We start from the raw sequence: 57,671 nt of genomic DNA, 5'->3' as shown, positions 1-57,671 counted from the left end.
GCATGGTCAAGCGCGCAGCCCTCGCACGCGCGCTGGCGCTCGACCCCGACATCCTGTTTCTGGACGAACCCACCGCCGGGCTGGACCCGATCGGCGCGGCGGCATTCGACCGCCTGATCCGCACCATGCGCGACGCGCTCGGGCTCACAGTGTTTCTCGTCACGCACGATCTCGACACGCTGTACGCGATCACCGACCGCGTGGCCGTGCTGTCGCAGCGCCGCGTCCTCATCAATGCGGATCTCGCCACCGTCGCGGCGGCCGACGATGCGTGGATTCGCGATTATTTCCTCGGACCGCGCGGCCGCGCGGCCGCATCCATCACGGAGGGCTCCTGAATGGAAACCCGCGCCCATCACATCCTGATCGGGCTGTTCACGGTGCTCGGCATCGGCGCAGCCTTGATGTTCATGCTCTGGCTCGGCTCGAGTGGCCGTGACCGCGAACACGCCCAATACGACATCGTGTTCCAGGAGGCTGTTACCGGCCTGTCGCGCGGCAGCACGGTGGAGTTCAACGGCATCCGCATCGGTGACGTAGCCAATCTGCGACTTGACCCGCAAGACCCGCGTCGCGTGCTGGCGCGGGTACGTGTCGAGCGGACCGCTCCGGTGCGCACCGACACCCGCGCACTGCTGGTACCAGCCGGCATCACCGGCCTGTCGTTCATTCGCCTTAGCAGCGGCAGCGACCCCAACAGCATGCTGCTGTTGCCGGACGATGACGCTGACAGCATCCCGCTGATCGTGGCCCAGCCGTCGCCGATGAGCCGACTGATGGCCGACGGCGAAGATGTCATGACCAACGTGAACCAGGTGCTGATCCGCGTGACCGAGCTGTTCTCGCAGGAGAACGTCGAACGGCTCGACGCCACGCTGGGAAACCTGCAGGAATTCACCGGCGTGCTGGCCGAGCGTCGTGACGACCTGTCCGCCGCCATCGACGCCACCAGCAGCCTGCTGCAGACCACCGAACGGCTGGTCGATGTCGAACTGCGCCAGACGCTGGCCGACACGCGCGAGTCGGTGGCCTCACTGGAACGCACCATGAGCACCATCGAAAGCGTGGTGTCCGACAACCGCGGCAACCTCGATTCGGGCCTGCGCGGCCTGGCCGACATCGGCCCCGCCATGTCGGAATTGCGCGGCACCATGGCGTCGCTGCGCACCATCACCCGCGAACTTGAAGAGAACCCGCGCGACTACCTGATCGGTCGTCAGCCTTCACGGGAATTCCAGCCATGAAAAAACACCTCGCCCTGAGCGCCCTGTGCGTCGCCCTGCTTTCCGCCTGCTCGATCCTGCCGGAGAGCCGGCCTGTCGATGTCTATCGCCTGCCGACTTCGCTGGAGGTGCCGAACACATTACCCGCCCGCAGTGAAAGCATCGGCTCCGTGCGGGTATTGCTTCCGGCCACCAACAACACTTTGGCGAGCCGGCGCATCGTCGTCATCCCGGATGATCACCTCACCAGCAATTACGCCGGCGCTGCTTGGGCGGACTCAGCACCCGCGATGATGCGCGAGCGCCTGGCCGACGCGCTGCGTGCGGGCGGGCGCTTCGACACCGTGAGCAGCGACGAACACAGCCTGCGCGCCGAATTCGAGGTGGATTCCAACCTGCGTGCGCTGCAAAGCGAATATCGCAATGGCACACCGGAAGCCGTGGTGCGCCTCGACGCGCATCTGGTGCATTCCGGCTCGCGCCGCGTGCTTGCCAGCCGCAGCTTCGAGGCACGTCGGCCAGCCAACGGCACCGGCCTTCCTGCCGTCGTGACGGCCATGGGCGAAGCCAGCGACGAAGTCACCCAGGCGCTCGCCGCGTGGGCAGCCGAGACGGCTGAAACGGTCGAGCTGCCGCGCCCGCGCAGAAACCGCCCATGACGAACCGGGCTGGTGCGCCGCAGCCCGCGGCCGCACCAGCCCGGTGCAACATCACGTTCTGACGCCCCCTTTACCGCCCGTTCCAGGGGCTCACACGGCGCCGCCCATTGGCACAGCGCTTGCTTTCCCCTCCCGTAGAAACGCCCGCATCGCAACGTTGCCTGCGGGCCATCAACGAATCACGAGTCACTCAACGCAGGCCGACCAAAGACGGTCGCCCTGCCGCCCCGCCAAGGCGGGTCGAGGATCAGCGCCGATCCCTGAAGACATCGAACCGTTTTTCCGGCATTCGCCGGATGGATTGTTACGAGAGGGAATCATGCGCAAAATCAAACTGGTAATGGTCGGCAACGGCATGGCCGGGGTGAAGACCCTGGAAGAGCTGCTCAAGTACGCGCCCGACCAATACGACATCACCGTCTTCGGCGCCGAACCGCACGGCAACTACAACCGCATCCTGCTCTCGCCGGTGCTCGCCGGCGAAATGGGCCTGCCCGACATCATGCTCAACGATGTCGCCTGGTACGCCGACAACAACATCACGCTGCACACCGGCCGCAAGGTGGTCGAGATCGACCGGGTGCGCCGCATCGTGCGCGCCGACGACGGCACCGAGGCGCACTATGACCGCCTGCTGCTCGCCACCGGCTCCAACCCCTTCATCCTGCCGGTGCCGGGCGCCACTCTGCCCGGCGTGATCGCCTACCGCGACATCGCCGACACCGAAGCCATGATCGCCGCCGCCAGCACCCACCGCCACGCGGTGGTCATCGGCGCCGGCCTGCTCGGGCTGGAAGCCGCCAACGGCCTTGCGCTGCGCGGCATGGACGTCACCGTGGTGCACCTGGCCGACTGGATCATGGAGCGCCAGCTCGACAAGCCGGCCGCCGATCTGCTGCAAGCCTCGCTCGAAGCCAAGGGCCTGAAGTTCGAACTTGGCGCGCAGACCGCTGCACTTGAGGCTGGCGCCGATGGCCGCGTGGCCACGCTGAAACTCAAGGACGGCCGCAGCCTCCCCGCCGATCTGGTGGTAATGGCCGCCGGCATCCGCCCCAACACCGCGCTGGCCGAATCGGCCCACTTGTACTGCAACCGCGGCATCGTCGTCGGCGACACCATGCAGACCGTGACCGACCCGCGCATCTACGCCATCGGCGAATGCGTGAGCCATCGCGGCATCAGCTACGGCCTGGTGGCGCCGCTGTTCGAGCAGGCCAAGGTGTGCGCCAACCATCTTGCCGGCTTCGGCATCGGTCGCTACGTGGGCTCGGTGACCTCGACCAAACTCAAGGTCACCGGCGTCGATGTGTTCTCGGCCGGCGACTTCACCGGCGGCGAGGGCTGTGACGAGATCGTGCTGCACGACCGCGCAGGCGGCGTGTACAAGAAAATCGTGCTCAAGGACGACAAGCTCATCGGCGCGGTGATGGTGGGCGACACCGCCGACGGCAGCTGGTACTTCCAGCTGCTGCGCGAGGGCAAGAGCGTGACCACGCTGCGCGACCACCTGATGTTCGGCCAGAGCTTCGCGCAGACCCAGTTGGGCGACGCCGGCCATCAGGGCCAGAACCTGGCGGCCAGCCTGCCCGACACCGCCGAAATCTGCGGCTGCAACGGCGTGTGCAAAGGCACCATCGTGCAGGCCATCAAAGAGAAAGGCTTGTTCACGCTGGACGACGTGCGCAAGCACACCAAGGCATCGAGTTCCTGCGGCTCATGCACCGGGCTGGTCGAGCAGATCATTGCCTCCACCGTCGGCGGCGCCTTCCAGGCCACCGACAAACACTCCAAGCCGATCTGCGCCTGCACCGACCACACGCACGGAGAAGTGCGCCGCGCCATCGTCGACCAGAAGCTGCTGTCCATCCCCGAAACGATGAAGGCGCTCGACTGGAAAACCCCCAACGGCTGCGCCACCTGCCGCCCTGCACTGAACTACTACCTGATCTCGAGCTGGCCGCATGAAGCCCAGGACGACCCGCAGAGCCGCTTCGTCAATGAACGCGCCCACGCCAACATCCAGAAAGACGGCACCTACTCCGTGGTGCCGCGCATGTGGGGCGGCGTCACCACGCCGGATGAGTTGCGCGCCATCGCCAACGTTGCCGAGAAATACGCCATCCCCACCGTCAAGGTCACCGGCGGCGCGCGCATCGACCTGCTCGGCGCCAAGAAGGCCGACCTGCCGCTGATCTGGCACGACCTCGGCAAGGCCGGCATGGTGTCCGGCCACGCCTACGGCAAGAGCCTGCGCACGGTGAAGACCTGCGTCGGCTCCGAGCATTGCCGCTTCGGTACGCAGAAGTCGATGGACATGGGCATCAAGCTCGAAAAGATGCTGTTCGGCATGTGGAGCCCGCACAAGGTCAAGCTGGCGGTATCAGGCTGCCCGCGCAACTGCGCCGAATCGGGCATCAAGGACGTCGGCGTGATCGGCGTCGATTCCGGCTACGAGCTGTACGTGGCCGGCAACGGCGGCATCAAGACCGAAGTCGCGCAGTTCCTGTGCAAGGTGTCGAGCGACGAAGAGGTCATGGAATATGGCGGCGCCTTCCTGCAGCTTTACCGCGAAGAAGGCTACTACCTCGAACGCACCTGCCATTACGTCGAACGCGTGGGCATGGAGCACGTGAAGAAGTACGTGCTTGAAGACGCCGCTAACCGCAAGGCCCTGTACGAGCGCCTGCTCTACACCCTGCGCGACGCCCCCGACCCCTGGGCCGAGCAATCCACCCAGCCCAGGCTGCGCGCCCAGTTCGAGCCGCTCGACGCCTGAACCGCAACGATTTCGCTACAGGAATGATCATGAACATGCCCGCACTCGAAACCGACCTGATTTGGCGCCGCGTCTGCACCCTCGCCGACATCCCGCCGCTCGGCGCCCGCACGCTGGAGCACCCCACACACGGCACGATTGCCGTTTTCCGCAACGCGGAGGACGAAGTCTTCGCCCTGCTCGACAAATGCCCGCACAAGGGTGGCCCGCTGTCGGCCGGCATCGTGCACGGGCGCAGCGTCACCTGCCCGCTGCATAACTGGAAGATCCGCTTCGAAGACGGTGAAGCCCTGGAACCGGACGTCGGCTGCGCGAAAAAATTCGACACCAAGGTGGAAGGCGACGAGGTGTTCGTAGCGCTTTGAGTACCGCAAGCGTGACGCAAGCAAGAAACGGCCGTGCGATACACGGCCGTTTTTCATGCTGAAGCCCTCTGCGCCGCAACTTCAGCGACGCAAGACGCTCATCCAGGCAACGCATTTGGCAACGGCGACCATCGCCACGGCCGTTGTCGTCAATTCACTCTCGCTGATTAACGACAAGACCTCTTGATCGCAACACATGAAGAACAAGCGCCGTTGTTATCAGCGAAAACCTCAATGTTAAAAACAACCGACTTTTCCGATCACACGTGAACAACAAATTCGGTTGACGTAAAAAAAAAGCTATATTTTCAATATCAACCAACGTTAACGTTCATTCAGCTAAAAATGATCATCGAAACTGGCGATGCCGTTCAGTACCACCTTGGCAAGTTCCCCCCCGCCCAGCTTGATCTGCCGCGCCTGATGCAGCCCATGCTGGACGCCGCAACTGCGCTCGCACGTTACGACCAGATGCTGCGCGGCCTGCACAACAGCGAACTGTTTCTAGCCCCCCTGCGTGGCCAAGAAGCCGTGGTGTCCTCACGCATGGAAGGCACCATCAGCACCCTTGATGAAATTCTCGAGCTGGAGGCCGCATTCGGTGACGACGATACGCACGCCTCACGCGAGTTCCGCTCGGATGCCATCGAGACCTCGCTCTACCGGAGAGCCCTGAACACTGCTCAAAGCCAGATCGAGCAAGGTCACCCGCTGTCCGAGGCGCTCCTGAAATCCGTCCACCGCCAGCTTCTGTCATTTGGCCGGGGCGCCATGAAGTCCCCTGGGGCCTACAAGCGTGAGCAGAACTACATCGGCGAACGTGGCTCGCGTCAGATCAGTTTTGTGCCGATCGCCCCGGAACACCTGGCGGGCGGGATGGAAGCTCTGTTCCGTTTGATCAACGACCCTTCACTGCCCGCGCTGCTGCGCACCGCGCTGGCCCACGCCGAGTTCGAAGCGCTGCACCCTTTCGAAGACGGCAACGGCCGAGTCGGTCGCATGTTGATCACGCTGATGCTGTGGCAGAACAATGCCATCGCAGCTCCGCACTTCTACATCAGCCGATACTTCGAAGACCGGAAAGACGAATATCTCGACCGGCTTCGGCGGATATCCTCGGATGACGACTGGGATGGGTGGTGCCAGTTCTTTCTCGAAGCCGTTGCACAGCAGGCCATCCGCAACCTCGAGACTGCGCAGACCATCGGCGATTTCTACGCCGAGATGAAACCGCGCTTTGCCGAACTGCTGGCTTCCAAATACTCCGTCGCCGCACTCGACTACCTGTTTGCCAACCCGGTGTTCATCAACAGCCGCTTCACGCACGAAGCCGGCATACCTGCGCCGACAGCCGCCCGCTTCACCCGCGTGCTGCTGCAGGAGGGGCTACTTCAGACCACCCGTGAAGCGGCAGGTCGCCGCTCGGCGATCTACCGCTTCGAACCGTTGATGCAGCGAGTGCGCGTTTAAGCGAATCACCGGGCCCGGAAGACCCGGGAATCAACTCCTCACGCCCCCTCAGAACCCTTCCAGCACGATCTTGCCGCGTGACTTGCCCGATTCGAGCAGCGCGTGGGCGTGGCGCAGGTTTTCGGCAGTGATGCGGCCGAAGTTCTCGGCGACGGTGGTGTGCACCACGCCCTTGTCCACCAGCGCCGACACCTCGGTGAGGATGTGATGCTGGGCCTGCAGGTCGGGGGTGGTGAACAGCGAACGGGTGAACATCAGCTCCCAGTGCAGCGAGATGCTCTTGCGCTTGAGTTTCATCACGTCGAGCGGCGCGGCCGGGTCGTCGATGAGGCCGAACTTGCCCTGCGGGGCAATGACCTCGGCGATCTGGTCGAAATAGTGCTCTGTGTGCGTCAGGCTCACCACGTAATCGGCCGCCGGCACTCCGATGGCCTCCAGTTGCGGGGCAAAGGGCTGACTGTGGTCGATGACGTGGTGGGCGCCGAGGTTGCTGATCCAGGCCTGGCTCTCAGGGCGCGAGGCGGTAGCAACAATGGTCAGGCCGGTGAGGCGGCGGGCGAGCTGCACCATGATCGAACCGACGCCGCCGGCAGCGCCGATAATAAGGATTGATTTGCCATTGCTGCGGCTGCCGCGCTCGATGACGAGGCGATCGAACAGCATCTCCCACGCGGTGAGGCTGGTCAGCGGCAGGGCGGCGGCGGCGGCAAAATCCAGCGAAGTCGGCATCGGGCCGACGATGCGCTCATCCACCAGTTGCAGTTCGCTGTTGCTGCCCGCTCGGGCGATGGAGCCGGCGTACCACACGCGATCACCCGGCTTGAACAGGCTCACTTCCGGCCCGACGGCACGTACCACGCCGGTGGCGTCCCAGCCCAGCACCTGCCAGCCACCGGGCTCCGGCTGGGCGCGCATGCGCACTTTGGTATCAACCGGATTCACGGCGACGGCGCGCACTTCGACCAGCAGGTCGTGCCCTCCGGCCACCGGCTCGGGCAGTTCGACATCCACCAGCGCGTCAGCGTGGTCGATGGGCAGGGATTTCTGATATCCGATGGCTTTCATGACGGGTCTCCTTGGGGCGGCCTGTGGGCCGCGTCAGTAGTGGGTGGCGCATCTTCACCCGCGCCAATGAATTGAAAAAGGTGCAATATGATTCATCTATTTCAAATTTTTATTGAAAATGCGCGCCCTGCAGGACTTCGACATATTCATCCGCACCGCCGAACTGGGCAGCCTGTCGGCCGCGGCGCGTGCACTCGACCTGTCGCCTGCCGTGGCCAGCGCCGCACTCAAGCGGCTCGAGGCGGAACTCGGCGTGCCGCTACTGGTGCGCACCACGCGCAGCCTGCGCCTGACGCCCGAGGGCGAACGCCTGCTCGAACGCTGCCGGCCCGCGCTGGCCGAGTTGCGCGAGGTCAAGGACGAACTGCAGGCCGGCCGCAGCGTGATTCGCGGCGAGCTGTCGATCTCCATGCCGTCCGACCTCGGCCGCCACGTGATCCTGCCCTGGCTCGATGATTTCCTGCAGCGTCACCCCGACCTGAGCCTGCGCGTGCAGCTCTCCGACCGCCTGGCCGACGTACACCGGGAGCCGGTAGACGTCGCCATCCGCTACGGCACACCCGCCGATTCCGGCATGGTCGCGCTGCCGCTGGCCCCGCTCAACCGACGCCTGCTGTGCGCCGCACCGCACTATCTGCAAAGCCACGGCACGCCTACCCACCCGACCGAACTGACGCAGCACAACTGCCTGTGTTTTCGCCTTGGCGACCACAGCCACACACGCTGGCGCTTCGTGCGGGACGAGGAAGTCGTCGAGGTCGATGTCCGCGGCAACCGCAGCAGTGACGATGCCGATGCCGTGCGCCACTGGAGCGTTGCCGGCCACGGCATCTGCTACCGCTCGTGGCTGGATGTGGCGCGCGACGTCACCGCCGGGCGGCTGCGCATGCTGTGCGAGGGCTGGCAAGGCGAAGCCGTGCCACTCAATCTGGTATGCGCCAACCGCCGCCTGCTCTCCCCCACCATCCGCCTGCTGCGCGAGCACCTCGAAACGCGCTTCGCCGGCTTGTCCAATACCGACCCGCACCGCCAACGCCCACGCTGACCATGACCTCTGCCAAAAACGAAAGCGCCCTGCCCATCGTGCTGCTGTGCCTTGCGGCGGGCTACATCGACGCCACCGGCTATCTGCAGCAACAGGTGTTCGCCGCCAACATGACCGGCAACACGGTGCTCGCCGGCATCTCGCTGGCGGAACGCGAGTGGGTGACTGCACTGGAGCGCGCCTCGACGCTGCTGGCCTTCTTCGGCGGCGCGGCCATCGGCGGCGTGCTGATGAGCTTCAAGGGCAAGGCCGGCCGCTTCGTGCTGTGGATCGAAGCCGCGCTGCTGGCAGTGGCCTGCGCACTCGATCCGACTCAGCCTGCCTGGCTGCTGCTCACCGTCACCGCCATGGGCATGCAGGCCACCGTGCTGGTGAGTTACCGCCACACCTCCGTTAGCACGGTAGTGCTCACCAACACCATGGCCAGGCTCGCTCAGTCGCTGGCAAGCCGCGTGGTGCCCTACTCCGCCGCACGGCCGGAAGAGGCCCGCCCCGAGTCCGGCCCGCTGGCGATGACCTGGGTGCTGTACTTCGTTGGCGCTGCCATCGGGGCACTCGTCGATCCTTATCTGAAGCTGTCGCTGATTCCCGGCGCCGCACTGGTGATCGTGGCGGCCGGGGTGGAGTGGCATCGCGCATCACGCAGAGCGGGACTCGACCGAACGCAGCCTTGATGCCACGGTCCCACCCGCATCGATTCGCGGAGCTTGGCCGATGAACTCCTCGCAGCCTTCTTCACCCGACCTGCAGCGGCGGCGTTTTCTGGCCCTGTCGGCGCTGGGCGCCCTGAGCTTTCCCCACCTTCCCTCCGCGCTGGCGGCCGAACAGATACTGCGCACGGTGCCCGCCACCGGCGAGCGCCTGCCGGCCATCGGCATGGGTACGTGGATCACCTTCGATGTGCGCACCTCCCGCGAAGCCACGGATGCGCTCACCGCGCGCTGGCAAGTGCTGCAGGCTTTCTTCTCTGCCGGCGGACGGCTCATCGATTCGTCTCCGATGTACGGTCGGGCCGAAGCCGTGCTGGGTGAGTTGCTGCCACAGAGCCCCGGCGCGAGGAACCTGTATTCGGCCACCAAGGTATGGACGCCCGGCCAACGCATGGGCGAGCGCCAGATGGCACGCTCGCTGCAACTGTGGGGCCTGCCAAAGTTCGATCTGATGCAGATCCACAACCTGCTCGACTGGGAGGCCCACCTGCCCACGCTGCAGCGCATGAAGGCAGAGGGCGAGGTGCGCAGCATCGGCATCACCACCTCGCACGGGCGGCGGCACGACGAGGTCGAGCGCATCGTCGCGCGCGAGCGGCTGGATTTCGTGCAATTCACCTACAACCTCGCCCACCGCGAGGTGGAAGCGCGCCTGTTGCCTCAGGCCGCGGAGCATGGCTGCGCGGTGATCATCAACCGCCCGCTCGATGGCGGGCGGCTGTTCGATCGCGTGCGCGGTGCTGCGCTGCCGGGGTGGGCGGCGGAGATCGGCTGCAGCAATTGGGCGCAGGTGTTCCTCAAATTCGTCATCTCGCACCCGGCGGTCACCTGCGCCATTCCGGCCACCTCACAACCCGCCCACATGAGCGAGAACATGGGCGCGCTGCACGGGCCACTGCCCGATGCGGCGCTGCGCCGACGCATGGTGGAAGACTTCGAGCGCATCGCCTGAACACTTCCAGCGCGCGATAGCTGCTGCACAATACGTGCTGACCTGCCGCTGCGCCCCGGACGCCGAACATGCACTCCATCGAAGTCATCCTGACCATGCTGCTGGCGGTTGTCGTCAGCGGCTATCTGGTGCGCGTCATCCCGCTGTCGATTCCGCTGCCGCTGATCCAGATCGCGCTCGGCGCGGTGATTGCGGGCGTATTCGGGCACGGCGTGGCGCTCGAGCCGGAAATCTTCTTTCTGCTGTTCTTGCCGCCACTGCTGTTCCTCGATGGCTGGCGCGTGCCCAAGATCGGCCTGCTGCACGATCGCGGCATCATCCTCGCGCTGGCCTTCGGGCTGGTGGTGTTCACGGTGCTCGGCGCGGGCTACCTGATTCACTGGATGATTCCGGCCATTCCGCTTCCGGTGGCCTTCGCGCTGGCCGCGGTGATTTCGCCTACCGACCCGGTCGCGGTGTCGTCGATTGCCGCCAAAGTGCCAATTCCCAAGCGGATGATGCACATCCTCGAGGGCGAATCGCTGCTCAACGACGCCTCCGGCCTGGTGTGCTTCCGTTTTGCCGTGGCCGCCGCACTCACCGGCAGCTTCTCGCTGGCGTCGGCATCAACGACCTTTGTATGGATCGCCAGCATCGGCGTGCTGGTAGGCGTCGCCGTGACCTGGGGAGTCAGCCTCACGCAGCGCTGGCTGTCCCGCCATCTGGGCGAGGAAAGCGGGTCGCCCATCCTCGTCAGCCTGCTCACCCCTTTCGGCGCCTATCTACTGGCCGAAGCGCTGCAGGCCTCGGGCATTCTGGCTGCGGTGGCGGCCGGCATCACCATGAGCTACGTCGAACTGAGCGGCCGGGCGCTGGCCACCACGCGCGTGCACCGCGCGGCGGTGTGGGACACGGTGCAGTTCTCGCTCAACGGCATCATGTTCGTCCTGCTCGGCGAGCAGTTGCCGGGCATCCTGCAACGCGCCTCGGATTCAGTGCTCGAGAGCGGTCACACCTCCGACTGGTGGCTGCTGGTGTATGCGCTGGGGATCAGTGTCGGGCTCGCCGCGCTGCGCTTCGTGTGGGTGTGGGTGTCACTGCGCATCACCCTGTTTCGCCGCGGTTCGGCGACTGAGCCGTCGCAACCGGTGAGTTGGCGCGCCGTGGCGGCGCTGTCGCTGGCCGGGGTGCGGGGTGCCATCACGCTCGCCGGCGTACTTACCTTGCCGTTGGTGATGAGTGACGGCAGCGATTTCCCCGCGCGCGATCTGGTGATCTTTCTGGCCGCGTCGGTGATTCTGCTGTCGCTGCTCGGTGCCAGCATCGCCCTGCCCCCCTTGCTCAAGGGCTTGCGCCTGCCGGAGGAGCCTGCCGAACAAAGCGCCGAACGCTTGGCACTGCGACAAGCTGCCGCAGCGGCCATCGCCGCGGTCGACAAGGCACGGGAGCGCGCCTGTGACGGCAGCCCGGACGAGGCTGCGCTGTATGCCGATGCCGCGGTGCGTGTCATGGCGCACTACCAGTCTGCCCTGCACGGCGACAACCTCACCGGCGAAGAAGATGCCGAGCAACTGCGCCGCGCCGACCAAGCGGAGGTCACGCTGCATCTGGCGGCACTTGAGGCCGAGCGCCACGCCATCTTCGACCTGGCCCGGCACTACCGCATCTCGGATGAACTTTCGCGCAAACTGGTGCGGCGCATCGACCTGATCGAAGCGCGCTACCGCTAAGCACCCTGACGGCCAGCCAGCACGGGCACGGCGCCGTGCCGCACGCCCAGCGCCGCTTCGATGCGCTCGCGCTCGACCGCCTGCCACGCGAACACGCCATCGACGGCATGCGTCGCCAGCCCAAAGCACTCGGCCGCGGCAATGCTCACGCTGCCCCCCAGAAGGCGTTGCCGCAGCGCACGCACAAAGCCTTGCACCGCCACGCTGGCCTGCTCCTGCTGCGCGCACGACTCGCCCTTGACAGCGTTCGAGGCCGTGGCGAGCAACGATTCGGCCCGCGACAGCAAGAACACCAGACGCACGCGCGTCACCGGTGCGACATGCCCGCGCGCGGCGGCTGCACTCGCCAGCGCACGCGCCTGCCCCAGACTCTCCGCCAGCGTGGGCAGGCGGAACGAAAAATTGCGCACGGCCGGGATTTCGTCGGCCGCGCCGCCGGGCTGGCCGATGCGTGCCTCGCCCAGCGCCCGCAGCCAGTCGAGCAGCCGCGCCACGATCTGGCAGTGCTCCTGAAAACTTTTCTCCGGCGTGGTGGCGCGCAAGCCGCCAATCAGCGTCTGCCACTGCGCATGCAACGCACGCAGTTCCGCCACGCGCACGCACGGGTAGGCCTCGCTGCTCTCGCTGCGCACCGCCGGCTCCAGCGCATCGAACAGGCGCTCGACTTCCGCCTGCTTGGGCGGCAGCTTGCTGCCGAAGCTCTGGTCACCCGCCAGCCAGGCGCCGCTCATGCCGCGATGCTGCTGCACGCTCTGCACCAGCCGCACGATGTCGGCCGAAGCGGCCAGCGAACGGCGCGCGCGCTCGGGCTTCCACGCCAGCCCGCGTGCCAGCATCAGCCAAAGCGGCATGGCTACCGCCAGCACCAGCAGCACAGCCCACAAGATCATTCCGCTTTGCATGTCGCGTCCCTTTCGCCTCGATTCTCGTTGCCCTACTCGTAGCGGTAATGCTGCAGATGCTCTTCGAGTCGGCCGACCAGATGCTTCAGGTAGGTCGCCAGCTCGTTGCTCTCGGCCAGCCGCTGGGCGTTCTCATCGGCTACACGCGCCACGCGCTCAATGTCGCCGCCGATGCGCTCACCGGCCGTGCTCTGCTCACGGCTTGCCGCGGCAATGTCGTTCATGTGCAGCAGCGCCTGCTCCGCCGCAGCGCGTATCGAAGCCAGCGCGCTCGATGCATCGGCCGCCGCGACGGCGCTGAGATGCGCCTTGTCGTCGGCGGCGCGCACGGCCTCGCCCAACTGGGCGACATCACCATGCACGGCGGCGATCAAGTTCGAGATGCTGCGCGTGGCCTGGGTGGTGCGCTCGGCAAGCTGACGCACTTCGTCCGCCACCACGGCAAAACCGCGGCCGGACTCGCCGGCGCGAGCGGCCTCGATGGCGGCGTTGAGGGCCAGCAGATTGGTGCGACCGGCGATGTCGGCAATGGTGGCGACGATGCCGTCGATCTCGCGCGAGCGCTCGGTCAGCGTGCGCGCCGCAGCCGAGGCACCGCGCACGTCATTGGCCAGCGCCTCCATGGCCGTAGCCACGCCGCCGACCATGTCGGTGCCGCGCCCGGCTTCCACCACCGATGCCTGTGCCGAGGCCGCCGCTTCGGCGGCGCCGTCGCGCGTCTGGCTCAAGCTGGTGATGAGTTCTTCCAGCGTGGCGGCCGACGACACCGTGACGTCGCGCTGCGCGGACACACCCTGCTCGCCTGCCACCGCGTTCGATGCCGCCTCGCCCGAAACGCTGCGCAGTTCGGCCGTGGCGCGGCCCAGCTCGGTGAGCATCACCGCGAGCTTGCGTGCCGCACGGTTGAAACATTCGCTTAGCGAGCTGAATTCATCGGCCGCGGCGGTGGGCATGCGCGCAGTGAGCTTGCCATCGGCGAGTTCGCTGGCGAAGTGCTCCAACTCGCGCAGACGGCGGCGCACCGCCACGACCACCATCACGCCCGATACCGCCGCACTGGTGGCAAACACCAGCGCCACCACCTTGAGCACCACATCCGGCGCAGCGAACGCCAGGCCCAGGCCGAGGCCGGCCGCGCCCCAGGTGACGCACACCCATTTCAGCAACGAGCGCTGGCTGCCGGCCGCGCGCACGCGGCCACCGTCGATTGCGGCAGAGTCATCCATATCAGTTTCGGGTAGCAAGTTGCGGTTCAGAGGTGCGCACGAGGCGCCGCAGTTCAGGCAGGCACGAGCCGCAAGACGTGCCGCAGTGCAGCTTGGCCTGCACTTGATTCAGGTCGTCACCGCTGGCCACGCAGTCACGAATGGCCGCCTCCGACACGCCGAAGCAGTTGCACACCGTGCGGCCGACACTGCGCGCAGCCCCCGCCGGCGGCGTGGCCAGCGGCGCGAAGATCCACGGCCGCAACGGGCCCATCGCCGTGCCGGCGAGCATGGCGTCGAGCAGCCAGTCGAAGGCGGCGGTTTCGCCTGCCAGCCGCAGCGCCACGAGTTGCTCACCCGCAATGCGCGCGCGTTTATCGATGCCGCGGCGGGTGTCCGACAGGCGCAGCACCGGCTCGCCTTCGCCGCAGCCAAACGCGACATCGAGCGGCGCCAGCAGCGCCTCGGGCACGGCCCAGCCGTTAGCCACGTTCAACACCACCACCGGCCGCTCGCGCCCGGCGAGCTCCAGCGCGGCATAGCCGAACTGCGCCAGATGCGGCCGCACGGCGGTCATCAAGGCCACCGCCGCGCCGGCATCATTCGCCACAGCCGCCCACCGCGCACGCCAGCCCAGTTCGGCCGGCTCGATGCCGACGGCGGCCTGCTTGAGCGCCGGCTGGCCGGATACCGGATCGACCACCGGTGAAGTCAGCACATTCGGCCCGCCGTGCGCCAGCGTGGCGGCCCCCCAATGCATGGGAATCCACGCCTGGCCGGGCGCAATGCCTTCGTCCGTTGCCAGCGGCAGCACGATTTCACCGCGTGCGCCGGCAATGCGCACCAATTCACCGGCGGTGAGGTTGCGCCGCACCAGATCAACCGGGTTCACCGCAATCGCGGCGCGCGGCGAATGCCCCCACAACTGCGGCACCTTGCCGCTGCGGCTCATGCCGTGCCACTGGTCGCGCAGGCGCCCGGTGGTGAGCATGAACGGGCGGCGTGCGCTGAGCGGCTCGGGCGTGAGCGAATGCCTGGACGGATAACCGACCGGCGCGAAGCGCGCGCGTCCGTCCGGGGTGGGAAACACGCCGTCTTCGAACAGACGCACGGTGCCCCTCTCGGCGCCTGGCCGGAACGGCCACTGCTGGGGGCCACGCGCCTCCAGCACGGCGTGCGACAAACCGCTCATGTCGCAATCGCGCCCGGCGGTGAGCGCCACGTGCTCGTCGAAGATGGCGGCCTCGTCGGCAAAGTCGAACAGCGCCGGCGACTTGCCCAGGCGGGTGGCCAGCCGGCGTGCGAAATCCGCGGTGATGGCCCAGTCGGGCCGCGCCTCGCCCGGCGGCGCGATGGCCGGGCGCACGCGCGTAACGCGGCGCTCGGAGTTGGTGACGGTGCCGGACTTCTCGCCCCAGCCGGCGGCAGGCAGCAGCAGATCGGCGAACTCGGCGGTTTCGGTGTCGGCGTAGGCTTCCTGCAGCACCACGAACTCGGCCTTGCCTAAAGCCTCGCGCACGCGTGTGAGGTCGGGCAGTGACTGCGCCGGGTTGGTGCAGGCGATATACACCGCCTTGACCTTGCCTTCCGCAATGGCATCAAACAGGCCGACCGCGGCCAAGCCGGGGTTTTCCGGCAGCGCCGGCACGCCCCACAGGCGCGCCAGCTCGGCGCGGTCTTCGGCACTTTTCGGGTCGCGGTGCGCCGGCAGGATGGAGGCCAGCGCCCCCACCTCGCGCCCCCCCATGGCGTTGGGCTGACCGGTGAGCGAAAACGGCCCGGCACCGGGCCGGCCGATGTGGCCGGTGGCCAGATGGAGGTGAATCAGCGCGGCGTTGTTGGCCACGCCGTGGTGCGACTGGTTGAGCCCCTGGCACCACATCGACAGCGCCGCCCTGGCCTTGCCGAAGCGGCGCGCGGCTTCGATGATCTGCGCGGCCTCGACACCGCAGGCCGCGGCCACGTTGCCCGGCGAGTATTCGGCCAGCGCTGCACGCAGCTCGTCGAAGCCGCTGGTGTGGCTGCGGATGAAATCACGGTCGATCAGGTCGTCCCACAGCAGCACGTGCAGCATGGCGTTGTACAGCAGCAGGTCGGAGCCGGGTGCGATCTGCAGGTGCAGGTCGGCGAACTCGGCCGTCTCCGTGCGGCGCGGGTCCACCACGGTGATGAACAGATCGGGGTTGGCGCGCTTGGCGTCCTCGATGCGGCGGAACACGATGGGGTGCGCCCACGCGGTGTTCGAGCCGGCGATCAGCAGGTGGTCGGCCAGCGCCAGATCTTCATAGCTGGCCGGCACGCTGTCGGCGCCCAGTGTGTGCTTGTAGCCCGCCACCGCGCTGGACATGCACAGGCGCGAGTTGGAATCGATGTTGTTGGTGCCGACCAGCGCGCGCGCCAGCTTGTTGAAGACGTAGTAGTCCTCGGTCAGCAACTGGCCGGAGATGTAGAAGGCCACGGCATCCGGGCCGTGCTCGCGGATGATGTCGGCAAAGCGATCGGCTGCCGTATCGAGCGCCGTATCCCAATCGGTGCGCATGCGCCGCGCCTCGCGCGAGTTGCGCAATTCGGGGTGCAGCGCCCGCCCGGCGGTACCGGAGGTCAGATGCAGCGTCGAGCCCTTGGTGCACAGCCGGCCGAAGTTGGCCGGGTGTTCGGTGTCGCCGCGCACGCCGGTGATGACGCCACCGGCGTGCTCGATCACCACCCCGCAGCCGGTGCCGCAGTAGCAGCACGTCGAGCGCACCTCACCCGCCGACGGCTCGGGCCGGATGCGCTGGATGTCTATCCTGTCCATGTCGATTCCTCGCCCTGCCTCAGGCCGCGATGCACTGACCTGCACTCATGCCGGCACTGGCATGGGCATACGCAGCCACATCACCCACCACGATGATGGCCGGTGAGCTGAGGCCGTCCGCCGCGATGCGGCTGGGCAATTCGGACAACGCGCCGCTGACATGACGCTGGCCGGGCAAGGTGCCCGAGGCAATCGCCGCCGCCGGGGTGGCCGGAGACAAGCCGGCGGCGATCAGCCGCGCCACCACGCTCAGCACCCGCCCCAGGCCCATGTAGATGACCAGCGTGGTGCCGGTGGCGGCCAGCGCCTTCCAGTCGGGGCCGGAACCGTCGCCACAGGTGGCCGTGACCAGCGTGACCCCGTGCGTGTGCGTGCGATGCGTGACCGGAATGCCCACCGACGCCGGCACTGCAATGCCCGACGTCAGGCCGGGTACCACTTCGGCCTCCAAGCCGGCAGCCGCCAGCGCTTCAACCTCTTCCCCGCCCCGCCCGAACACGAAGGGATCGCCGCCCTTGAGGCGCACCACCACCTTGCCGCGCCGTGCATAGCGCACCATCAGACGGTGGATGAAATCCTGCGGGGTCGAAGCCCGACCACCGCGCTTGCCCACGCGCAGCAGCTTGGCCTCGGGTCGCAGCAGGGCCAGCACGTCGGGCGACACCAGTTCGTCGGTCAGCACCACTTCGGCCCGCTCGGACAACAACCGGGCTGCACGCAACGTCAACAAATCCACCGCACCCGGGCCAGCCCCGACGATGTACACCTTGTTCATTTCAGTCTCCTGCGGCACGCCAGGCGTGCCCGTGCATCAGGCGCGCTTGGCGGCGGGTGCCGAAGCTTCGGCCGAACGGCGCACCGCGCCGAGGTCTTCGACCTTGCGCTGCTTCTCGTGCAGGAAGCTCAGCACTTCATGGCGATAACGGTTGTAGCGCGGGTCATCCGCCAAGGCGAGGCGCTCGCGCGGGCGCGGCAGATCGACTTCAAGAATCTGGCCGATCGTGGCCGACGGACCGTTGGTCATCATCACGATGCGGTCGGACAGCAGCACGGCCTCGTCCACATCGTGGGTGATCATCATCACGGTGTTGTTGAGCTCGGACTGGATGCGCATCACCTCGTCCTGCAGGTGCGCGCGGGTCAGCGCATCGAGCGCGCCGAAGGGCTCGTCCAGCAACAACACCTTGGGCTCCATCGCCAGCGCCCGGGCAATGCCCACGCGCTGCTTCATGCCGCCGGAAATCTCCGACGGCAGGCGGTCGAGCGCGTGACTCATGCTCACCATGTTGAGGTTGTAGAGAATCCAGTCGCGGCGCTCGGCGGCCGACTTGGTCTTGCCGAAAATCTTGTCCACCGCGATCTCGACGTTCTGATACACCGTCAGCCACGGCAGCAGCGAGTGGTTCTGGAACACCAGCGCGCGGTCGGGGCCGGGCTCGTTGACCTCCTTGCCATCGACCAGCACGCCGCCGGAGGTGGCGCGCAGCAGGCCGGCGACGATGTTCAGCACCGTGGATTTGCCGCAGCCCGAGTGCCCGATCAGCGAGATGTATTCACCGCTCTTGATCGACAGGTTGATGTCCTTCAGCACCGGGTTGGTGATGCCGTTGCGGGTAAAGCTCATTTCCACGCGGGAAATTTCGAGAGAACCTTTGCTCATGATTGCGTCTCCTTAGCCGGCCGAGGTGCCACGGGTGATGCGATGGCCGACCCACGCGACCATGCGGTCTAGCAGGAAGCCGACGATGCCTACAAGGACGAGGGCCAGGATGATGTCGCTGATCAGCGACGAGTTCCATGCGTCCCAGATGAAGAAGCCGATGCCCACGCCGCCGATCAGCATCTCGGCCGCGACGATGGCCAGCCACGACAGGCCGACACCGATGCGCAGCCCCGAAAAGATGTAGGGCGCAGCGGCCGGCAGCATGATCTTCCAGAAGTACTCCAGGCCGTTCAGACGGATCACGCGGGCGACGTTGCGGTAGTCCTCGGGGATGTTGCGGATGCCCACCGAGGTGTTGATGATGATCGGCCAGATGGCGGTGATGAAGATCACGAAGATCGCCGACGGGTTGCTGTCCTGAAAGCCGGCCAGCGAGATCGGCAGCCAGGCCAGCGGCGGCACCGTACGCAGTACCTGGAACAGCGGGTCGAGGCCGCGCAGCGCCCAGGTGGATTGCCCTACCAGCACACCCAGGCTCACGCCCACCACCACCGCCAGCGTGTAGCCATAGGCCACCCGCTCGAGGCTGGCGAGAATCTGCCAGGCCATGCCGACGTCGTTGCCGCCGTTGTCGTAGAACGGATCGACGATCAGTTCCCAAGTATCACGCAAGGTTTGCGACGGGCTCGGCAGCGCGGCGCCCGGCTGCGAGCACAGCACCTCCCACAGCGCCACCAGCAGACCGATGACCACCACCGGCGGAAGCAGGCGCGACATGAAGGCCTGCTGACCGCGCTTGAGCAGACCACGCCACACCGTGGCGCCGGTTGACGCGGCAAACGGCGCGCGAGAGAGGGTTTGTGGCTGATTCATGTCGTTCTCCTGAAAGAATGCCTGCTCCGCCCGGCCTCAGCCTTGGCGAATGGTCTTGATGGCCAGGCTGTCGAGGTAGGCCTTGGGGTTCTCCGGGTCGAACACCTTGCCGTCGAAGAAGGTCTCCTTGCCGCGCGAGGTCGAGCTCGGAATGTCGCTGGCCGCAACGCCCAACGACTTCGCCGCTTGGCGCCACAGGTCTTCGCGGTTCACCTTCGCCACCAGGGCCTTCATGTCGAGATTGGCCGGCAGATAGCCCCAACGGATGTTCTCGGTGAGGAACCACAGGTCATGGCTCTGGAATGGATACGAGGCCTGATCTTTCCAGTAGCGCATCTGATCCGGGTGATTGGTCACGACACGGCCGGTGCCGTAGTCGAAGTTGCCCTGCATGCGATCGACGATGTCGGCCACCGGCGCGTTGATCCAGCGGCGGCGCGAGCAGATCTCGGCGACCTCGACACGGTTTTTCGGGTCCTCGCAGTACATCTGCGCTTCCATCACGGCCTTGATCAGCGCCTGCGTGGAATTCGGATTGGCATCGACGTAATCGGCACGCATGCCGAAGGCCTTTTCCGGGTGGTTGTGCCAGATTTCACCTGTGGTGTTGGCGGTGTAACCGATCCCCTGGTTGATGAGCTGGTGGTTCCACGGCTCGCATACACAGAAGGTGTCCATGCTGCCCACCTTCATGTTGGCGACCATCTGCGCCGGCGGGACGACGATGGTGGAAATGTCCTTGCTCGGGTCGATGCCGCCGGCCGCCAGCCAGTAGCGAATCCACATGTCGTGCGTGCCCCCCGGGAAGGTCATCGCCGCGTTGATCGGGCGGCCGGAGGCAAGCTTGGCCTGCAGCGCCTGCTTGAACGGCGCGGTGTCGAGGCCGACCTTGAGATCCTTGTATTCGTTGCCCACCGAGATGCACTGACCGGCCAGGTTCAGGCGAGCCAGAATGTACATCGGCGTCGGCACGTTGCCCGCGGTCATCGCGCCGGTGCTGATCAGGTACGGCATCGGCGTGAGGATGTGCGCGCCGTCGATGCCGTTGCGCGCCGAGCCGAGCACCAGGTTGTCGCGCGTGGTGCCCCAGGACGACTGCTTGAGCACCTGCACGTCGGTCATGCCGTGCTTCTTGAAAAAACCTTTTTCGTCGGCAACGAACAGCGGCGCAGCATCGGTCAGGGCAATGAAGCCCAACTTGGCCGAACGGGTTTCCAGCGTGTCGGATTTCGACGCGAGAATGCCGCCGGACCACAGACCGCCCATCATCGCGGCACCACCCATGACGGCGCTCTGCTTGATGAAATCGCGGCGTGACGGGCGGCTGGCACTGGGTTCAGCGGAAACCTTGTCTGCTTTCCTGTTCATCATCAACTCCCTGGTAAAAGCAAAAAAAGAAAACGGCGTCTCATCCCCGTGGCGCATGCAGCTCACGCTCGGGAATGGACGCCGTTGTCCATGAAATCTTGGGTGCAGGCTCGTCATTGACCCTGCGAGACTCTCTAAGCATGGGGCGTGCCAATTCTCAAAACCCCATCAGGTACAAGGCCTTAATGCACACCAGCCGCTCTGACACCGCCCGTTACACGCCATCGGGGCGCACTGTTGCTGTGCAGCACACAGCCGTTTCGCACTCACCGGGTGCGAAACCGCGCTCGCGAAACGAAGCAATCGGCAAAAAAAATGCCCTGCTCGCGCAGGGCATTGCAAGTGCGCAAAACTAGGTTCAGCGCAAGGACGAGGTCATTTGGACAAACGCGCGCACGCATCACGTGCCGCAGACGATGACGCCACCATCTCGCACTCAGCCGCTGCGCCTGCCGTGGCTTCGCTAGATACCTGCGACCACGGCGCGAAGATCAACACCAGTACGATCGGCACCACGAAGGCGCAGACAGCGTGAATACGCTGGGAGGGAGTGAGGCGCATCGGATCCATCACATTCGGTAGCGACGCACCATGCGCCGGCTTGAATGGACTAATGCATTATGCGTGCCAGTTACGCATCGCTTTGTAATGATTGTGTTTTGCGGGGCTGCTGCGGCCTTGCGCCGCATTCATCGCACTTCAACTGTGCAGCCCGGCCAAACCATGCACGCCCGGCGTGCATGCTTCAGCGCGCGGCGCCGGCGTCGTCCTGCAAGAAATCGGAGAAGCCAAGCACCGCCTCGGCCACCTCGGCAAGCCGGCGGCCGCGGTCCATGGCGGTCTGGCGCAGCATGCGATACGCCTGCTCTTCGCTGATGCCGCGGTGCTGCATCAACATGCCCTTGGCACGCTCGATCACCTTGCGCTCGTGCAGCGCGGTGCGGGCGCGCGCCAATTCGTCACCCATGCTTTGCAGGCGCTGCGCCTGCTCACGCACCAGATCAAGCACCGAACGCCCGAACTGCGGATTCAAAGGCTCGGCCGAGGCCCCCGGCGCCAGGAAGGCATCGAAGAACACCGCGGCCGGATCATCGGGCTGCGGCTCGTGGGCGAAATCATTTAGCAGGGCCGCATGGTCGTGCAGCGCGGCCCGAGCCTCCACGATCTTCTGCTCGGCGAGATACAGCAGCACATCCGCCAGACGCTCCTCAACGGTACGCAGGCGGTCAATACGCCGCGTAGTCAGGTCGAACCACGGCTCGCTGCGATCACCGAGCACGGCGCCCAGCGGCAATGCCGACACCGCCACGCGGCGCAGGCGCTCCAGCTCGGCCACGTCGTCGGCCGATAGCGCTTCGCGCCACTGCGCCACGATGGGCGCGTCGGCGAATTCGGCAAACAGATCGAAGCAGCGTTGCTGCGCCTCGATCAGGTAGGTCATGCGCTGCTGACGCGGCATGTCGAACACGCCCGAAGCGAAGCCCGCCGCGCCGGTGGCGCGCTCCTGCCCGGCAAGCTCTTTGCCCTGCATGAAGTTGAACAGTGCCACCAGCGCGCGTGAGACATCAGGGTCGCCGGCGCTGTCGGCGGCATCGAACACCACCGTCAGCAAACCGCCGATGAGCCGGCTGTAGGCGCTGGTGATGTCTTCGGGTTGCAGTTTGAGGCTGCGCACACCTTGGCGCAGCGCCTGCAGATCGTCCAGCCCATGCACCACTGCCGCGATGCGGCTGAACAAACGCGCGCCGCCCGAAACCAGGCCGGATTCAGTGTCGAGCCGGTCGAACAGCGCCCGCACTGCAGCCTCGGCCGCGAGACTGTCGGTGACGCGGCACTCGAGCTGATCGGCAAAGCGCCCGCCGCGCGACGCGGAGAACACGTTCGACACACCGCGCTCGCGCTGCAGCATGTGCACAAGCTGGCCGATACCGCTGACCAGTTCGCAGGTCAGCGCAAGCTGCTCAAGGCTGTGGATTTCGCAGCGTCGTGCTGCAAGCAGGAATTTCAGCGCCGCGGGCATGCCGGCGAACCTCCGATGCGCGCATGCGCCGGGCGCATGCCAATTTCAGGAACAAGATGAAGTCCCGTGAGCAAGGGGCGTGCCGGAAGTGCCCGGCCGCCCTCGCCCATGCGCATCAACCGCCGCGACGGCGACGCGCCTCGAACAGGCAGATACCGCTCGCCACCGAGACGTTGAGGCTCTCGACGCTGCCGTGCATGGGGATGCGCACCAGTTCGTCGCAGGTCTCGCGCGTGAGGCGGCGCATGCCGTCGCCCTCGGAGCCCAGCACCAGCGCCACCGGGCCGGACAGATCCGCCTCGAACAGCGATTTTTCGGCTTCACCGTCGGTGCCGATGACGCGCACACCGGCATCCTGCATTTCACGCAGGGCGCGTGCGAGGTTGGTGACGGTGACGTAGGGCACGCTGTCGGCGGCGCCGCTGGCGACCTTCATGGCGGTGGCGTTGAGGCCCACGGCGCGATCCTTGGGCGCGATCACGGCATGCGCACCGGCGGCATCGGCCACGCGCAGGCAGGCGCCGAGGTTGTGCGGATCCTGCACGCCGTCGAGCACCAACAGCAGGGCATCGCCCTCGATGGTGTCGAGCACGTCGGCCAGTTTGATTTCGCGCGTACGGGCGTCCACACGGGCCACCACGCCCTGGTGGCGGCGCGTGCCCACCATGCGCTCCAGGCGCTCGTTGTCGGCCTGGATGATGCGCACGCCTTCGGCTTCGGCGATCTTGTTGACCTCGCGCGCACGGATGTCGGTGCGGGTGTCGGCCAGATACAGTTCGAAAATGCCGCCGGCGTCACGCCGCAGCTTGCCGAGCACGGCATGAAAGCCATAGATGAGGCGGCTTTCGCGCGCGCGCGGGTTGTCGTTGTCAGCCATCAGTTTCCTTTCTTGCCAGCGCGCGACGGGGCGCGGCGACTACGTTTCTTGGGTTCCGCTGCCTTGGGCGAAGGCGCGGCCGGCGCTGCGGCGGCCTTGCCGCGCGACGCCGTGCTTTGCGAACGGCCACGGCCCTTGCGGGCTTTCGGCGGAGCATCCTCCACTCGCGGAGCGGCGGCTTCACGTTCGCGCGCCGTTTTACCACGTCGCTCGGTCGGACGCTCTTCTTCGCTGTCGATCATGCGGAAATCGATCTTGCTGGTTTCCAGATCAACGCGCACCACTTGCACGCGCACGCGGTCGGACAGGCGGTAGCGCACGTTGGTGCGCTCGCCGGCCAGCTCGTGGCGCGTCTCGTCGTAGTGGAAGTAGTCCGAGCCGAGGTCGGAAATGTGGATCAGACCTTCGATGAAGACATCGTCCAGCGCCACGAAGAGGCCGAACGGCACCACCGAGGACACGCTGCCGGTGAATTCCTCGCCGACGCGGTCCTGCATGAACCAGCACTTGAGCCAGGCCACCACGTCACGCGTGGCTTCGTCGGCGCGGCGCTCGGTGCCCGAGCAATGCAGACCGATCTGCTCCCAGTCGCCCGGCGTGTATTGCTGCTTGCCCAGCGCCGCCTTGATGGCGCGATGCACCAGCAGGTCAGGATAGCGACGGATCGGCGAAGTGAAGTGGGTGTAGGCCTCGTAGGCCAGCCCGAAGTGGCCGACGTTGTCGGGGCTGTACATGGCCTGCTTGAGCGAGCGCAGCATGACAGTCTGCAGCAGCGCGGCGTCGGGGCGCGTCTTCACCGATTCGAGCAACTTGGCGTAGTCCTTGGCGCGCGGCTCGTCACCACCACCCAGACCCAGGCCGAATTCGGCGAGGAAGCCACGCAGGCGCTCCAGGCGATCCGGCGCGGGGCCTTCATGGATGCGGTACAGCGCTGGCTGCTCGCGCGTCTGCAGGAAGTCCGAGGCGCACACGTTGGCCGCCAGCATGCATTCCTCGATCAGGCGGTGCGCGTCGTTGCGCGTCTCGGGGATGATGCGTTCGATCTTGCCGTTGTCGTCGAAGATCATGCGCGTTTCGGTGGTCTCGAAGTCGATGGCACCACGCTTGGCGCGCGCCTTGAGCAACACGCGGAACAGACGGTCGAGGTTCTGCAGGTGCGGCAGCAAAGGCTTGAGCTCGCTGATCGCCTCGGCATCCTCGTCATACAGCGCCGCCGCCACCTGGTTGTAGGTCAGGCGGGCGTGCGAGTACATCACTGCCGGATAGAAGCGGTAGTCGACGATGTCGCCGGTGGTGCTGATGTTGGCGTCGCACACCATGCACAGGCGCTCTTCCTTCGGCACCAGCGAGCACAGGCCGTTGGAGAGCTTCTCCGGCAGCATCGGAATCACGCGGCGTGGGAAATACACGGAGTTGCCGCGGTCGAGTGCATCGACATCCAGCGCGCTACCCGGCTCGACGTAGTGCGACACGTCGGCAATCGCCACGATCAGGCGGAAGCCGTCACGCGTGCGCTCGCAATACACGGCGTCGTCGAAGTCCTTGGCGGTTTCGCCGTCGATGGTGACCAGCGGCAGCTCGGTGATGTCCTCACGGCCGGCGTAGTCCTTGCGACGCACCGCGCTGGGCAGCTTGCGCGCCTGCGCCTTGGCTTCCGAAGAGAACTCGAACGGCAGCTGATGCTTGCGCAGCGCAATTTCGATTTCCATGCCGGGGTCGGCGTAGTTCCCGATCACCTCGACCACGCGGCCGATGGGCTGCGACACCTTCGTAGGCTGCTCGATCAACTCGACCGTGACCACCTGCCCCGCCTTCGGGCGCTTGCCGCCCGGCGCGACGAGGATGTCTTGCGCAATGCGACGGTCTTCCGGCACCACCAGCAGTACGCCGTGCTCGTCGAGCACTCGCCCGACCACGCGGGAGTTGCCGCGCTCGAGAATCTCGATGATCTTGCCTTCCGGGCGACCACGGCGATCCTGCCCGATCACGCGTGCGATGACGCGGTCACCGTGCAGCACCTCGCGCATTTCCTTCGGGCCAAGGAACAGGTCGGGCTGCTTGTCGTCGCGCACGACGAAGCCGAAGCCATCCGCATGGCCTTGTACACGCCCACGGATGAGGTCGGCCTTGTCCGGCAGGATGAAGGTGCCGCGGCGGTTGCGCAGCACCTGACCATCGCGCTCCATGGCGCGGATGCGGCGCTCGAACAGATCGACTTCATGCTCGGCCACGTCCAGCGCCTCGCACAATTCGTCGAAGCTCATCGGCACTCCACGCTCGGCGAGCGTCTGCTCGACATACTCGCGGCTGGGCAGCGGATGATCGTAGGAGGCGCGCTCGCGTTCGAAGAACGGATCGGCCCGGCGCACGGCGCTGAGGCCATCGCGGGACTTTTTTGAATTTTTCGGTTTCTCAGTCATTGACAGATTCTTTGTAGAGCCTATAATGCGCGTCTTCTTGCCCAGATGGCGGAATTGGTAGACGCGCTGGTTTCAGGTACCAGTGTCGCAAGACGTGGAGGTTCGAGTCCTCTTCTGGGCACCAAATCCGATGAAAGCCGACCGAAAGGTCGGCTTTTTTCGTTGTAGCCCTGTTTGCATGCGAATGGTGGTCCAAATTGCTCAGTGGTTGAAGTGAAAAAGCCGGTCTTGCGACCGGCTTTCGCGTTTCTATCAGGCGCCGAACGGGTGGCGACGCAGAATGGTTTCGTCCCGCTCCGGCCCGGTCGAGATCACATCGATCGGAATTTCGCAGATTTCCTCGATACGGTGCAGATAGGCGCGTGCTTCCTGCGGCAGCGCTTCCCAGGTCTTGGCCCCGAAGGTCGAAGTCGTCCAGCCCGGCATCGTCTCGTAGATCGGCTCGCAGCGGCTGACCTCGTCAGCCCCCATCGGCAGCAGATCGATGCGCTTGCCGTCCAGCATGTAGCCGGTGCAGATCTGCAGCTCGCGGATGCCGTCGAGCACGTCGAGCTTGGTGATGCACAGACCGGTCACGCCGTTGATGATGATCGAGCGCTTCAGCGCTGCCATGTCAAGCCAGCCGCAGCGGCGCTTGCGCCCCGTGACGGTGCCGAACTCGCGACCCTTGGTGGACATCTGCTCACCCGGCACGCCCGCAGTCTCGATATCCAGCTCGGTCGGGAACGGACCGGCCCCGACGCGTGTGCAATACGCCTTGGTGATGCCCAGCACGTAGTGCAGACGGCCCGGGCCCACGCCCGAACCGGCAGACGCCTGACCCGCCACGCAGTTGCTGGAGGTCACGAACGGATAGGTACCGTGATCCACGTCCAGCAGCACGCCTTGCGCACCCTCGAACAGCAGGTTGCCGCCGTTCTTGTTGACCGCATACAACTCGGCCGAGACGTCGGCCACCATCGGGCGGATATCGTCCGCGTCGGCCATGGCCTGCTCGAACACGGCATCGAACTCCACCGGCGGCTGACCCAGCTGGCCGACCAGCACGTGGTTGTGATGCTCGATGTTCTCGCGCAGCTTTACAGCGAAGCGCTCGCGGTTGAACAGGTCATACACACGCAGCGCGCGACGAGCGACCTTGTCTTCGTAGGCCGGCCCGATGCCCTTGCCGGTGGTGCCGATCTTGTCGGCCGGAGCGCGCGCCGCCTCACGGGCCTGATCCAGAGCGACGTGGTACTGCAGGATCAGCGGGCAACCCGGGCTGATGCGCAGGCGATCGCGCACGGCGATGCCACCGGCTTCGAGCTTGCTGATCTCGGACAGCAGATGATGCGCGTCGAGCACCACGCCGTTGCCGATGTAGCAGGCCTTGCCCTCACGCACGATGCCCGACGGCACGAGGTTGAGCTTGTATTCCTGGTCGCCGATGACCAGCGTGTGGCCGGCGTTGTGACCGCCCTGGAAACGCACCACGCCTTCGGCATGGTCAGTAAGCCAGTCGACGATCTTGCCCTTGCCTTCGTCGCCCCACTGGGTACCGACGACGACTACGTTCTTTGCCATGTTCTTACCTTTCTCCCTGCAGCGCGACAACGGCCCAGCCGTCGGCGCCCCTGACGAGCTGCCGGTCGCAACCGGCGGCTTTCCATGTGCCCGTGTGGCCGGGCAGTTCATTCATGACGATTTCGCCGCGCTCACGCAGGCTGGCGACCATCTCGGCCAGCGCTGCATCACCGTCGAGCGGCGCGAGAATGGCACCGGCCTCGACGGCGGTGCCACGCAATGCAAACTGTCGCAGATCAAGGCTGAAGCCGGTTGCCGGACGGCCGCGCCCGAAGGCTTCACCCACGCTGTCGTAGCGGCCACCGAGCGCCAGCGCCGAAGCCGACCCGCCGGTGTAGGCCGCGAACACCACGCCACTGTGGTAATGGTAGCCACGCAAGTCGGCCAGATCGAAGCTCAACGGCACATCGCCCAGCAAACTGGCCAGACGGGCCAGCTCCGCCAGCGCCTCACGCACTTCAGGCAGACGCGGCAACACCTCGGCTGCGCGCCCCAGCACCTCTACACCGCCATACAGTTCAGGCAAGGCCAGCAGCGCCGAGCGCTGCGGCTCGGCCACCTCGGCCAGCATCTCGGCCAGCCCCGGAACGTCCTTGGCCTGCAGCAAATCGAACAGCGCTTCCTCACGCTCCGGCACAAGACCCGCGCCCGACGCCAAGGCGCGGAACAGCCCGACGTGGCCGACGTCGATGCGATCCGCCGCAACGCCGCCCAGACTCATCACGTCAGCCAGCAGGCGAATCACTTCGGCGTCCGCCTCGATGCCTCCGTGCCCGTAGAGTTCGGCGCCAAGCTGGATGGGCTCGCGCGTTGCCGTCAGCGACGACGGCAAGGTGTGCAGCACGCTGCCGCAATAGCACAGGCGCGTCACGCCTTCGTGGTTGAGCAGGTGGGCGTCGATGCGCGCCACCTGAGGCGTCATGTCGGCACGCACCCCCATGCTGCGACCCGACAGCTGGTCCACCAGCGCGAAGGTCTTGAGCTTGAGGTCGTGCCCCGCGCCGGTGGTGAGCGAGTCGAGGTACTCGAGCAGCGGCGGCTGCACGAGTTGATAGCCACGCGTGCGGAAGGCGTCGAGCATGAGTCGGCGCAAGCGCTCGATCTCGGCGGCTTCGGCGGGCAGCGCGTCCTGGATGTAATCGGGGAGAACCCAGCGCATCGGTAATCAGACCAGAATCAGAATCAAAACGCCGGCCCCCATTGCGGTGAGGCCGACGAACCGGATCTGCCCGTCTTCGAGACGGGCCATCCGCAAAAAAGCTTCGCGCCAGCGAGCCGGCGCGACGAAAGGAAGAAGGCCTTCGAGGATCAACATCAGCGCGAAGGCCATCAACAGGGAAGTGCCCATGGGCTCAGTTACGTCTCGGCCCGCCGGAGTCCTTCAGGAACTTGAAGAACTCTGAACTGGGGTCGAGCACCATCACGTCGCCTTTGTTGGTGAAGCTGTTTCGATAGGCGTCGAGACTGCGATAAAAGGAATAGAACTCGGCATCCTTCTGGAAGGCTCCCGCGTAGATCTGGGTCGCCTGAGCATCGCCCTCACCCATGGTGGTCTGCGCATCGCGATAAGCCTCAGCGATGATCACCTCGCGCTGACGATCAGCATCGGCGCGAATCTGCTCGGCCGTGGCAGCACCCTCGGAACGCAGCTCATTGGCCACTCGCGTACGCTCGGCCTCCATCCGGCGATACACCGACTCGGAAACCTCAGTAGGCAGATCGACGCGCTTCAAGCGCACGTCGAGAATCTGCACACCGATCTGACGGGCATCGGTGTCAGCGCGCACGCGCATGTTTTCCATGATGCGATCACGCTCGCCCGAAACCACTTCCGGCACGGTACGGCGACCGAACTCTTCACGCAGGCCGGAGTTGACCGTCTGCAGCAGACGCGTGCGCGCACGCGCCTCGTCGCCGGCAACCGATTCGTAATACAGGCGCGGATCGATGATGCGCCATTTCACGAAGTGATCCACCAGCACGTTCTGCTTCTCAGCGGTGATGAAACGCTCCGGCTCCGGCGTGTCGATGGTCAGAATGCGGCGATCGAAGTAGCGCACGTTCTGGATCAGCGGAAGCTTGACGTTGAGGCCGGGCTCGTTGATGACGTCCTTGACTTCACCGAGCTGGAACACCACGGCGTACTGGCGCTGATCGACGGTAAACAGCGTCATGCTTGCAAGCAAGCCGGCCAGTACCAGCGCGCCTATCAGGAGTTGGATACGATTGTTCATCAACGGCCTCCCAGATCGCGGGTACGCATGGCGTCGCGATCACGCGGGTCGAGCGGAATCGGCTGACTCTGACGCACGGAAGGCGCCGGAGCGGTAGGTTGCTGCGCACGCTGGCTGTCGGTCATCGCGACCGAGCCGCCGGTTTGCCCCAACAGCTTGTCGAGCGGCATCAACAGCAAATTGCCGTTGCTGTCGGCGTCGATCATGACCTTGCTGGTGTTCGACAGAACCTGCTGCATGGTTTCGATGTACATGCGGTCACGCGTTACGCGCGGTGCCTTGGCGTACTGCTCATAGACCTGCGTGAAACGCGCGGCCTCGCCCTCGGCGTTGGCCACCACCCGTTCGCGGTAGGCGTTGGCTTCTTCGAGCAGACGAGCGGCGGTACCGCGGGCTCGCGGCACCACGTCGTTGCGATATGCCTCACCTTCGTTACGCAGACGCTCGCGATCCTGACCGGCCTTTACGGCGTCATCGAACGCGGCCTGAACCTGCTCGGGCGGCTGGGCGTTCTGCATGGTCACACGGCTGATGAGAATGCCAGCCTCGTAGCGGTCCAGAATACGCTGCATCATTTCCTGCGCGTTCGCCGCGATGTCCTCACGACCTTCGTACAGCACGAAATCCATCGAGCTCTTGCCGACGATCTCGCGCATGGCACTTTCGGCAGCCTGAATCACCGAATCATCCGCAAAACGGTTGTTGAAGAGGTAATCCTCGGGTGAATTCAAGATGTACTGCACGGCGAACTGGATGTTGATGATGTTCGCATCATCGGTCAGCATCAGCGCTTCACGCAGGACCTTGTTGCGGTCCGTGCCACGGTAGCCGACTTCAACGGTACGAACGCCGCTCAAATCGACGATCTCATGCGTTTCGATGGGATACGGCAAACGCCAGCGCAGGCCCGGCTCGGCTGTCTGAACGTGTTTGCCGAAGCGCAACACCACGCTCCGTTCGTTGGCATCGACGGTGTAGAAACCGCTCGCCAGCCAGACCACGAGCAACAGCACAAGCAGCGCACCGAAGCCGCCGCCGAGCTGACGGAAACCGAGGTTCGGCATCTTGGGACCGCCCCCGTCTCCACCGGAACGACCACCGCCGCCTTTCTTGCCCAGCATGCCGGAGAGCTTCTGATTGAAGTCGCGCCAGACATCTTCGAGATCCGGCGGACCCTGATTGTCGCCCCGGCCGCGATCACCGCCGCGCCGGTCGTCGTCATTCCCCTGGTTGTTACCCCAGCGAGGATCGTTCAGTGACATTAGGAGACCCGTATCAGGTTAAAAAGCGTTCAGACCGTAACATCCGGACTCTCGTTCCGGACATTTTCAGCACATACGCGTTGCGCCACCTCAGCCAGCGCATCGCGCAAAAAAGGCAATCCCAGGCCGCTCGCAGCGCTCAAAAAAACGCCGGTGATGTTACCACACTCGTCCCGATTGACCGCCGCGGGGGCGTCGGTCAAGTCGATCTTGTTGAAGACCATGATCTGCGGCACATCGCCTGCGCCTATCTCGCGCAGCACCTCGTTCACCGCGTCGATCTGCGCCTCACGCTCGAGGCTGGCCGAATCGACGACGTGCAGCAGCAGATCGGCGTTGGCCGTTTCTTCAAGCGTGGAATGGAATGCCGCCACGAGCGCGTGCGGCAGGTCACGAATGAAGCCGACGGTATCCGACAGGACGACATCACCCACCGGACCGACGTACAGACGGCGCGAAGTGGTGTCGAGCGTGGCGAAGAGTTGGTCGGCCGCGTAGCTGCCGGCCTTGGTCGTCGCGTTGAACAGCGTGGACTTGCCTGCGTTGGTATAGCCAACCAGCGAAACCGTGAGGACATCCCGCCGGTCGCGCCCGCGGCGTCGTACTTTCCGCTGCTTTTCGATCTTTGCCAGGCGCTCTTTCAGCGCCTTGACGCGCACACCGAGCAGACGGCGGTCGGTTTCGAGCTGCTTCTCACCCGGCCCGCGCAGACCGATACCGCCCTTCTGGCGTTCAAGGTGAGTCCAGCCACGAACCAGGCGGGTGGATAAATGCTGCAATTGCGCCAGCTCGACCTGCAGCTTGCCCTCATGACTGCGGGCGCGCTGGGCGAAGATATCCAGGATCAAAGCCGTGCGATCAATTACCCGGCACTGCAAAGCGCGCTCGAGGTTGCGCTGCTGGGCAGGCGAAAGGACATGATTGAAGACAACCAGATCGCCCTTGTTGCCACGCAAGGCCAATTCGATTTCGGTGACTTTTCCCTTGCCGGCGAACAACGCCGGGTCGGGCCGCGAGCGCCGCCCCGTGACGACACCCTCTGCCGTGGCGCCAGCACTGCCGACCAGAAGCTTGAGCTCCTCCAGCCGATCATCGAGCATGCCCTGATCGAGGTCGAGCTGAACCAGTATTGCCCGCTCTCCCGAGCGGGGGCGCTCAAACATGATGCTGCCGCATGAAATCCTTAGGCGTCTGCACCGCCATCCTGCGAGATGCTGACCGGGCGCGCCGGCACGACGGTGGAAATGGCGTGCTTGTACACCATCTGGGTGACGGTGTTCTTCAGCAGGACCACGTACTGATCGAAAGAGTCGATCTGGCCTTGCAGCTTGATGCCATTAACCAGATAGATCGAGACGGGAATGTGTTCGCGTCGGAGGGTGTTCAGAAACGGGTCTTGTAGAAGCTGCCCTTTATTACTCATTTTTGCTCCTTGAGCATTGGTGTTGTTATGAGACTGCAGCATAGCATGCTGCGCCGCACCACCCTGACCACGTCACCCGGGCAAGGTTCATGAACGATCAGCATACGGGTTGTGCCCCGTCTTGAATTGCACCCGCAGCGGCGTCCCCTGCAGCTTGAAGGCATCTGTAAAAGTACGCTCAAGATAGCGCACATACGAGGCCGGCACCTGATCAAGAGCCGTGCCGTGAATGACCACGATCGGCGGGTTGCTGCCTCCCTGGTGGGCGTAGCGCAATTTGGGGCGGAACACACCGGCACGCGGGGGCGCCTGCTTGACGAGGGCAGCCTGCAGCACGCGCGTCAGGCGCGGCGTAGCCAGCTTGGCCATGGCTGCAGCATACGCGGCATCGACCGATTTCATCACGGCCGACAGCCCGCTGCCCTTGAGCGCCGAAACATAGTGAAAGCGTGCAAACGACAGGAAGCCGAGCTTGCGCTCGATGTCACGCTTGACCAACTCACGACGGTAGTCGTCGATGGCATCCCATTTATTCACCACCACCACCAGCGCGCGACCGGAATCGAGAATGAAACCGGCGATATGGGCATCCTGATCGGCGATGTCCTGCGAGGCGTCGAGCACCAGCACGGTGACGTTGGCTTCTTCGACGGCCTGCAGGGTCTTGATGACCGAGAATTTCTCGATGGCCTCGAACACCTTGCCTTTGCGACGCAAGCCGGCGGTGTCGATCAGCGTGTAGTGCTTGCCGCCCCGCTCGAACGGAATTTCGATGGCATCGCGCGTCGTGCCGGGCAAGTCGAAGGCGATCACGCGCTCCTCACCCACCAGGCCGTTGATCAGCGTGGACTTGCCGACGTTGGGGCGACCGGCAATCGCGATGCGTGGGCCGCGCGCGGCCTCTTCATCACCATCCTCATCGCTGGGGAACGGGGCCAGCACTTCGTTGACCAGTTGAGTCACGCCGTCGCCGTGCGTTGCCGAAATCGGCATCGGAGCGCCAAGGCCGAGAGAATGGAATTCGGCAGCCACCACTTCACGGCGCATGCCTTCGGACTTGTTGACGATCAGGTGCACAGGGCGGCCCGAACGGCGCAGGCGTGCGGCGATCTGCTCGTCATGCGGCGTCAGACCGACGCGGCCATCCACGAGGAACAGCAGCACGTCGGCCTCTTCGATGGCACGTTCGGCCTGCTGCGCCATTTCATGCATGATGCCGGCCTTCGCGACCGGATCGAAGCCTGCGGTATCCACGACGAGATAGTCGCGTTCGCCAACGCGGCCGATACCGTAGTGGCGGTCACGCGTAAGGCCCGGCATGTCCGCGACAAGTGCGTCGCGGGTGCGGGTCAAGCGGTTGAACAACGTCGACTTGCCGACGTTGGGGCGTCCTACGAGGACGATGGTGGGTTTCACGTTTGCCTTCTTGTTTACTTTTCTTCTTATCGGATCTCGAAGGCCTGCACCGAGCCGTCGCGCGTCTGCACGACAAAACTGCGGGCGCCGAGACGAATCGGGTCAGCCTCGATGGCACCGCCGTTGGCGCGGGTGCGGGCAATGAAGCCGCCCTGAGAACGATCAAGCGCATGCACATAGCCTTCGAAGTCACCGAAGACCACGGCATTGCCGACGATCAGCGGGCGCGACAGCCGGCGCAGGGCCATCGGCCCCTGCTTCCACTGACTCACGCCACTGCGTGCGTCCAGCCCGTGCACCGAGTCATCGGCCGCCGTGACGGCAATGAAGCCCCCGTCACGCGCCATGCCGGCGCTGCTTGAGAACTCGCGCGTCCAGACTACGCTGCGGCTCGACAGGTCGAAGCACGACACACGCCCCTGGAATGTCACGGCGCAAGCCTCGCTGCCGCTCAGCACCGGCGTACCGGCGATGTCGGCTACACGTTCAAGCTCGGTCACGCCACGCGGCGTGGCAACCGTCAGCTCCCACAGCGGGGCCCCGTTATCGAGATTGAGGGCGACCAGCTTGCCTCCCGGGAAGCCGACAATGGCGAAATTGCCGTCGACCACCATGCCGGCGGTCGCGCGCAAGGAGAGCGGCGGCACGCTGCGCGTGTAAATCCAGCGACGCTCGCCGCTGGACGCCTCGAAGCCGAGAATACGGCTGTCGGACGCCCGCAGCGCAATGGTACGACCCGACACCCCCGGCGGCGCCAGCACTTCGACACCGGCAGGCTTGCGCCAGCGCTCGTTGCCGTTCTCCGCGTCGAGTACGATCAACTCACCGCGCACGGTCACCACGGCCACCGAGAAGCCATCACTGCCCACGCCGGCGGTCAGGCGGGCGCCCACATCACGGCTCCAACGCGTACGGCCATCTTCGTCGATGCGCGCCACCGTACCGCCCGAGCCAGCGGCGTACACCGAACCACGCACCACCAAGGGCTGGAACACGTAACCGTCCCCACTGCCCACACGCACCTGCCAGAGCTCACGCAACTCGGCCTTCGGCTGGAAAGCGGGCGGCTCGGCCGGTTTGGGCTGACGCGGCGAAAACGGGTTGAGTGACGAACAACCGGACAATGCCAGACCGGCAGCCAGCAACAACGCGGGAACGGTAAATGACCTCATGACTCAGGACTCCAGAGCTTCGAGCTTGATGCGAGTGATCGAGCGAGCCATTTCACCGGCCTGCCCCGACGCACTTGCGAGTGCCACCAAGGCCTCTTCGTAGGCCGTGCGCGCTTCATCGCGGCGACCGGCTGCGGTCAGCACATCGCCGCGCAAGTCGGCGTAGCGTGCGCGCAGTGCATCGTGCGGAGCCGCATTCAAACGGCTTAGCGCTTCGTCGTACTGCCCTTCATCGAACAGCAGAACGGCGAGGCGAAGGCGTGCGATGTCACGCAGCACCGGCTCGCTGCCTTTGTATGCCACCCACTCGAGTTGCGCACGGGCATTTTGCAGATCACCGCCTTCGACCTGTACGGACGCCGACAACAATGCCGCCATCGCGGCATACGGCGAACGCGCGTAGCCCTCCACCAACTGTCCGGCGGCGTCGCGCACACGGGCCGGCTCGCCTTCCGCTGCGGCCTGCTGAACGGCGGCATACAACCCGGCGGCCTCGCCTGCCTGTTTGTTCTCGTACCACTTCCAACCCTGCCAACTGATCGAGCCCACGGCTGCGGCGACGATCAGCGCGGTGACGTACTTGCCGTACTGATCCCACCAGGCCTTGATCTGAGAGAGCTGTTCCTGCTCCTCGAGGTCATAGTGCGCCATCTTCGTCCTCGTCCTCTTTGAATAGATATTCGACTACCGCGTCGGCCAACGAAGCAAGCGCGATGCGCTGCTGTGCGCCCGCGCCGCGCAAGGGCTTGAGCCCCACTTCGCCGGCGGCGGCTTCATCTTCGCCGATGATCACGGCAAGCATCGCACCGCTGGCATCGGCCTTCTTCATTTGCGACTTGAAGCTGCCGCCACCGCAGTGCATCAGCACGCCGAAGCCGAAACCACGTAAAGCCTCCGCCGCGCGGAAAGCCATGCGCTGGGCTTCGGCGCCCGAAGCGACCACATACACATCAGGCTGCTGTCTTTCGGCCTTGCCGCCGCTTTCCTGCCACAACGCCAGCAGACGCTCGATGCCGATGGCAAAGCCCGCGGCAGGCGCGGGCTTGCCGCCAAGCAACTCGACCAAGGTATCGTAACGACCGCCAGCGCAGATCGTACCCTGCGCGCCCAGCTTCGTCGTGACCCATTCGAATACCGTGCGGTTGTAGTAATCCAGACCGCGTACCAGCCGATGGTTGATGCGGTAAGGCACACCGGCATCGCGCAGAACACGCTGCACGCCATCGAAATGCTCAAGCGATTCGGCGCCGAGATGGTCGTGCAGTTTCGGGGCAGCCTCGACAATCTCCTGCAGCGCGGGATTCTTGGTATCGAGAATGCGCAGCGGATTCGAATACAGACGACGCTTGGCATCATCGTCCAGCACATCCTGGTGCTGTTCGAGATAGGCGATGAGCGCAGCGCGATGCGCCTTGCGCTCTTCGGCCGAGCCGAGCGAGTTGATCTGCAACTCGACATCCTGGATGCCCAGGTCGTCCCACAGGCGGGCGCACATGAGGATCAGCTCGGCATCAATGTCCGGCCCGGTAAAATTGAGCGCCTCGACACCGATCTGGTGAAACTGACGATAACGCCCCTTCTGCGGGCGCTCGTGACGGAACATCGGGCCGTGGTAGTACAAACGCTGGCCGCCGCCATGCAGCAAGCCATGCTGAATCGCGGCGCGCACGCACGAAGCCGTGCCCTCGGGACGCAGCGTGAGGTTCTCGCCGTTAAGGGCATCTTCGAAGGAATACATTTCCTTCTCGACGATGTCGGTGACTTCGCCGATGGCACGCTTGAACAGCGGCGTGTGCTCCACGATGGGCATGCGGATGGGGCGGTAACCGTAGCTTTTGAGCCAGTCGCGGACGATGTCCTCGAAGTGCTCCCAGAGTTCGGCGTCGTCGGGCAGGATGTCGTTCATCCCGCGCACGGACTGAAGGGTGTTTTGACTCATTGAGTGTTTTCGGTGTCGCGGGCAGCGCCCGCCTTTTTCGGATACTTGTTGGCGACGTATTCGTCGACGATGGCGCGGAACTCCGCGGAAATGTTGTCGCCGCGCAGCGTAACGACCTTCTGGCCATCCACATACACCGGCGCCGCCGGGCTCTCGCCGGTGCCCGGCAAGGAGATGCCGATGTTGGCGTGCTTGCTCTCACCTGGGCCATTGACCACGCAGCCCATCACCGCCAGCGTGAGGTTCTCGACCCCGTCGCGCTCTTCACGCCACGTCGGCATCTGCGCCCGCACGTAGTTCTGGATGCCGGACGCCAGCTCCTGGAAGAAAGTACTGGTGGTGCGGCCGCAGCCCGGACAGGCGGTGACCATCGGCGTGAATGCACGCAGCCCCATGGTCTGCAAGATCTCCTGCGCCACCACGACTTCTTCGGTGCGCTTGCCGCCTGGTTCGGGCGTGAGCGACACACGGATGGTGTCGCCGATACCTTCCTGCAGCAGCACCGCGAGCGCGGCAGTCGAGGCGACGATGCCCTTGGAGCCCATGCCGGCTTCGGTCAGCCCGAGGTGCAGCGGGTAATCGCAGCGTCGCGCCAGATCGCGATACACGGCGATCAGATCCTGCACGCTGGAAACCTTGGCCGAGAGAATGATGCGGTCACCGGCCAGGCCATACTCCTCGGCCTTGGCGGCCGACTCCAGGGCCGACACGATCAGCGCCTCACGCATCACCGCGCCGGCATCGCGCGGCTCGGCGAGCTTGGCGTTCGCATCCATGATGCGCGCCAGCACCGACTGATCGAGGCTGCCCCAGTTCACGCCGATGCGCACCGGCTTGTCGTACTTGCAGGCGATCTCGACGATGGCGGCGAACTGAGGGTCGCGCTTGGTGCCTGCGCCGACGTTGCCGGGGTTGATACGCAACTTGGCCAGAGCCTCGGCGCAGGCCGGGTATTTGGTCAGCAGCGTGTGGCCGTTGTAGTGGAAGTCGCCCACCAGCGGCACGTCGATGTTGAGCGCCAACAGGCGGTCACGGATGTGCGGCACGGCCTTTGCGGACTCTTCGTTGTTCACCGTGATGCGCACCAGCTCCGAGCCTGCCCGAGCCAGCTCGGCCACTTGCATGGCAGTGCCCAGCACATCGGCCGTATCGGTGTTGGTCATCGACTGCACCACCACCGGCGCGTCGGAGCCGATCGCAACACGACCGATACGCACCTGCCGCGTGACGCGACGATCTGCCGCTGAAGAGAATGAAGAGGTCACGACTTACTCCACCGTCAACCGGGCCACACCGCCCGACGAGGTATGCGGGGCCAGATCGACGGCGCGACCGGCATGCTCCAGCTCAACCCCGGCAGCATTGCCGATGGTGACGGCAAAGGGGCGCTGCCCTTGTACTACACGCACGCCGCCGGCATCACTCAGGCCGGAATACAACCTGCGGTCGCCGCCGTCGCGCACTTCGATCCATGATTCGCCCTTGAGGCGGAAGACCAGACGCCCCTGCGCCGAGGCAACTCCGACTTCAGCCTCGGCCACAGCAGGCGCCTCCACGACAGGCGGAGCCACCGGAATGATCTCAGCCGTAACCACTGGCGCCGCCGGCCCGCTCGCATCGGACAGCGCCTCCGCCGGCACGACTGGCTCGTTGGCCGGCTCGGCCTCGGGAGGCTGCAGCGTCTCTCCGGCTTCGTCATACGGCGCGAGCCCGGGTGTCTCGACATCAGCCGGCGCGACACCACTTTCATCGACGGTGACCGACTCGACTTCAGGGTTCGGATCGAAACCGTCGAAATACCAGGCTAGCGCCAAGCCTACTGCGGCCACCAGCAACACCGGCAGCAACAGCCTGCGCACTACCGGCCGACCGCCCGAAACCGGCAGCGTTCCGCGGGCATTCCCGAGCGGGCGCAGCTCGACATTCGAGGAGGCTGCCGCAACGCCCAAGTGCGCAGCGATCATCGGCTCGACATCGACGCCCAGATAACGCCCGTAGTTACGCACAAAACCCTTCACGAATGCGGGGCCGGGCAACTCCGAAAACCGTTCGTTCTCGATGGCGTCGATCTGGCGCTGCGACAGCTTGAGCGCCATGGCAACTTCGGACAACGACTCTCCACGCGCTTCGCGCGCCGCGCGCAACACGGCGCCCAACGGCGGCAGCTCTTGTTGTGGCTGAAAATCGTCGTCCGGACTCTGATCACTCACTCGTATTCACCCTTTCTCATCAACAGGTACTGCGGCGAATCCTTGAATCGCCCCGCCAACTGGGCGGCATAGCTGGCCTCGGCGGCACGGTTTCCAAGCTTGCGCTCGACGCGCATACCCAGCCACACCGACTCGGCAGAAGGCTCTGTCTGCTGGTGTAGCGCCACCAACAAGCGCTGCGCCGTGGGGTAGTCACCCTTGTGATAAGCCACTTCGGCGAGACCGTACTGCGCGGCGAGGTTGTCCGACTGCAAGGCCAAGGCCCGGCGGAAGCGCGCCTCGGCAAGCTCGTACTCCTGCAGGCGCAGATGACACAAGCCAGCATTGGTTTGCGGGCGCGAGGGAAAGCGGTAATACGGGTTGCGCGCCGCAATGTCGAGTCGGCGCAGACCGTCCTGCTCCTCGCCGTTCAGGCACTGGAACCAGCCATAGCTGTTATTGAAATCGGGGTCGTTCGGCGCCGCCGACAACGCGCGACGGAAATTCTCGCGCGCCGCCGCGTCGTCCTCGATGAACATGTACACCAGCCCCATCAGGTGGAACGCCGGTGCGTAGCTCGGCATGTGCGCCAAGGCGATGCGTGCTTCATCCAGTGCGACGTCGTAGCGGCCGATTTCGAAATACGCCGTACCGAGTTCGACATGCACCAGGGCTCCGCGCTCCGACTCGGAGGATGGCGGCAAATCGAGCAAGGGGCGATCCGCCACTGGGGCGCTGCCACCGAAGCCGCCTCCAGCGCCGCCGGCCGCACAACCGGTCAGCAGCACCACACCCGAAACCAGCGCAAGCACCCAGGTACGCTTCATCGCCACTCCCTCATGTATTGACCAGCCGCAGCGTGCGCCGCGTGCGATCTTGCACTTGCCCGGCCAGCTGCCCGCAGGCCGCATCTACGTCATCCCCACGCGTCTTGCGCGTGGTTGTGACGATACCGGCTTCGATCAGGATGGCCGAAAATTTCCGGATGCGGTCGGCATTGGAGCGCCGGAACTCAGAACCCGGGAATGGATTGAACGGAATCAGGTTGAATTTGCACGGCACGTCACGCACCAGGCCAATGAGCTGGCGTGCGTGCTCTTCCGTGTCATTGACGCCGTCGAGCATGACGTACTCGAAGGTGATGAAATCGCGCGGCGCGCGTTCGAGGTAACGCCGGCACGCCGCCATCAACTCGACCAGCGGATACTTCTGGTTGATCGGCACGAGTCGGTCGCGCAATTCGTCGTTCGGCGCATGCAGCGACACCGCCAGCGCCACCGGGCATTCATCGCGCAGGCGATCCATCGCCGGCACGATGCCCGAGGTCGACACCGTCACTCGCCGACGCGACAAACCGTAGGCGTGATCATCGAGCATCAGACGCAGGGCCGTGACGACGTTGTCGAAGTTGGTCAAGGGCTCGCCCATGCCCATCATCACGACGTTGCTGATGATGCGCCCGTTGTCCTTTTCACCGGCGTCCAGATCGGGCGCAGCGTCACGCGCCGCACCCAGCAGACGGTTGGCCAGCCACAGCTGCCCAATGATCTCGCCCGCCGAAAGGTTGCGGTTGAAGCCTTGCTTGCCGGTCGAGCAAAAAGCGCAATCGAGGGCGCAACCAGCCTGCGACGAAATGCACAGCGTGCCGCGACTAGTTTCGGGGATGAATACGGTTTCGACCGCGTTGCCATTACCGACATCGAGCAGCCACTTGCGCGTGCCGTCTGTGGACAGGCTGTCCCGCACCGGCTGCGGCGCGCCGATCACGGCCATCTCCTTGAGCTTCGCACGCAGCGACTTGGCAACGTCGGTCATGCCGTCGAAGTCGTCGCAGCCTTCGCGGTGAATCCAGCGCGTCACCTGACGCGCACGGAACGGCTTTTCGCCGAGTTCCGCGAACCAGGCGGCCAGACTGCCGCTATCGAAATCAAGAAGGTTAACCGGCTTGCTCATGAATTCGTGCGGCCGGCGCCTTGCGACGCCGGCCGGCATCCTTAGCGGGAGTAGACGTCCAGACCCGGGAAGAAGAAAGCGATTTCAACCGCAGCGGTTTCCGGGGCGTCAGAGCCGTGCACTGCGTTGGCGTCGATGGAGTCGGCGAAGTCCGCGCGGATGGTGCCGGCTTCGGCTTTCTTCGGATCGGTCGCGCCCATCAGATCGCGGTTCTTGGCGATGGCGTTTTCGCCTTCCAGCGCCTGGATCATCACCGGGCCGGAGATCATGAACGACACCAGATCCTTGAAGAAGGGGCGCTCTTTGTGCACCGCGTAGAACTGGGCTGCTTCGCGCTCGGACAGGTGCGCCATGCGAGCTGCCACGACCTTCAGGCCGGCATCTTCAAAACGCTGATAAATCTTGCCGATCACGTTCTTGGCAACAGCGTCGGGCTTGATGATGGAAAGGGTGCGTTCGATGGCCATGCAAAATCTCCGAGGGGTTCGATCTGCCGCGTGCGACAGGGTTTGGATAAAGCCTTGTAGTTTAACAGTGATGCTTGCCTTTCTCACGCGCTTTCCGCGCAGTGGAGGGGCGCATCACCCCCCTTCCGGCCGGAAGCCCGTCGCACGGTAAATGTCGCGCAACAGCCCCTCCCCCACGCGGTCGGCAACACTGCGGTGCACCGGCAACAACGCACGGCGAAACGCTGCGCGCTGCTCTTCAGTCAGCTCGTGCACCTCGGTGGTTCCCGCCTCACGTATCGCCGCGAGTGCGGCTGCATTCTCCTCGCGAGCGATACGGTTGGCATAGATCGTAGCCTCGCGCATGGCACGCTCGAGCTGGCGCCGCACGCTGCGCGGAAGATTGTCCCAAAAGCGTTTATTGACGATGACGGCGTAGCCGAGATAACCATGCTCGGTAAGCGCCAGATGCCCCTGCACCTCATGCATGCGTTGCGTGTACAGGTTCGAATGCGGGTTTTCGGTGCCGTCCACAACCCCCACCCGCAGGGCTTCATACACGTCTGAAAACGCCATCATGTGCGGAACGGCACCCAACGCCTGCATCTGCTCTTCGATCACGCGCGACGACTGGATGCGCATGCGCTTGCCCGCCAGGTCGGCCGGCGTTCGCAGCGGCGTGTTGGCAGAGAACGACTTGAAGCCATTGTCCCAATACGCCAAACCCTTGATCCCGCGCGATTCGAGCAGATCGAACAAACGCTGGCCGATCTCGCCTTCGGTCACCGCCCGCAGGGCAGCCCGATCATTGAAGATGTAGGGCAGATCGAAGACTTCGAACGCCGTAGCACCAAGCACGCTGAACTTGGCCAGCGACGGCGCCAACATCTGCACTGCGCCCAGCTGCAGCGCCTCCATTTCCTCGCGGTCGGCGTACAGCGAACTGTTGGCATACACCTCCACCCGCACCCGCCCATCGGTCAGCGCTGCCGCACGGCGGGCAAAGAATTCAGCCGCCTTGCCCTTGGGCGCATCGGGCGCCACGACGTGGCTGAAGCGAATGATGATCGGCTCATCAGCCCATGCAGACGGCAACAATGCGCCGAAACACATGGACAATACGAGCGGCATGAGATATTTCAATGCACAGTCTCCTGCGGCAATCGACCGCAAACCATTCGTGACACTCAGGCGCCGCACAAAATGGACACCCGCTTACAGCCCACCGCTCAGGCCCCGCACTGGGCCTCCCGACTGCCTTATGCAGCGCTGGTGCTGTTCGTGCTTCTTATCAGTGCGCTGATCTGGCTCACCCGCATCCACGACGACGACAGTCAGCGCCAGACGCTCATCAGCGATGTGCTGTGGATGGAGCAGAGCCTGCAGTTCCAGCTCGACCGCAACGCCGCGCAGCTGGCTCAGCTCGGCCCGGAGCTGGTGGTCAGCAACATCGCCACCCAGACCGACGCGCGCCTGCGGCAGTTGCTCAGAGCCGACAACGGCCTCACCCGCATCGTGTGGCTGGACGCCAGCGGAAACATGCTGGGCATGCTGCCCACCCTGTCCGATACGCCGGCAAACCAGGACAAAGTGGGTCTTCAGACCGTGATCGACCCGGACCTGTCGCGCCTTGCGCGCACCATCGGGCGCCCGGTGTACGGCCCGATCTATCCGGCCAGCGGCGGCGGACACCAGTTCGAAGTGCATATCCCGGCCTTCTCGGATCACGGCCTTCTGGGGCTCAGCGTGGGAGTGTACTCCCTCGAAGGCCTGCTCGCGCGCGAGCTCCCCTGGTGGTTCACGGAAAAGTACCGGGTCAGCGTCATCGACTCCGAAGGCCGCGAGGTCACCTCGCGCTCGCGCGACGCAACGCTGTCAGAGACACATACCTACACCATGGCGTTCGACCCCCCCGGGCACGGCCTGGTGTTGCAGATCACCGCGTACAAGAGCGACATCCGCTGGATTCCCGCCCTGCTGATCACATCGATCCTCGCGCTGGCCATCATCCTGCTGTGGAGCTTCTGGCAGCTGCGGCTGCAGTTGAAGCGGCGCGTGGCCGCGGAACACGCCCTGCGCGACGAGACGCTGTTCCGCAAAGCCATGGAAGACTCCCTCCTCACCGGCCTGCGCGCACGCGACCTGGCCGGCCGCATCACGTACGTCAACCCGGCCTTTTGCAACATGGTGGGCTATCGGGAACAGGAACTGATCGGCCTGCGCCCGCCCATGCCGTATTGGCACCCGGAACACATCGAGCGCCTGCAGGAAATCCACGACATGATCCTGGCCGGCCAGGGGCCGCGCGCCGGGGTGGAAGTGAAACTGCGGCGCAAGAACGGCGAAGAGCTTGACGCGCTGATTTTCGAGGCTCCGCTGATCGATGCCTCGGGCCGCCAGACCGGCTGGATGGGCTCGATCATGGACATCACCGAACGCAAGCGGGCACGTGAGCTTGCGCGCCAGCAGGACGAACGCCTGCAGGCCACCTCGCGCCTGATCACCATGGGCGAGATGGCCTCCACCCTCGCCCACGAACTCAACCAACCGCTGGCAGCGATCAACACCTATACCAGCGGCTGCCTGAACCGTCTTGCCGAAGGCGAAGCCGACATCGACGAGCTGCGTGACGTGCACGAAAAGATCGCCCGCCAAGCCTACCGGGCGGCCGCCATCATCCACCGCGTGCACGATTTCGTTCGCCGCTCCGAGCCCAAGCGCGAGCGCGTGGCACTCAATGACGTGGTTCGCGAGGCCATCGAGTTAATGGACGCCGATGCGCGCAAACGGCAGATGCGCGTGTCGCTGCACTTGGCCCCGGCCATGTCGGCACTGGCCGCCGATCCGGTGATGATCGAGCAACTGGTGGTGAATCTGGTGCGCAATGGCATGGATGCCGTCGCCACCCTGCCCAGCGATCAACGCGTGATCATGGTCACGACCGAGGAAAAAAATGGCAATCTGATCATGCGCGTGGCGGATCGCGGCCCCGGCATCCCGCCGGATCTCGCCAAGCGCCTGTTCGAACCGTTCTTCTCCACCAAACAGGAAGGCATGGGTATGGGTCTGAACATCTGTCGCTCGATCGCTGAACTGCACCACGGCCGGCTCACGTTCGAGGCCGGCCCGGAGGGCGGTGCCGTATTCATCCTCACCCTGCCCATCGAACTGGAATCTGCCACGGCATGAACACACCCTGCGCACACATCGTCGACGACGACGAAGCCATTCGCGACGCCCTGCAATGGCTGCTCAAGACCCGCAAGATGCCCTGCACGACCTGGGCCAGCGCGGAGGAATTCCTTGCCGCCATCGGCCCGGACTGGGCTGGTTGCGTGGTGCTCGACATCCGCATGGAAGGCATGAGCGGCCTCGAATGCTTCGACGCACTGCACGCACGCGGCAACACCCTTCCCGTGATCTTCATTACCGGGCACGGTGACGTGCCGATGGCCGTGGCGGCACTGAAGAACGGCGCCTATGACTTCATCGAGAAACCCTTCAACGATGGTGACCTGATTGCCGTCATCCAGCGCGCCATGGAGATCGATGCCGAGCACCGCCAGGCCGAAAGCGCCAGCCATGCCGTCAGCGAAAAGCTCACACTGCTGACGAGCCGGGAGCGTGAGGTCATGAACCTGATTCTGGAAGGCAAATACAACAAGGTGATTGCTGACGAGCTGAACATCTCGATGCGCACCGTCGAGGCCCACCGGTCGCGCATTTTCGAGAAGATGTCGGTGCGTTCCGCCGTGGAACTGGCCCAGATGCTCAAAGGAGTCAGCCTGTAGCGCAAGCTCAAGCGCCGTCGGAGTCGCGCACCCACTCCAGTTGCACGCCAGGCTCGCCGAGCGCACAGACGGCCTCCGGGTTCAGGCCGATACCGCCAATCCACACTGGCGCCCCGTCGACGTATAGCACCGGCAGGTATTCGCGCAGCCAGGCCGGCATGCCCGCTTCCTGACACAGGTTCTTGAAACTGCGCCGCGGTCGCCCCGGCGCGATGCGCATGCGCAGGCCTTCGCCGCGCGCGCTCAGCCTGACGCTTTCCGCAGCCTGCAGAAGCCTCAATGACAGCCCTTCACCCGTCGCCACGCGGTACACCACCCGACCGCCGGCCCACTCCACCTCACCCTCGGCACCCGGTCGCCAGTTCGTCGCGGAGGGCACAGCGTCCAACGAACGTTCGACCCACAACGAGCCTTGGTGCATGCAGCACGCGGCACCACCCAGCGGCAGATACAAGGACACCGCCGCGCTCTCCCGCAACTGACGCACGGCCTCGATGAGACGTGCGCGTGACGGGGCATCGAAGCCCAGGGCGTGAATGCGCCATCGAATGAGGTTGCGCAGGCGGCTGTCGGACAAGGCCTGCACCGCCTCCACGCGCCAGCGCCAACTCCCTCCGCACGCAACGGCATCCAGTTCGGCCAGATCAGCCAACAAAGCGTCCGCCTCGCGAAAGTTGTCCGCCGAGCGCGCCAGCATCGCGCCGGCTGCCGGAAAAACAGCCTCCAAACACGGCAGCACCTCGTGCCTCAAGCGATTGCGCACGTGACGCACATCGGCGTTGCTCTCGTCCTCGACCCATGCGAGGCTGGCAGATTGCGCATACGCCAGAATTTCGTCACGCCGCGTACCCAACAAGGGGCGCAGACGACGCGACGCGACGGGCGCCATGGCACCCGCACCACGCACGCCAGCGCCACGCAACAAGCGGAACAGCACAGTCTCGGCCTGGTCGTCCCGATGATGGCCGAACACCAGCCAATCAACCTCTACGGAGGCGAGCGCGGCATGGCGCGCCTCGCGCGCGGCCGCTTCCAAGCCATCCGGATGGTCGCGGGGGACGGTCACCCGCAGCGCCGAAAACGGCACATTCAAGCGGGCGCACGCTTGAGCACAATGCTCGCGCCACTGCTCGGCATACGGACTGATGCCGTGATGCACGTGCGCCGCACAAAGAGAAAAGCCGCTTGCAGAGCGCAAGCCGGCCAGAACGTGCAGAACGACGGTCGAATCGACACCGCCACTGAAGGCCACGCACACCCGCGAGGCCCGACCCACGCGCGCCTCGGCCAATACGGCCGCGACGCGCGCAATCAGAGCGGACTCAGGCTGCGCCCTGGTCCTTGAAACGGCCATAGCTCATGAGCCGTTCGAAACGACGCTCGAGGAGTTCTTCCACCGGCAGATCGATCACCTGGCGCAGGGCCTCTTGCAGGGCCTTTTGCAAACGCATGGCCATGTCGGTGTGATCGCGGTGCGCACCACCCACCGGCTCCGGCACGATGGTATCGATCAGGCCGAGTCCTTGCAGACGGTCCGCCGTAATACCCATTGCCTCGGCCGCCACCGGCGCCTTGTCCGCACTCTTCCACAAAATGGAAGCGCACCCCTCAGGCGAGATCACGGAGTATGTCGAGTTCTGCAGCATCAGCATCTGATCAGCCACCGAAATGGCCAATGCACCGCCCGAACCACCCTCACCGATCACCGTGGAAATGATGGGCACCTTGAGCTCGGCCATCACGTACAGATTGCGGCCGATGGCCTCGGACTGGCCGCGCTCTTCGGCGCCGATACCGGGGTACGCGCCCGGCGTATCGACGAAGGTGAAGATCGGAAGGCCGAACTTCTCGGCCATGCGCATCAGGCGCAGGGCCTTGCGATACCCCTCGGGGCGCGGCATACCGAAGTTGCGAGCGATTTTTTCCTTGGTGTCACGGCCCTTCTGGTGGCCGATGACTACACAACTTTGCCCACCGAAGCGCGCCAGACCACCCACGATGGCCTTGTCGTCAGCGAAGGCGCGATCACCATGCAGCTCATGGAAATCGCTGAAGATGTGCTTGACGTAATCCAGCGTGTACGGGCGCTGCGGGTGCCGCGCGACCTGAGAAATCTGCCAAGGCTGAAGCTTGGCGTACAAATCGCGGGTGAGTGATTCGCTTTTCTTTTCCAGCCGCTCGATTTCACCGGAAAGATCGACGGCGGGATCGTCCTGCACGAAACGCAGTTGTGCGATTTTTTCCTCGAGTTCGGCAATCGGCCGTTCGAACTCCAGAAACGTGGTTTTCATCATCGCTGCCCCAGCATATCCGATTGAAGGTCCGTGCACCCGCCGCAAGAGGCAGCGCGCGACCCATTAAACCTCGCATTGTAACCGCAGCTCGCCGAGCCACGCATGCGGGACGCACTCACCCCGAATGACAACGGGCACCCTGAGGTGCCCGTTCGATGGCTCAAACGCCCGCCGAATACGGCATGCAGACCTGATCAGTCGCTGTTGAACACGCCCAGCAGGTGCAGCAGGCTGGTGAAGAGGTTGTAGATCGACACATACAGCGTGACGGTGGCCATGATGTAGTTGGTCTCGCCGCCGTGAATGATGTTGCTGGTCTCCCAAAGGATGAGGCCGGACATCAACAGCACGAACATTGCCGACACGGCCAGCGACAGCGCCGGCATGTTGAAGAAGATCGCCGCCAGACCGCCCAGGAAGGCAACCAGGATGCCGACCATCAGGAAGCCGCCCATGAAGGAGAAATCCTTGCGCGAGGTCAGCGCATAACCCGACAGCCCCAGGAAGATGGCAGCGGTGCCGCCCATGGCCTGCATCACGATCTGGCTGCCGTTGGGCAGCGACAGGTAGGCGGAGATGATCGGACCCAGCGTATAGCCCATAAAGCCCGTCAGCGCAAAGACGGCAAAAATGCCGCCAACGCTGTTACGCAGCTTGGCAGTCAGGAACAGCAGGCCGAAGTAGCCGACCAGCGTCAGGATCAAGCCGGGATGCGGCAGACCCAAAGCCATCGACACGCCTGCGATGGCTGCGGAAAAAGCCAGCGTCAGCGAAAGCAGAATGTAGGTATTGCGAATGACCTTGTTGGTGGCAAGCACCGAGGTTTCGCTACGGTTACCGGGGATCGTGCGATCGATCATGGAAACACTTCCTCCTGATGTTTAATCCGTTTGCAGGCACCGCGAGGCGGGCCGTATGCGCTCTATGACTCACTGATAATAACCGAGTTCCAGCGCATTTCTACGTCTTGCGGGCATGTATGACGAGTGCAATTCCGGCCAGCGTTGCGGCCGCAGCCAACAGCAACCGCCCGCTCAGCGGCTCCGACAGGAGCAACGCACCTCCAAACAGTGCGATTACCGGCACACTCAGCTGCACACTCGCTGCCACTTCTCCACTCAGCCCTCGCAATGCGGCATACCAGATGGCGTAACCGACGCCGGAGCCCAGCGCGCCGGAAAGCACCGCAAGCACAGCCCCCTCCAAATCGACGCGGAGCCACGGCAACACCAGCAAGGCCGCCACCAAAGCCAGCGGCACGCTGCGAATGAAGTTGCCCGCCGTGGTTGCCAGCGGATCGCGATTGCCGCGCCCCAAAAGCGAATAGACGCCCCACGCAGCACCGGCTGCAATCATCAGCAGCGCCGGCCCCGGAGCCGGAGCCGACGCGCCCGGCAGCAACAAGGCCACCAAGCCGCCGAAGGCCAGCGCCATGCCGATGCATTGCAGCCCGCTCGGCCGCTCACCGCGCCACACGGTGTGGCTGATCATCGTGGCCTGCACCGCACCGAACAGCAGCAAGGCACCTGCCCCGGCGGAAAGGCCGATATAGGCGTACGAGAACGCCACGGCATAGATGAACAGCACACCCGCCGAAATCCAGTCTCCCCCGGCTGCGCCATCCCGGCCGGCGCGGCGCAACAGCAGCCAGAGCACGAACGCACCGGAGGCCATGCGGATCAAGGTGAAACTGGCTGGGTCAGTCGCGGTATCGCGCAGGGCAGACCTGCACAGCAGGGAATTTGCAGCGAAGGCGAGCATTGCCAACGCGGTGAGGGCGTAGATACGCGCCATGCTGGCTCCGGAGGGATGAAGCGCCGTGACTCAGATGCTATCATCCGCCCCCTGCAGCGCCGGGCTGACGGATACGAAAGAAGTACGAATTCGAGTGGTGCCGGGAGAGGGACTCGAACCCTCACGCTGTTACCAGCGGCGGATTTTGAATCCGCTGCGTCTACCGATTCCGCCATCCCGGCGGGAAAGAGCCGCACATTATCCATGAGCCACCCGCAAGCGGCAATACGACGATGCCACTGACACTCGAAGATTTTGATTATCCGCTGCCGCCCGAGCGGATCGCCCAGCAACCGTTGGCCGATCGCAGCGCCAGCCGCTTGCTGCTGCTTGAGGGCGATCAGCTCGAAGATCGCCTGTTTCGCGACCTGCCCTCGTTGATCGAGCCGGGCGATCTGTTCGTGTTCAACGACACGCGGGTCATTCACGCTCGACTGCTCGGCACCAAGCGTGACACCGGCGGGCGCATCGAGGTGCTGGTGGAGCGCGCCATCGGCACGCACGAGGCGCTGGCACAGGTGCGCGCCAGCAAATCTCCGGCGACCGGCACGGTGCTGCACCTGGCCGACGCCTTCGACGTCACGGTGGTTGGCCGCGTCGGCGAGTTCTTTCATTTGCGCTTTCCAGCCGACGAAGACCTCTTCGCCCTGCTCGAACGGCACGGCAAGCTGCCGCTGCCGCCGTACATTGACCGCGCCGCCGACGAGGCCGACGAAGCGCGTTATCAAACGGTGTATGCGCGTGAGCCGGGTTCCGTTGCGGCGCCCACCGCCGGCCTGCACTTTGACGAAAGCATGCTGGCCCAACTACGCGAGCGCGGCGCCAATATCGCCTACATCACGCTGCACGTCGGCGCCGGCACCTTCCAGCCAGTGCGCGTCGACGACTTGGGCGAGCACCGCATGCACCGCGAGCGCTATGTGATTCCGCGCGATACGGTCGAGGCCATCCGCCGCACCAAGGCGGCCGGCAAGCGCGTCATTGCCGTCGGCACCACCTCGCTGCGTGCACTCGAAGGCGCCGCACAGGACGGCCCGCTTGCGGCCGGCTCCAGCGATACGGGGCTGTTCATCCTGCCCGGCTTCCGCTTCCAGGTCGTGGACGCCCTGATCACCAATTTCCATCTACCGAAGTCGACCTTGTTGATGCTGGTCTCTGCCTTTTCGAGCATGGACACCATCCGCCGCGCCTACGCGCATGCGATTTCCGCCGAATACCGCTTTTTCAGTTACGGCGACGCCATGTTCATCGCCCACCGCAACGATGCAATTTGATCTTCTCGCCACCAGTGGCGCGGCCCGTCGCGGCCGTCTGAAACTTGCCCACGGCACGGTTGAAACCCCGGTGTTCATGCCGGTCGGCACCTATGGCACGGTCAAGGCCATGACGCCCGAAATGCTCGAGGGCATCGGCGCGCAGATCTGCTTGGGCAACACTTTTCACCTGTGGCTGCGCCCAGGGCTGGACGTCATCACCGCACATGAAGGCCTGCATCGCTTCATGGCTTGGGACAAACCCATCCTGACCGACTCTGGCGGCTTTCAGGTGTTCAGCCTGGGCGCGCTGCGCAAGATCACGGAAGAAGGGGTGAAGTTCGCCTCTCCGATCGATGGCGCCAAACTGTTCCTGACACCGGAAGAGTCGATGCGCATCCAGACGGTGCTCAACTCCGACATCGTCATGATCTTCGATGAATGCACCCCATACCCGGCAACGCGTGACGAGGCGGCAAAATCGATGCTGCTCTCGCAGCGCTGGGCACGCCGTTCGCGCGATGCTTTCGACTCACTCGCCAACCCGAACGCACTGTTCGGCATCGTTCAAGGCGGCATGTACGAAGACCTGCGTGACGAATCTTTGGCCGGACTTGAAGCCATCGACTTCCCGGGGTACGCGATTGGCGGCCTGTCGGTCGGCGAGCCCAAGGAAGACATGCGACGCATCCTTGCGCACACCGCGCCGCGCTTGCCCGTGGACAAGCCGCGCTACCTGATGGGCGTGGGCACTCCGGAGGATCTGGTGGCCAGCGTAACCGCGGGCATCGACATGTTCGACTGCGTCATGCCCACGCGCAATGCACGCAATGGCTGGCTGTTCACCCGCTTTGGCGACGTCAAGATCAAGAATGCCTTCCACAAGGCGGACACCCGACCGCTCGACGAAAGCTGCAGTTGCTACACCTGCCGCAACTTCAGCCGAGCCTACCTGCATCACCTGCACCGCACGGGCGAGATCCTCGGCAGCATGCTCAATACGGTGCATAACCTGCATTACTATCAGACGCTGATGGCCGAACTGCGCAGCGCCATCGAACAAGACGAGCTGCCGGGATACTCTGCACGCTTCCACGCCGAGCGCAGCCGTGGTGCGTAAACCGTGGAAGCCACTGAGCTCTTGAGTAAACTCCTGTTGCTATAATGCCCCGTTCGACAACCTAACTCGGAGACTAGAGTGTTCATTTCCAACGCATATGCACAGGCAGCCGGCGAATCGGCTGCCGGTGGCTTCATGGGTCTGCTGCCGCTGATCCTGATGTTCCTGATCCTGTGGTTCCTGATGATTCGTCCGCAGATGAAGCGCGCCAAGGAGCACAAGGCCATGGTCGCCGCCCTCGCCAAAGGCGATGAAGTCATTACCCAGGGCGGCATGGCCGGCCGCATCTCCGATATTGACGAAAGCTTCGTGCACCTCGAAGTTGCCGATAACGTGAACATTGTTGTCCAGCGCGCGGCTGTTGCTACCGTGCTGCCGAAAGGTACCTTGCGCGCAGCCTGATGCCGCATCCCCGTCACGCATGGCCTGCGGCCGTGCGTGACATCCCCCGGCAGCCCGTGCTGCCGCAAGCTTCCGACACGAGTCCAGAATTTCCTCATGAACCGCTACCCGCTCTGGAAGAACATCCTGATAGGCCTGGTGCTGCTCTTCGGCCTGCTCTACACCATCCCGAACTTCTATGGCGAAGTACCTGCCGTTCAGGTTTCCAGCGGCAAAGCCACGGTTCAGCTCGAAAATTCGTTGATCCCGCGCCTGAGCGAGACGCTCGGCGACGCTGACCTCACGCCGACCGCCACCTTCGCGGACGAGAACAGCATCCGCTTCCGCTTCACCGGCACCGAAGAGCAACTGCGCGCCCGCGACATCATAGAACGCCAACTCAACCCCGATCCGACCGACCCGAGCTACATCGTCGCGCTGAACCTGCTGCCCGCCACGCCGAACTGGCTGACGTCGCTGAACGCCCTGCCGATGTATCTCGGCCTCGACCTTCGCGGCGGTGTGCACTTCCTGCTCGAAGTCGACATGCCCGGCGCGATCACCAACCGTCTGGAGTCCACCAGCGGTGACCTGCGCACCCAACTGCGCGCCAACCGCATTCGCCACAGCGGCATCGCCCGCGAGGGCAACACCGTGGTGCTGCGCTTCCGCGATGCCGAACAACGCGATGCCGCGCGCCGCGTGATTTCGTCCAGTTCCAATGATCTGCAACTCGCCGACCGTAACCTGGGCGACAACGACCTGCGGCTGGTAGCCACCCTGCTGCCGACGGCCGAACAAACCATCCGCGAATTCGCGATGTCGCAGAACATCACCACGCTGCGCAACCGCATCAACGAACTTGGCGTGGCCGAGCCGATCATCCAGCAGCAAGGCGCCAACCGCATCGTCGTCCAATTGCCGGGCGTGCAGGATGTGGCCCGCGCGAAGGACATCCTTGGCCGTACCGCAACGCTTGAAATCCGCATGGTCGATGACACGCCGGGTGCGCTTGAAGACGCGCTCAACGGTCAGGTGCCCTTCGGCACCGAACTCTTCACCGAGCGCGGCGGCAACCCGTTGCTGGTGCGCAATGAAGTCATGCTGACGGGCGACCGCCTGACCGACGCCCAGCCCGGCTTCGACGGCCAGACCAACGAGCCGGCCGTGCACCTGACGCTCGACTCGGCAGGTGCCCGCATTTTCCGCGACATCACCCGCGAGAACGTCGGCAAGCGCATGGCGATTCTGTTGGTCGAACGCGGCCGTGGCGAAGTGGTCACGGCACCGGTGATTCGCACCGAAATCGGTGGCGGCCGTGTCCAGATCTCGGGCCGCATGACGGTTGAAGAAGCCAACAGCGTCGCCCTTCTACTGCGCGCCGGCAGCCTGGCCGCCCCGATGCAGATCATCGAGGAGCGCACCATCGGGCCGAGCCTTGGCGCCGAGAACATCTCCAAGGGCTTCAACTCGGTGCTGTGGGGCTTCGTTGCCATCGCCGTATTCATGATCATCTACTACACGCTCTTCGGCGTGATCTCGGTAATCGCCCTTACCGCCAACCTTGGGCTGCTCATCGCGCTGCTGTCACTGCTTCAAGCCACGCTGACGCTGCCGGGCATCGCCGCGATGGCACTTACGTTGGGTATGGCCATCGACGCCAACGTGCTGATCAACGAGCGCATCCGGGAAGAGCTCCGCGCCGGTGTCAGCCCACAGGCTGCAATCACCGCAGGTTACGAGCGCGCCTTCGGCACCATTCTCGACGCCAACGTCACCACCTTGCTGGCAGGCATCGCGCTGCTGGTCTTCGGCTCGGGGCCGGTGCGCGGCTTCGCCGTGGTGCACTGCCTGGGGATACTGACGTCGATGTTCAGCGCCATTCTCGTTTCGCGCATGCTCGTGAACTTCATCTACGGCCGCCGTCGCAAGATCGACAAGCTGGCGATCGGTTAATCGGAATAAGCAGAGGTCGTAGCCATGGAAATGTTCAGACTCAAGAACGACATCCCCTTCATGCGCCATGCGCTGAAGTTCAACATCGTTTCCCTCATCACCTTCACCCTGGCGGTGTTCTTCATCGCCACGCGCGGCCTGAACCTGTCGGTCGAATTCACCGGCGGCACGCTGCTGGAGATCAACTACGCTGAACCACCGCGTGTTGAAGACATCCGTCAGGCACTTTCACGCGACGGTTACACCGATGCGCAGGTGCAGAACTTCGGCAGCTCGCGCGACATCCTTGTACGCCTGCCCAACCGCGATGACCTCGACACCAACACCGTGTCCGAACGCGTCATGGCCACCCTGAAGGGCGTCGAAGGCGCTTCGCCGGATCTGCGCAGGGTAGAGTTCGTCGGCCCCCAGGTCGGCAAGGAGTTGGCCTCGGATGGCGGCATGGCTCTGCTGTTCGTGCTGATCGGCATGATGGGCTATCTGGCCATGCGCTTCGAGTGGCGCTTCGCCCTGTCAGCCAGCATCGCGAACTTCCACGATGTGCTGATCATCATCGGCTTCTTCGCGTTCTTCCAGTGGGAGTTTTCGCTTGCCGTGCTGGCCGCGGTCCTGGCGGTACTGGGCTACTCGGTGAACGAAACCGTGGTCATCTTTGACCGCGTGCGCGAGACCTTCCTGAAACGCCGTGGCATGAACACGCCCGAAGTCATCGACCACGCCATCACACGCACCATGTCGCGCACCGTCATCACCCACGGAAGTACCTTGATGATGGTGTTGTCGATGCTGATCTTCGGCGGCGAGACGCTGTACTACTTCGCTCTGGCGCTGACGATCGGCATCGTTTTCGGCATCTACTCTTCGGTGTTCGTTTCCAGCCCGCTGGTCATGTGGCTGGGCGTGTCACGTGAACAGTTCATCAAGCCCAAAAAAGAGAAGGAAGAGGCCGTCGTCTGAAGGCGGCTCCTCCAGAAACAAAAAGCCCCGCACAGCGGGGCTTTTTGTTGGGGCCGATACAACGGCTCACACCGCAAAATAATGCTTCACTCGCAAGGTCTCACCGCGTTCGATCAGGCCGAAAAGTCGATCGATATTCGGATGCTTGCCGGGGTTGGAGCGGGCATCTTCGGTATGCTCGGCATACAGTTCCAGCCCTTTGCGTGCAGCTTCCGGCGTGATCGCGCCGTGCAATTGAGCGAGGTGGTTGTACACCGCGAGCGAACCGCCCTGCCCGGGCTTGTTCTCGATGGTCGCCACCGTTTCGTCATTGGCACCAAGCAGCTCCAGAGAGGCCAGATGCGAAACTTTCGGCATTTGCTTAAGGTGATCAGCAAAACTCACTTTGACAATTCCAGCTAATTGATCGAATCAGATGCGACGGGCCAATTCCGCGGCCTTTCCGACGTAGCTCGCCGGCGTCATTTCCAGCAGGCGACGGCGCTCGGACTCGGGGATGGCCAACTGCGCAATGAAGGCATGCAAAGCTTCACGGGTGATGCCCTTGCCACGCGTCATGGCCTTGAGCTGTTCGTACGGGTTCTCGACGGCAAAGCGGCGCATGACGGTTTGCACCGGCTCGGCCAATACTTCCCAGCATTCATCGAGATCCGCCGCAACACGCGCAGGGTCCGCCTCCAGTTTTCCGACTCCTTTCAACATGCTGTCGAGGGCGAGCACGGTATGGCCGAAACCCACGCCCATGTTGCGCAGCACAGTAGAGTCGGTGAGATCGCGCTGCATGCGCGAAATTGGCAGCTTCTCGGAGAAGTGACGCAGCACCGCATTCGCGATACCGAAATTGCCCTCGGCATTCTCGAAGTCGATGGGGTTCACCTTGTGGGGCATGGTCGAAGAGCCCACCTCCCCTTCCTTCAGCTTCTGCTTGAAGTAACCGAACGAGATGTACATCCACACATCGCGACATGCGTCGATCAACATGGTGTTGCAGCGCGCGACGGCATCGAACAACTCGGCCATGGCATCGTGCGGCTCAATCTGGATCGTGTACGGGTTGAACTCCAGCCCCAGGGACTCGATGAAACGTCGATTGAAGCCTTCCCAATCGAACTCGGGCCACGCTGACAGGTGAGCGTTGTAGTTGCCAACCGCGCCGTTGAACTTGGCCATCAACGAAACAGCAGCGATTGCTTTCTTCGCACGCTCGAGGCGCGCTACGATGTTGGCGAGCTCCTTGCCAACGGTCGTCGGGCTGGCCGGCTGACCGTGCGTGCGCGACAGCATCGGCACGTCGGCCAATCCATGTGCGTGCGCACGCAGAGCGTCGATCACACGTTGCAAGGTGGGCAGCAAGACCTCATCGCGACCTTCGCGCAACATCAGCGCGTGAGAGGTGTTGTTGATGTCCTCAGACGTGCAAGCGAAGTGGATGAACTCCGAAACCTTCATCACCTCGGCATTGTGTGCCAGGCGACGCTTCAACCAGTATTCCATGGCCTTCACGTCATGGTTGGTGGTCGCCTCGATCTCCTTCACTGCCTCGCTGTCCTGAGCGGAGAAGGTCCGCACCACTTCATCGAGCTCACCCACCGCAGCGGCTGAAAACGCGGGAATCTCCGCAAGAGCCGATTCGGCGGCCAACGCCTTGAGCCATTCGATCTCCACACGCACGCGGTTGCGAATCAGCCCGTGCTCGGAAAAATGCTCACGCAGGCCTGTAACGCGAGTCTCATAACGGCCATCCAGAGGAGACAGCGCGATCAGGGGGGTAACGGACATGACGGTACTTCCGGAGAAAAGCTGGTATTTTACCGCCCAAAGACTCTGTTTCGTCAGCCAATCCAGTATCAGTCGAATCCGCAGGAAACAATGCGCAGCACATCCCCTCATTCCATCGAAATTTCAGCCGTTCCCCAGTACTTGCCAGAACAGTCAGCGCCCGAGGAGGGGCGCTATGCGTTCGCATATCACATTACGATCCGCAACCGCGGCGAAGAGCCAGCACAGCTGCTCTCACGGCATTGGATCATCACGGATGGGAGCGGCAAAGTCGAAGAGGTCCGAGGTGAGGGCGTTGTCGGCGAGCAGCCGGTGATCGGAGCAGGAGGCGAATACCGCTACACGAGCGGTTCGTTGCTGTCGACGCCGGTGGGGAGCATGCGAGGTTCGTATGCGTTTCGTTTGAGGGGCGGTGAGGCGTTCGAGGCGCCGATCCCGGTCTTCACGCTGAGTGTTCCGGGGGCGCTGAACTGAGCCCTGGGCGGGCATCCGAAGCCTGGCCAAGCGCTTGTTTTCTACTGTCTTTTGTTCTGAAACGCAAAAAGCCCGCTACTTTTAGTAGCGGGCTTTTTGCATATGGGGTTAGTCTGACGATGACCTACTTTCACACAGGTATCTGCACTATCATCGGCGCGGGCCCGTTTCACGTT

The 57,671-nt window shown here is 64.4% G+C and carries 53 protein-coding genes and 2 tRNA genes (1 of these 55 running past the window's edge); 20 read left to right on the top strand and 35 right to left on the bottom strand.

Going from position 1 to position 57,671, the window contains the following annotated elements; genetic code table 11:
* The 7 genes from AC6H0W_RS05970 to AC6H0W_RS05940 form a co-directional block, all read left to right on the top strand.
* On the top strand, positions 1-338 hold the 3' end of the coding sequence (locus tag AC6H0W_RS05970; RefSeq protein WP_497576243.1) for an ABC transporter ATP-binding protein. The gene continues 442 nt to the left of window position 1, outside the view; only the last 338 of its 780 coding nucleotides appear in the window; its start codon lies off the left edge, out of view; it ends in the stop codon at positions 336-338.
* Entirely contained in the window at positions 339-1,244 is a 906-nt protein-coding gene (locus AC6H0W_RS05965; protein WP_497576242.1) for an MlaD family protein, read from the top strand.
* The gene (locus tag AC6H0W_RS05960) at positions 1,241-1,882 is read left to right on the top strand and encodes an ABC-type transport auxiliary lipoprotein family protein (protein WP_497576241.1); all 642 of its coding nucleotides are present in this window, start codon (positions 1,241-1,243) and stop codon (positions 1,880-1,882) included. The genes AC6H0W_RS05965 and AC6H0W_RS05960 overlap by 4 nt, the downstream gene beginning before the upstream one ends.
* A gap of 319 nt (positions 1,883-2,201) precedes the next feature.
* Entirely contained in the window at positions 2,202-4,658 is a 2,457-nt protein-coding gene (gene nirB / locus AC6H0W_RS05955; RefSeq protein WP_497576240.1) for a nitrite reductase large subunit NirB, read from the top strand.
* 29 nt (positions 4,659-4,687) lie between these two features.
* On the top strand, positions 4,688-5,023 hold the full coding sequence (gene nirD, locus AC6H0W_RS05950; RefSeq protein ID WP_497576239.1) for a nitrite reductase small subunit NirD: 336 nt from the start codon (positions 4,688-4,690) through the stop codon (positions 5,021-5,023).
* 55 nt (positions 5,024-5,078) lie between these two features.
* Entirely contained in the window at positions 5,079-5,210 is a 132-nt protein-coding gene (locus tag AC6H0W_RS05945; RefSeq protein ID WP_497576238.1) for a hypothetical protein, read from the top strand.
* 158 nt (positions 5,211-5,368) lie between these two features.
* Positions 5,369-6,493 carry a Fic family protein gene (locus tag AC6H0W_RS05940; RefSeq protein ID WP_497576237.1) on the top strand — a complete coding sequence of 375 codons (1,125 nt, stop codon included), beginning with the start codon at positions 5,369-5,371 and terminating at the stop codon, positions 6,491-6,493.
* Between the two features lie 48 nt (positions 6,494-6,541).
* On the opposite strand, the gene AC6H0W_RS05935 is transcribed toward AC6H0W_RS05940, so the two are convergent.
* Entirely contained in the window at positions 6,542-7,558 is a 1,017-nt protein-coding gene (locus AC6H0W_RS05935; protein ID WP_497576236.1) for a zinc-binding alcohol dehydrogenase family protein, read from the bottom strand.
* Positions 7,559-7,676: 118 nt separating this feature from the next.
* Between AC6H0W_RS05935 and AC6H0W_RS05930 the strand changes: the two genes are divergently transcribed.
* From AC6H0W_RS05930 to AC6H0W_RS05915, 4 genes are all read left to right on the top strand, one after another.
* A complete protein-coding gene (locus tag AC6H0W_RS05930; RefSeq protein ID WP_497576235.1) occupies positions 7,677-8,603 on the top strand; it encodes a LysR family transcriptional regulator in 927 nt (308 codons plus the stop codon).
* Positions 8,604-8,605: 2 nt separating this feature from the next.
* Complete coding sequence (locus AC6H0W_RS05925; RefSeq protein WP_497576234.1) at positions 8,606-9,277, top strand: YoaK family protein; 672 nt, start codon at positions 8,606-8,608, stop codon at positions 9,275-9,277.
* 40 nt (positions 9,278-9,317) lie between these two features.
* Positions 9,318-10,265 carry an aldo/keto reductase gene (locus AC6H0W_RS05920; protein ID WP_497576233.1) on the top strand — a complete coding sequence of 316 codons (948 nt, stop codon included), beginning with the start codon at positions 9,318-9,320 and terminating at the stop codon, positions 10,263-10,265.
* Between the two features lie 68 nt (positions 10,266-10,333).
* A complete protein-coding gene (locus tag AC6H0W_RS05915) occupies positions 10,334-11,974 on the top strand; it encodes a Na+/H+ antiporter (protein WP_497576232.1) in 1,641 nt (546 codons plus the stop codon).
* Here the strand turns inward: AC6H0W_RS05915 and AC6H0W_RS05910 are convergent.
* From AC6H0W_RS05910 to rnr, 10 genes are all read right to left on the bottom strand, one after another.
* Positions 11,971-12,864 carry a nitrate- and nitrite sensing domain-containing protein gene (locus AC6H0W_RS05910; protein WP_497576231.1) on the bottom strand — a complete coding sequence of 298 codons (894 nt, stop codon included), beginning with the start codon at positions 12,862-12,864 and terminating at the stop codon, positions 11,971-11,973. The two genes, AC6H0W_RS05915 and AC6H0W_RS05910, sit on opposite strands and share 4 nt — an antisense overlap.
* A gap of 44 nt (positions 12,865-12,908) precedes the next feature.
* Positions 12,909-14,102, bottom strand: a complete 1,194-nt coding sequence (locus AC6H0W_RS05905) for a methyl-accepting chemotaxis protein (protein ID WP_497576230.1) — start codon at positions 14,100-14,102, stop codon at positions 12,909-12,911.
* A gap of 1 nt (position 14,103) precedes the next feature.
* Positions 14,104-16,878, bottom strand: coding sequence for a nitrate reductase (locus tag AC6H0W_RS05900; protein WP_497576229.1), 2,775 nt, complete (start codon positions 16,876-16,878; stop codon positions 14,104-14,106).
* 19 nt (positions 16,879-16,897) lie between these two features.
* The gene (gene cobA / locus AC6H0W_RS05895; protein ID WP_497576228.1) at positions 16,898-17,653 is read right to left on the bottom strand and encodes a uroporphyrinogen-III C-methyltransferase; all 756 of its coding nucleotides are present in this window, start codon (positions 17,651-17,653) and stop codon (positions 16,898-16,900) included.
* A 36-nt stretch (positions 17,654-17,689) separates the two neighbouring features.
* Positions 17,690-18,538, bottom strand: a complete 849-nt coding sequence (locus tag AC6H0W_RS05890) for an ABC transporter ATP-binding protein (RefSeq protein WP_497576227.1) — start codon at positions 18,536-18,538, stop codon at positions 17,690-17,692.
* Positions 18,539-18,550: 12 nt separating this feature from the next.
* On the bottom strand, positions 18,551-19,414 hold the full coding sequence (gene ntrB / locus AC6H0W_RS05885; protein ID WP_497576226.1) for a nitrate ABC transporter permease: 864 nt from the start codon (positions 19,412-19,414) through the stop codon (positions 18,551-18,553).
* A 36-nt stretch (positions 19,415-19,450) separates the two neighbouring features.
* Positions 19,451-20,782 (bottom strand): ABC transporter substrate-binding protein, encoded by a 1,332-nt coding sequence (locus AC6H0W_RS05880; protein ID WP_497576225.1) that lies wholly within the window; start codon positions 20,780-20,782, stop codon positions 19,451-19,453.
* A gap of 745 nt (positions 20,783-21,527) precedes the next feature.
* Positions 21,528-22,802, bottom strand: a complete 1,275-nt coding sequence (locus AC6H0W_RS05875; RefSeq protein WP_497576224.1) for a nitrate- and nitrite sensing domain-containing protein — start codon at positions 22,800-22,802, stop codon at positions 21,528-21,530.
* Positions 22,803-22,917: 115 nt separating this feature from the next.
* Positions 22,918-23,679, bottom strand: a complete 762-nt coding sequence (gene rlmB / locus AC6H0W_RS05870) for a 23S rRNA (guanosine(2251)-2'-O)-methyltransferase RlmB (protein ID WP_497576223.1) — start codon at positions 23,677-23,679, stop codon at positions 22,918-22,920.
* Positions 23,679-26,099, bottom strand: a complete 2,421-nt coding sequence (gene rnr / locus AC6H0W_RS05865) for a ribonuclease R (protein WP_497576222.1) — start codon at positions 26,097-26,099, stop codon at positions 23,679-23,681. The genes rlmB and rnr overlap by 1 nt, the downstream gene beginning before the upstream one ends.
* A gap of 39 nt (positions 26,100-26,138) precedes the next feature.
* Here rnr and AC6H0W_RS05860 point away from each other — a divergent pair.
* Positions 26,139-26,223 (top strand) — tRNA-Leu (locus AC6H0W_RS05860).
* A gap of 128 nt (positions 26,224-26,351) precedes the next feature.
* Here AC6H0W_RS05860 and AC6H0W_RS05855 read toward each other — a convergent pair.
* The 17 genes from AC6H0W_RS05855 to AC6H0W_RS05775 all read right to left on the bottom strand — a co-directional run bounded on the left by AC6H0W_RS05855 (position 26,352) and on the right by AC6H0W_RS05775 (position 42,827).
* A complete protein-coding gene (locus tag AC6H0W_RS05855) occupies positions 26,352-27,662 on the bottom strand; it encodes an adenylosuccinate synthase (protein ID WP_497576221.1) in 1,311 nt (436 codons plus the stop codon).
* A 4-nt stretch (positions 27,663-27,666) separates the two neighbouring features.
* Positions 27,667-28,821 (bottom strand): ATP phosphoribosyltransferase regulatory subunit, encoded by a 1,155-nt coding sequence (locus AC6H0W_RS05850; protein ID WP_497576220.1) that lies wholly within the window; start codon positions 28,819-28,821, stop codon positions 27,667-27,669.
* Between the two features lie 6 nt (positions 28,822-28,827).
* Positions 28,828-29,010: a DUF2065 domain-containing protein gene (locus tag AC6H0W_RS05845; protein WP_497576219.1), complete on the bottom strand. Its 183-nt coding sequence runs from the start codon at positions 29,008-29,010 to the stop codon at positions 28,828-28,830.
* 4 nt (positions 29,011-29,014) lie between these two features.
* On the bottom strand, positions 29,015-29,896 hold the full coding sequence (gene hflC, locus AC6H0W_RS05840; RefSeq protein ID WP_497576218.1) for a protease modulator HflC: 882 nt from the start codon (positions 29,894-29,896) through the stop codon (positions 29,015-29,017).
* Positions 29,896-31,158 (bottom strand): FtsH protease activity modulator HflK, encoded by a 1,263-nt coding sequence (hflK, locus tag AC6H0W_RS05835; protein ID WP_497576217.1) that lies wholly within the window; start codon positions 31,156-31,158, stop codon positions 29,896-29,898. Before hflK ends, hflC begins: the two co-directional genes overlap by 1 nt.
* Positions 31,159-31,187: 29 nt before the next feature.
* Positions 31,188-32,321 carry a ribosome rescue GTPase HflX gene (gene hflX, locus AC6H0W_RS05830; protein ID WP_497576216.1) on the bottom strand — a complete coding sequence of 378 codons (1,134 nt, stop codon included), beginning with the start codon at positions 32,319-32,321 and terminating at the stop codon, positions 31,188-31,190.
* Positions 32,322-32,341: 20 nt separating this feature from the next.
* Positions 32,342-32,581, bottom strand: coding sequence for an RNA chaperone Hfq (hfq, locus tag AC6H0W_RS05825; protein WP_497576215.1), 240 nt, complete (start codon positions 32,579-32,581; stop codon positions 32,342-32,344).
* An 87-nt stretch (positions 32,582-32,668) separates the two neighbouring features.
* Entirely contained in the window at positions 32,669-33,997 is a 1,329-nt protein-coding gene (gene der, locus AC6H0W_RS05820; protein ID WP_497576214.1) for a ribosome biogenesis GTPase Der, read from the bottom strand.
* A 26-nt stretch (positions 33,998-34,023) separates the two neighbouring features.
* Entirely contained in the window at positions 34,024-35,169 is a 1,146-nt protein-coding gene (gene bamB, locus AC6H0W_RS05815) for an outer membrane protein assembly factor BamB (protein ID WP_497576213.1), read from the bottom strand.
* 3 nt (positions 35,170-35,172) lie between these two features.
* Complete coding sequence (locus AC6H0W_RS05810) at positions 35,173-35,820, bottom strand: YfgM family protein (protein WP_497576212.1); 648 nt, start codon at positions 35,818-35,820, stop codon at positions 35,173-35,175.
* On the bottom strand, positions 35,807-37,108 hold the full coding sequence (gene hisS, locus AC6H0W_RS05805) for a histidine--tRNA ligase (RefSeq protein ID WP_497576211.1): 1,302 nt from the start codon (positions 37,106-37,108) through the stop codon (positions 35,807-35,809). The genes AC6H0W_RS05810 and hisS overlap by 14 nt, the downstream gene beginning before the upstream one ends.
* The gene (gene ispG, locus AC6H0W_RS05800) at positions 37,105-38,373 is read right to left on the bottom strand and encodes a flavodoxin-dependent (E)-4-hydroxy-3-methylbut-2-enyl-diphosphate synthase (RefSeq protein WP_497576210.1); all 1,269 of its coding nucleotides are present in this window, start codon (positions 38,371-38,373) and stop codon (positions 37,105-37,107) included. The genes hisS and ispG overlap by 4 nt, the downstream gene beginning before the upstream one ends.
* A gap of 3 nt (positions 38,374-38,376) precedes the next feature.
* Entirely contained in the window at positions 38,377-39,318 is a 942-nt protein-coding gene (locus AC6H0W_RS05795) for a RodZ domain-containing protein (protein WP_497576209.1), read from the bottom strand.
* A complete protein-coding gene (gene pilW, locus AC6H0W_RS05790; protein ID WP_497576208.1) occupies positions 39,315-40,124 on the bottom strand; it encodes a type IV pilus biogenesis/stability protein PilW in 810 nt (269 codons plus the stop codon). The genes AC6H0W_RS05795 and pilW overlap by 4 nt, the downstream gene beginning before the upstream one ends.
* 10 nt (positions 40,125-40,134) lie before the next feature.
* Positions 40,135-41,250 carry a dual-specificity RNA methyltransferase RlmN gene (rlmN, locus tag AC6H0W_RS05785; RefSeq protein ID WP_497576207.1) on the bottom strand — a complete coding sequence of 372 codons (1,116 nt, stop codon included), beginning with the start codon at positions 41,248-41,250 and terminating at the stop codon, positions 40,135-40,137.
* 41 nt (positions 41,251-41,291) lie between these two features.
* Positions 41,292-41,717, bottom strand: a complete 426-nt coding sequence (gene ndk / locus AC6H0W_RS05780) for a nucleoside-diphosphate kinase (RefSeq protein WP_497576206.1) — start codon at positions 41,715-41,717, stop codon at positions 41,292-41,294.
* Between the two features lie 114 nt (positions 41,718-41,831).
* Positions 41,832-42,827, bottom strand: a complete 996-nt coding sequence (locus AC6H0W_RS05775) for a DctP family TRAP transporter solute-binding subunit (protein ID WP_497576205.1) — start codon at positions 42,825-42,827, stop codon at positions 41,832-41,834.
* Positions 42,828-42,899: 72 nt separating this feature from the next.
* Between AC6H0W_RS05775 and AC6H0W_RS05770 the strand changes: the two genes are divergently transcribed.
* Both AC6H0W_RS05770 and AC6H0W_RS05765 read left to right on the top strand, forming a co-directional pair.
* The gene (locus AC6H0W_RS05770; protein ID WP_497576204.1) at positions 42,900-44,885 is read left to right on the top strand and encodes a sensor histidine kinase; all 1,986 of its coding nucleotides are present in this window, start codon (positions 42,900-42,902) and stop codon (positions 44,883-44,885) included.
* Entirely contained in the window at positions 44,882-45,487 is a 606-nt protein-coding gene (locus tag AC6H0W_RS05765; RefSeq protein ID WP_497576203.1) for a response regulator transcription factor, read from the top strand. The genes AC6H0W_RS05770 and AC6H0W_RS05765 overlap by 4 nt, the downstream gene beginning before the upstream one ends.
* Before the next feature lie 7 nt (positions 45,488-45,494).
* On the opposite strand, the gene tilS is transcribed toward AC6H0W_RS05765, so the two are convergent.
* From tilS to AC6H0W_RS05740, 5 genes are all read right to left on the bottom strand, one after another.
* Positions 45,495-46,841, bottom strand: a complete 1,347-nt coding sequence (gene tilS, locus AC6H0W_RS05760) for a tRNA lysidine(34) synthetase TilS (RefSeq protein ID WP_497576202.1) — start codon at positions 46,839-46,841, stop codon at positions 45,495-45,497.
* A complete protein-coding gene (locus AC6H0W_RS05755) occupies positions 46,810-47,778 on the bottom strand; it encodes an acetyl-CoA carboxylase carboxyltransferase subunit alpha (RefSeq protein WP_497576758.1) in 969 nt (322 codons plus the stop codon). Before AC6H0W_RS05755 ends, tilS begins: the two co-directional genes overlap by 32 nt.
* Before the next feature lie 197 nt (positions 47,779-47,975).
* Positions 47,976-48,641, bottom strand: a complete 666-nt coding sequence (locus tag AC6H0W_RS05750; RefSeq protein ID WP_497576201.1) for a Bax inhibitor-1/YccA family protein — start codon at positions 48,639-48,641, stop codon at positions 47,976-47,978.
* Between the two features lie 100 nt (positions 48,642-48,741).
* On the bottom strand, positions 48,742-49,575 hold the full coding sequence (locus tag AC6H0W_RS05745; protein WP_497576200.1) for a DMT family transporter: 834 nt from the start codon (positions 49,573-49,575) through the stop codon (positions 48,742-48,744).
* 95 nt (positions 49,576-49,670) lie between these two features.
* Positions 49,671-49,757 (bottom strand) — tRNA-Leu (locus AC6H0W_RS05740).
* A 51-nt stretch (positions 49,758-49,808) separates the two neighbouring features.
* Between AC6H0W_RS05740 and queA the strand changes: the two genes are divergently transcribed.
* The 5 genes from queA (at position 49,809) to secF (ending at position 55,242) form a co-directional block, all read left to right on the top strand.
* Positions 49,809-50,849, top strand: a complete 1,041-nt coding sequence (gene queA, locus AC6H0W_RS05735; RefSeq protein ID WP_497576199.1) for a tRNA preQ1(34) S-adenosylmethionine ribosyltransferase-isomerase QueA — start codon at positions 49,809-49,811, stop codon at positions 50,847-50,849.
* On the top strand, positions 50,839-51,948 hold the full coding sequence (gene tgt, locus AC6H0W_RS05730; RefSeq protein ID WP_497576198.1) for a tRNA guanosine(34) transglycosylase Tgt: 1,110 nt from the start codon (positions 50,839-50,841) through the stop codon (positions 51,946-51,948). The genes queA and tgt overlap by 11 nt, the downstream gene beginning before the upstream one ends.
* 78 nt (positions 51,949-52,026) lie before the next feature.
* Positions 52,027-52,350, top strand: a complete 324-nt coding sequence (yajC, locus tag AC6H0W_RS05725) for a preprotein translocase subunit YajC (RefSeq protein WP_497576197.1) — start codon at positions 52,027-52,029, stop codon at positions 52,348-52,350.
* Positions 52,351-52,446: 96 nt separating this feature from the next.
* Positions 52,447-54,285, top strand: coding sequence for a protein translocase subunit SecD (secD, locus tag AC6H0W_RS05720; protein ID WP_497576196.1), 1,839 nt, complete (start codon positions 52,447-52,449; stop codon positions 54,283-54,285).
* 24 nt (positions 54,286-54,309) lie between these two features.
* The gene (secF, locus tag AC6H0W_RS05715) at positions 54,310-55,242 is read left to right on the top strand and encodes a protein translocase subunit SecF (RefSeq protein ID WP_497576195.1); all 933 of its coding nucleotides are present in this window, start codon (positions 54,310-54,312) and stop codon (positions 55,240-55,242) included.
* 66 nt (positions 55,243-55,308) lie between these two features.
* On the opposite strand, the gene AC6H0W_RS05710 is transcribed toward secF, so the two are convergent.
* Together AC6H0W_RS05710 and purB are read right to left on the bottom strand one after the other, a co-directional pair.
* Positions 55,309-55,626, bottom strand: a complete 318-nt coding sequence (locus AC6H0W_RS05710; protein WP_497576194.1) for a DUF2322 family protein — start codon at positions 55,624-55,626, stop codon at positions 55,309-55,311.
* Between the two features lie 27 nt (positions 55,627-55,653).
* Positions 55,654-57,021 (bottom strand): adenylosuccinate lyase, encoded by a 1,368-nt coding sequence (purB, locus tag AC6H0W_RS05705; protein WP_497576193.1) that lies wholly within the window; start codon positions 57,019-57,021, stop codon positions 55,654-55,656.
* Between the two features lie 90 nt (positions 57,022-57,111).
* Between purB and apaG the strand changes: the two genes are divergently transcribed.
* On the top strand, positions 57,112-57,495 hold the full coding sequence (apaG, locus tag AC6H0W_RS05700; protein WP_497576192.1) for a Co2+/Mg2+ efflux facilitator ApaG/CorD: 384 nt from the start codon (positions 57,112-57,114) through the stop codon (positions 57,493-57,495).
* Positions 57,496-57,671: the final 176 nt, after the last annotated feature.

It is taken from the genome of Pseudazoarcus sp. NS20 (assembly GCF_059703745.1).
Note: the sequence above shows the minus strand (reverse complement) of the source record. Positions and strands in the feature narration are given on the sequence as shown.

Coding starts and splice junctions, on each gene's coding strand:
- AC6H0W_RS05965 (WP_497576242.1), top strand. CDS start 339: ATGGAAACCCGCGCCCATCACATCCTGATCGGGCTGTTCACGGTGCTC.
- AC6H0W_RS05960 (WP_497576241.1), top strand. CDS start 1,241: ATGAAAAAACACCTCGCCCTGAGCGCCCTGTGCGTCGCCCTGCTTTCC.
- nirB (WP_497576240.1), top strand. CDS start 2,202: ATGCGCAAAATCAAACTGGTAATGGTCGGCAACGGCATGGCCGGGGTG.
- nirD (WP_497576239.1), top strand. CDS start 4,688: ATGAACATGCCCGCACTCGAAACCGACCTGATTTGGCGCCGCGTCTGC.
- AC6H0W_RS05945 (WP_497576238.1), top strand. CDS start 5,079: ATGCTGAAGCCCTCTGCGCCGCAACTTCAGCGACGCAAGACGCTCATC.
- AC6H0W_RS05940 (WP_497576237.1), top strand. CDS start 5,369: ATGATCATCGAAACTGGCGATGCCGTTCAGTACCACCTTGGCAAGTTC.
- AC6H0W_RS05935 (WP_497576236.1), bottom strand. CDS start 7,558: ATGAAAGCCATCGGATATCAGAAATCCCTGCCCATCGACCACGCTGAC.
- AC6H0W_RS05930 (WP_497576235.1), top strand. CDS start 7,677: ATGCGCGCCCTGCAGGACTTCGACATATTCATCCGCACCGCCGAACTG.
- AC6H0W_RS05925 (WP_497576234.1), top strand. CDS start 8,606: ATGACCTCTGCCAAAAACGAAAGCGCCCTGCCCATCGTGCTGCTGTGC.
- AC6H0W_RS05920 (WP_497576233.1), top strand. CDS start 9,318: ATGAACTCCTCGCAGCCTTCTTCACCCGACCTGCAGCGGCGGCGTTTT.
- AC6H0W_RS05915 (WP_497576232.1), top strand. CDS start 10,334: ATGCACTCCATCGAAGTCATCCTGACCATGCTGCTGGCGGTTGTCGTC.
- AC6H0W_RS05910 (WP_497576231.1), bottom strand. CDS start 12,864: ATGATCTTGTGGGCTGTGCTGCTGGTGCTGGCGGTAGCCATGCCGCTT.
- AC6H0W_RS05905 (WP_497576230.1), bottom strand. CDS start 14,102: ATGGATGACTCTGCCGCAATCGACGGTGGCCGCGTGCGCGCGGCCGGC.
- AC6H0W_RS05900 (WP_497576229.1), bottom strand. CDS start 16,878: ATGGACAGGATAGACATCCAGCGCATCCGGCCCGAGCCGTCGGCGGGT.
- cobA (WP_497576228.1), bottom strand. CDS start 17,653: ATGAACAAGGTGTACATCGTCGGGGCTGGCCCGGGTGCGGTGGATTTG.
- AC6H0W_RS05890 (WP_497576227.1), bottom strand. CDS start 18,538: ATGAGCAAAGGTTCTCTCGAAATTTCCCGCGTGGAAATGAGCTTTACC.
- ntrB (WP_497576226.1), bottom strand. CDS start 19,414: ATGAATCAGCCACAAACCCTCTCTCGCGCGCCGTTTGCCGCGTCAACC.
- AC6H0W_RS05880 (WP_497576225.1), bottom strand. CDS start 20,782: ATGAACAGGAAAGCAGACAAGGTTTCCGCTGAACCCAGTGCCAGCCGC.
- AC6H0W_RS05875 (WP_497576224.1), bottom strand. CDS start 22,802: ATGCCCGCGGCGCTGAAATTCCTGCTTGCAGCACGACGCTGCGAAATC.
- rlmB (WP_497576223.1), bottom strand. CDS start 23,679: ATGGCTGACAACGACAACCCGCGCGCGCGCGAAAGCCGCCTCATCTAT.
- rnr (WP_497576222.1), bottom strand. CDS start 26,099: ATGACTGAGAAACCGAAAAATTCAAAAAAGTCCCGCGATGGCCTCAGC.
- AC6H0W_RS05855 (WP_497576221.1), bottom strand. CDS start 27,662: ATGGCAAAGAACGTAGTCGTCGTCGGTACCCAGTGGGGCGACGAAGGC.
- AC6H0W_RS05850 (WP_497576220.1), bottom strand. CDS start 28,821: ATGCGCTGGGTTCTCCCCGATTACATCCAGGACGCGCTGCCCGCCGAA.
- AC6H0W_RS05845 (WP_497576219.1), bottom strand. CDS start 29,010: ATGGGCACTTCCCTGTTGATGGCCTTCGCGCTGATGTTGATCCTCGAA.
- hflC (WP_497576218.1), bottom strand. CDS start 29,896: ATGAACAATCGTATCCAACTCCTGATAGGCGCGCTGGTACTGGCCGGC.
- hflK (WP_497576217.1), bottom strand. CDS start 31,158: ATGTCACTGAACGATCCTCGCTGGGGTAACAACCAGGGGAATGACGAC.
- hflX (WP_497576216.1), bottom strand. CDS start 32,321: ATGTTTGAGCGCCCCCGCTCGGGAGAGCGGGCAATACTGGTTCAGCTC.
- hfq (WP_497576215.1), bottom strand. CDS start 32,581: ATGAGTAATAAAGGGCAGCTTCTACAAGACCCGTTTCTGAACACCCTC.
- bamB (WP_497576213.1), bottom strand. CDS start 35,169: ATGAGGTCATTTACCGTTCCCGCGTTGTTGCTGGCTGCCGGTCTGGCA.
- AC6H0W_RS05810 (WP_497576212.1), bottom strand. CDS start 35,820: ATGGCGCACTATGACCTCGAGGAGCAGGAACAGCTCTCTCAGATCAAG.
- hisS (WP_497576211.1), bottom strand. CDS start 37,108: ATGAGTCAAAACACCCTTCAGTCCGTGCGCGGGATGAACGACATCCTG.
- pilW (WP_497576208.1), bottom strand. CDS start 40,124: ATGAAGCGTACCTGGGTGCTTGCGCTGGTTTCGGGTGTGGTGCTGCTG.
- rlmN (WP_497576207.1), bottom strand. CDS start 41,250: ATGAGCAAGCCGGTTAACCTTCTTGATTTCGATAGCGGCAGTCTGGCC.
- ndk (WP_497576206.1), bottom strand. CDS start 41,717: ATGGCCATCGAACGCACCCTTTCCATCATCAAGCCCGACGCTGTTGCC.
- AC6H0W_RS05775 (WP_497576205.1), bottom strand. CDS start 42,827: ATGCCGCTCGTATTGTCCATGTGTTTCGGCGCATTGTTGCCGTCTGCA.
- AC6H0W_RS05770 (WP_497576204.1), top strand. CDS start 42,900: ATGGACACCCGCTTACAGCCCACCGCTCAGGCCCCGCACTGGGCCTCC.
- AC6H0W_RS05765 (WP_497576203.1), top strand. CDS start 44,882: ATGAACACACCCTGCGCACACATCGTCGACGACGACGAAGCCATTCGC.
- tilS (WP_497576202.1), bottom strand. CDS start 46,841: ATGGCCGTTTCAAGGACCAGGGCGCAGCCTGAGTCCGCTCTGATTGCG.
- AC6H0W_RS05755 (WP_497576758.1), bottom strand. CDS start 47,778: ATGAAAACCACGTTTCTGGAGTTCGAACGGCCGATTGCCGAACTCGAG.
- AC6H0W_RS05750 (WP_497576201.1), bottom strand. CDS start 48,641: ATGATCGATCGCACGATCCCCGGTAACCGTAGCGAAACCTCGGTGCTT.
- AC6H0W_RS05745 (WP_497576200.1), bottom strand. CDS start 49,575: ATGGCGCGTATCTACGCCCTCACCGCGTTGGCAATGCTCGCCTTCGCT.
- queA (WP_497576199.1), top strand. CDS start 49,809: ATGCCACTGACACTCGAAGATTTTGATTATCCGCTGCCGCCCGAGCGG.
- tgt (WP_497576198.1), top strand. CDS start 50,839: ATGCAATTTGATCTTCTCGCCACCAGTGGCGCGGCCCGTCGCGGCCGT.
- secD (WP_497576196.1), top strand. CDS start 52,447: ATGAACCGCTACCCGCTCTGGAAGAACATCCTGATAGGCCTGGTGCTG.
- secF (WP_497576195.1), top strand. CDS start 54,310: ATGGAAATGTTCAGACTCAAGAACGACATCCCCTTCATGCGCCATGCG.
- purB (WP_497576193.1), bottom strand. CDS start 57,021: ATGTCCGTTACCCCCCTGATCGCGCTGTCTCCTCTGGATGGCCGTTAT.
- apaG (WP_497576192.1), top strand. CDS start 57,112: ATGCGCAGCACATCCCCTCATTCCATCGAAATTTCAGCCGTTCCCCAG.